At 68.5% G+C, this 55,104-nt stretch carries 52 protein-coding genes (1 of these 52 cut by a window edge); 24 read left to right on the forward strand and 28 right to left on the reverse strand.

Annotated elements, in window-relative coordinates; translation table 11 throughout:
- The 3 genes in view from ACXC9Q_RS37920 to aceB are tightly spaced (at most 14 nt apart) and all read left to right on the forward strand, a layout consistent with a single transcriptional unit that may run on beyond the window.
- Positions 1-511, forward strand: the 3' portion of a protein-coding gene (locus ACXC9Q_RS37920; protein WP_457061536.1) for a hypothetical protein. It extends 953 nt beyond the left edge of the window; the window shows 511 of its 1,464 coding nt (coding positions 954-1,464); its start codon lies off the left edge, out of view; it ends in the stop codon at positions 509-511.
- Positions 508-2,550: a beta-galactosidase trimerization domain-containing protein gene (locus ACXC9Q_RS37925; RefSeq protein ID WP_457061537.1), complete on the forward strand. Its 2,043-nt coding sequence runs from the start codon at positions 508-510 to the stop codon at positions 2,548-2,550. The genes ACXC9Q_RS37920 and ACXC9Q_RS37925 overlap by 4 nt, the downstream gene beginning before the upstream one ends.
- 14 nt (positions 2,551-2,564) lie before the next feature.
- Positions 2,565-4,130: a malate synthase A gene (aceB, locus tag ACXC9Q_RS37930; protein WP_457061538.1), complete on the forward strand. Its 1,566-nt coding sequence runs from the start codon at positions 2,565-2,567 to the stop codon at positions 4,128-4,130.
- Here the strand turns inward: aceB and ACXC9Q_RS37935 are convergent.
- Both ACXC9Q_RS37935 and ACXC9Q_RS37940 read right to left on the reverse strand, forming a co-directional pair.
- Entirely contained in the window at positions 4,112-4,492 is a 381-nt protein-coding gene (locus tag ACXC9Q_RS37935) for a cupin domain-containing protein (protein WP_457061540.1), read from the reverse strand. The two genes, aceB and ACXC9Q_RS37935, sit on opposite strands and share 19 nt — an antisense overlap.
- A gap of 19 nt (positions 4,493-4,511) precedes the next feature.
- Positions 4,512-5,333 (reverse strand): LLM class flavin-dependent oxidoreductase, encoded by an 822-nt coding sequence (locus ACXC9Q_RS37940; protein ID WP_457061542.1) that lies wholly within the window; start codon positions 5,331-5,333, stop codon positions 4,512-4,514.
- A gap of 137 nt (positions 5,334-5,470) precedes the next feature.
- On the opposite strand from ACXC9Q_RS37940, the gene ACXC9Q_RS37945 reads away from it, so the two are divergent.
- The gene (locus ACXC9Q_RS37945) at positions 5,471-5,695 is read left to right on the forward strand and encodes a hypothetical protein (protein WP_328525562.1); all 225 of its coding nucleotides are present in this window, start codon (positions 5,471-5,473) and stop codon (positions 5,693-5,695) included.
- A gap of 57 nt (positions 5,696-5,752) precedes the next feature.
- Here the strand turns inward: ACXC9Q_RS37945 and ACXC9Q_RS37950 are convergent, their stop codons facing one another.
- The 5 genes from ACXC9Q_RS37950 to ACXC9Q_RS37970 all read right to left on the reverse strand — a co-directional run bounded on the left by ACXC9Q_RS37950 (position 5,753) and on the right by ACXC9Q_RS37970 (position 11,590).
- Positions 5,753-6,412, reverse strand: coding sequence for a Rid family hydrolase (locus ACXC9Q_RS37950; protein ID WP_457061544.1), 660 nt, complete (start codon positions 6,410-6,412; stop codon positions 5,753-5,755).
- On the reverse strand, positions 6,409-7,989 hold the full coding sequence (locus ACXC9Q_RS37955; RefSeq protein ID WP_457061545.1) for a flavin monoamine oxidase family protein: 1,581 nt from the start codon (positions 7,987-7,989) through the stop codon (positions 6,409-6,411). The genes ACXC9Q_RS37950 and ACXC9Q_RS37955 overlap by 4 nt, the downstream gene beginning before the upstream one ends.
- 114 nt (positions 7,990-8,103) lie before the next feature.
- Positions 8,104-8,889 (reverse strand): S1 family peptidase, encoded by a 786-nt coding sequence (locus tag ACXC9Q_RS37960; RefSeq protein WP_457061547.1) that lies wholly within the window; start codon positions 8,887-8,889, stop codon positions 8,104-8,106.
- A gap of 80 nt (positions 8,890-8,969) precedes the next feature.
- The gene (locus ACXC9Q_RS37965) at positions 8,970-11,105 is read right to left on the reverse strand and encodes a bifunctional polysaccharide deacetylase/glycosyltransferase family 2 protein (RefSeq protein ID WP_457061548.1); all 2,136 of its coding nucleotides are present in this window, start codon (positions 11,103-11,105) and stop codon (positions 8,970-8,972) included.
- Positions 11,102-11,590 carry a hypothetical protein gene (locus ACXC9Q_RS37970; protein ID WP_457061550.1) on the reverse strand — a complete coding sequence of 163 codons (489 nt, stop codon included), beginning with the start codon at positions 11,588-11,590 and terminating at the stop codon, positions 11,102-11,104. Before ACXC9Q_RS37970 ends, ACXC9Q_RS37965 begins: the two co-directional genes overlap by 4 nt.
- A gap of 156 nt (positions 11,591-11,746) precedes the next feature.
- Between ACXC9Q_RS37970 and glgX the strand changes: the two genes are divergently transcribed.
- From glgX to ACXC9Q_RS38000, 6 genes are all read left to right on the forward strand, one after another.
- Positions 11,747-13,864 carry a glycogen debranching protein GlgX gene (gene glgX, locus ACXC9Q_RS37975; protein WP_457061552.1) on the forward strand — a complete coding sequence of 706 codons (2,118 nt, stop codon included), beginning with the start codon at positions 11,747-11,749 and terminating at the stop codon, positions 13,862-13,864.
- A complete protein-coding gene (treY, locus tag ACXC9Q_RS37980) occupies positions 13,861-16,266 on the forward strand; it encodes a malto-oligosyltrehalose synthase (RefSeq protein ID WP_457061553.1) in 2,406 nt (801 codons plus the stop codon). Before glgX ends, treY begins: the two co-directional genes overlap by 4 nt.
- A 591-nt stretch (positions 16,267-16,857) precedes the next feature.
- Positions 16,858-18,966, forward strand: coding sequence for a DUF222 domain-containing protein (locus ACXC9Q_RS37985; protein ID WP_457061554.1), 2,109 nt, complete (start codon positions 16,858-16,860; stop codon positions 18,964-18,966).
- Positions 18,967-19,388: 422 nt separating this feature from the next.
- On the forward strand, positions 19,389-21,116 hold the full coding sequence (gene treZ / locus ACXC9Q_RS37990) for a malto-oligosyltrehalose trehalohydrolase (protein ID WP_457061556.1): 1,728 nt from the start codon (positions 19,389-19,391) through the stop codon (positions 21,114-21,116).
- Positions 21,117-21,276: 160 nt separating this feature from the next.
- Entirely contained in the window at positions 21,277-21,474 is a 198-nt protein-coding gene (locus ACXC9Q_RS37995; RefSeq protein WP_457061558.1) for a hypothetical protein, read from the forward strand.
- Positions 21,475-21,730: 256 nt separating this feature from the next.
- Positions 21,731-22,555 (forward strand): SAM-dependent methyltransferase, encoded by an 825-nt coding sequence (locus tag ACXC9Q_RS38000; RefSeq protein ID WP_457061560.1) that lies wholly within the window; start codon positions 21,731-21,733, stop codon positions 22,553-22,555.
- Here the strand turns inward: ACXC9Q_RS38000 and ACXC9Q_RS38005 are convergent.
- The 11 genes from ACXC9Q_RS38005 to ACXC9Q_RS38055 form a co-directional block, all read right to left on the reverse strand.
- Complete coding sequence (locus ACXC9Q_RS38005; RefSeq protein WP_457061561.1) at positions 22,545-25,130, reverse strand: GNAT family N-acetyltransferase; 2,586 nt, start codon at positions 25,128-25,130, stop codon at positions 22,545-22,547. The genes ACXC9Q_RS38000 and ACXC9Q_RS38005 overlap by 11 nt on opposite strands.
- A 93-nt stretch (positions 25,131-25,223) precedes the next feature.
- A complete protein-coding gene (locus ACXC9Q_RS38010) occupies positions 25,224-25,841 on the reverse strand; it encodes a TMEM175 family protein (protein WP_457061563.1) in 618 nt (205 codons plus the stop codon).
- 25 nt (positions 25,842-25,866) lie between these two features.
- Positions 25,867-27,369 carry an arabinosylfuranosidase ArfA gene (arfA, locus tag ACXC9Q_RS38015; RefSeq protein ID WP_457061565.1) on the reverse strand — a complete coding sequence of 501 codons (1,503 nt, stop codon included), beginning with the start codon at positions 27,367-27,369 and terminating at the stop codon, positions 25,867-25,869.
- Between the two features lie 28 nt (positions 27,370-27,397).
- The gene (locus ACXC9Q_RS38020; RefSeq protein ID WP_457061566.1) at positions 27,398-28,225 is read right to left on the reverse strand and encodes a carbohydrate ABC transporter permease; all 828 of its coding nucleotides are present in this window, start codon (positions 28,223-28,225) and stop codon (positions 27,398-27,400) included.
- Positions 28,222-29,166 carry a carbohydrate ABC transporter permease gene (locus tag ACXC9Q_RS38025; protein WP_457061567.1) on the reverse strand — a complete coding sequence of 315 codons (945 nt, stop codon included), beginning with the start codon at positions 29,164-29,166 and terminating at the stop codon, positions 28,222-28,224. The genes ACXC9Q_RS38020 and ACXC9Q_RS38025 overlap by 4 nt, the downstream gene beginning before the upstream one ends.
- Before the next feature lie 12 nt (positions 29,167-29,178).
- Positions 29,179-30,474 carry an extracellular solute-binding protein gene (locus tag ACXC9Q_RS38030; protein WP_457061568.1) on the reverse strand — a complete coding sequence of 432 codons (1,296 nt, stop codon included), beginning with the start codon at positions 30,472-30,474 and terminating at the stop codon, positions 29,179-29,181.
- Positions 30,475-30,573: 99 nt separating this feature from the next.
- Positions 30,574-31,584: a LacI family DNA-binding transcriptional regulator gene (locus ACXC9Q_RS38035; protein WP_457061569.1), complete on the reverse strand. Its 1,011-nt coding sequence runs from the start codon at positions 31,582-31,584 to the stop codon at positions 30,574-30,576.
- Between the two features lie 102 nt (positions 31,585-31,686).
- Positions 31,687-31,905 carry a hypothetical protein gene (locus ACXC9Q_RS38040; protein WP_457061570.1) on the reverse strand — a complete coding sequence of 73 codons (219 nt, stop codon included), beginning with the start codon at positions 31,903-31,905 and terminating at the stop codon, positions 31,687-31,689.
- A 69-nt stretch (positions 31,906-31,974) separates the two neighbouring features.
- Entirely contained in the window at positions 31,975-32,181 is a 207-nt protein-coding gene (locus ACXC9Q_RS38045; protein ID WP_457061571.1) for a hypothetical protein, read from the reverse strand.
- 117 nt (positions 32,182-32,298) lie between these two features.
- The gene (locus tag ACXC9Q_RS38050) at positions 32,299-32,472 is read right to left on the reverse strand and encodes a hypothetical protein (protein WP_457061572.1); all 174 of its coding nucleotides are present in this window, start codon (positions 32,470-32,472) and stop codon (positions 32,299-32,301) included.
- Complete coding sequence (locus ACXC9Q_RS38055; RefSeq protein ID WP_457061573.1) at positions 32,451-32,861, reverse strand: aldo/keto reductase; 411 nt, start codon at positions 32,859-32,861, stop codon at positions 32,451-32,453. The genes ACXC9Q_RS38050 and ACXC9Q_RS38055 overlap by 22 nt, the downstream gene beginning before the upstream one ends.
- 208 nt (positions 32,862-33,069) lie before the next feature.
- Here ACXC9Q_RS38055 and ACXC9Q_RS38060 point away from each other — a divergent pair, with 208 nt between their 5' ends.
- From ACXC9Q_RS38060 to ACXC9Q_RS38070, 3 genes are read left to right on the forward strand one after another with little or no spacing between them, the layout of a single operon-like run.
- The gene (locus ACXC9Q_RS38060; RefSeq protein ID WP_457061574.1) at positions 33,070-33,615 is read left to right on the forward strand and encodes an RNA polymerase sigma factor; all 546 of its coding nucleotides are present in this window, start codon (positions 33,070-33,072) and stop codon (positions 33,613-33,615) included.
- 52 nt (positions 33,616-33,667) lie between these two features.
- The gene (locus ACXC9Q_RS38065; RefSeq protein WP_457061575.1) at positions 33,668-34,714 is read left to right on the forward strand and encodes an aminotransferase class V-fold PLP-dependent enzyme; all 1,047 of its coding nucleotides are present in this window, start codon (positions 33,668-33,670) and stop codon (positions 34,712-34,714) included.
- A gap of 29 nt (positions 34,715-34,743) precedes the next feature.
- On the forward strand, positions 34,744-35,172 hold the full coding sequence (locus ACXC9Q_RS38070) for a MerR family transcriptional regulator (RefSeq protein WP_457061576.1): 429 nt from the start codon (positions 34,744-34,746) through the stop codon (positions 35,170-35,172).
- A gap of 12 nt (positions 35,173-35,184) precedes the next feature.
- Here the strand turns inward: ACXC9Q_RS38070 and ACXC9Q_RS38075 are convergent, their stop codons facing one another.
- Positions 35,185-35,640, reverse strand: coding sequence for an SRPBCC family protein (locus ACXC9Q_RS38075; RefSeq protein WP_457061577.1), 456 nt, complete (start codon positions 35,638-35,640; stop codon positions 35,185-35,187).
- 187 nt (positions 35,641-35,827) lie between these two features.
- Here ACXC9Q_RS38075 and ACXC9Q_RS38080 point away from each other — a divergent pair, with 187 nt between their 5' ends.
- Positions 35,828-36,277 carry a hypothetical protein gene (locus ACXC9Q_RS38080; RefSeq protein ID WP_457061579.1) on the forward strand — a complete coding sequence of 150 codons (450 nt, stop codon included), beginning with the start codon at positions 35,828-35,830 and terminating at the stop codon, positions 36,275-36,277.
- A 47-nt stretch (positions 36,278-36,324) separates the two neighbouring features.
- Positions 36,325-36,642: a hypothetical protein gene (locus ACXC9Q_RS38085; protein WP_457061580.1), complete on the forward strand. Its 318-nt coding sequence runs from the start codon at positions 36,325-36,327 to the stop codon at positions 36,640-36,642.
- A gap of 86 nt (positions 36,643-36,728) precedes the next feature.
- Here the strand turns inward: ACXC9Q_RS38085 and ACXC9Q_RS38090 are convergent, their stop codons facing one another.
- Positions 36,729-37,694, reverse strand: a complete 966-nt coding sequence (locus ACXC9Q_RS38090; RefSeq protein WP_457061582.1) for a D-alanine--D-alanine ligase family protein — start codon at positions 37,692-37,694, stop codon at positions 36,729-36,731.
- Positions 37,691-38,827 carry an alanine racemase gene (alr, locus tag ACXC9Q_RS38095; protein ID WP_457061583.1) on the reverse strand — a complete coding sequence of 379 codons (1,137 nt, stop codon included), beginning with the start codon at positions 38,825-38,827 and terminating at the stop codon, positions 37,691-37,693. The genes ACXC9Q_RS38090 and alr overlap by 4 nt, the downstream gene beginning before the upstream one ends.
- Before the next feature lie 158 nt (positions 38,828-38,985).
- On the opposite strand from alr, the gene ACXC9Q_RS38100 reads away from it, so the two are divergent.
- Positions 38,986-39,519: a CGNR zinc finger domain-containing protein gene (locus tag ACXC9Q_RS38100; protein WP_457061584.1), complete on the forward strand. Its 534-nt coding sequence runs from the start codon at positions 38,986-38,988 to the stop codon at positions 39,517-39,519.
- Here ACXC9Q_RS38100 and ACXC9Q_RS38105 read toward each other — a convergent pair.
- Both ACXC9Q_RS38105 and ACXC9Q_RS38110 read right to left on the reverse strand, forming a co-directional pair.
- Positions 39,463-40,131: a GNAT family N-acetyltransferase gene (locus tag ACXC9Q_RS38105; RefSeq protein ID WP_457061586.1), complete on the reverse strand. Its 669-nt coding sequence runs from the start codon at positions 40,129-40,131 to the stop codon at positions 39,463-39,465. The genes ACXC9Q_RS38100 and ACXC9Q_RS38105 overlap by 57 nt on opposite strands.
- A gap of 36 nt (positions 40,132-40,167) precedes the next feature.
- Entirely contained in the window at positions 40,168-41,313 is a 1,146-nt protein-coding gene (locus ACXC9Q_RS38110; protein WP_457061587.1) for an ROK family transcriptional regulator, read from the reverse strand.
- Between the two features lie 288 nt (positions 41,314-41,601).
- On the opposite strand from ACXC9Q_RS38110, the gene ACXC9Q_RS38115 reads away from it, so the two are divergent.
- Positions 41,602-42,432 (forward strand): oxidoreductase, encoded by an 831-nt coding sequence (locus tag ACXC9Q_RS38115; protein WP_457061589.1) that lies wholly within the window; start codon positions 41,602-41,604, stop codon positions 42,430-42,432.
- Positions 42,433-42,670: 238 nt separating this feature from the next.
- Here the strand turns inward: ACXC9Q_RS38115 and ACXC9Q_RS38120 are convergent, their stop codons facing one another.
- Positions 42,671-43,354, reverse strand: coding sequence for a GAF and ANTAR domain-containing protein (locus ACXC9Q_RS38120; RefSeq protein ID WP_457061615.1), 684 nt, complete (start codon positions 43,352-43,354; stop codon positions 42,671-42,673).
- 169 nt (positions 43,355-43,523) lie between these two features.
- Between ACXC9Q_RS38120 and nhaA the strand changes: the two genes are divergently transcribed.
- From nhaA to ACXC9Q_RS38135, 3 genes are all read left to right on the forward strand, one after another.
- Positions 43,524-45,410: a Na+/H+ antiporter NhaA gene (gene nhaA, locus ACXC9Q_RS38125; protein ID WP_457061590.1), complete on the forward strand. Its 1,887-nt coding sequence runs from the start codon at positions 43,524-43,526 to the stop codon at positions 45,408-45,410.
- Between the two features lie 89 nt (positions 45,411-45,499).
- A complete protein-coding gene (locus ACXC9Q_RS38130; protein ID WP_457061591.1) occupies positions 45,500-45,967 on the forward strand; it encodes a rhodanese-like domain-containing protein in 468 nt (155 codons plus the stop codon).
- 141 nt (positions 45,968-46,108) lie between these two features.
- The gene (locus tag ACXC9Q_RS38135) at positions 46,109-46,657 is read left to right on the forward strand and encodes a hypothetical protein (RefSeq protein WP_457061592.1); all 549 of its coding nucleotides are present in this window, start codon (positions 46,109-46,111) and stop codon (positions 46,655-46,657) included.
- A gap of 292 nt (positions 46,658-46,949) precedes the next feature.
- On the opposite strand, the gene ACXC9Q_RS38140 is transcribed toward ACXC9Q_RS38135, so the two are convergent.
- From ACXC9Q_RS38140 to ACXC9Q_RS38150, 3 genes are read right to left on the reverse strand one after another with little or no spacing between them, the layout of a single operon-like run.
- Positions 46,950-47,447, reverse strand: a complete 498-nt coding sequence (locus ACXC9Q_RS38140; protein WP_457061593.1) for a tetratricopeptide repeat protein — start codon at positions 47,445-47,447, stop codon at positions 46,950-46,952.
- Positions 47,448-47,454: 7 nt separating this feature from the next.
- Positions 47,455-47,820: a DUF1622 domain-containing protein gene (locus ACXC9Q_RS38145; RefSeq protein WP_457061594.1), complete on the reverse strand. Its 366-nt coding sequence runs from the start codon at positions 47,818-47,820 to the stop codon at positions 47,455-47,457.
- A gap of 16 nt (positions 47,821-47,836) precedes the next feature.
- Entirely contained in the window at positions 47,837-49,123 is a 1,287-nt protein-coding gene (locus ACXC9Q_RS38150) for an FAD-binding oxidoreductase (protein WP_457061596.1), read from the reverse strand.
- 70 nt (positions 49,124-49,193) lie between these two features.
- Between ACXC9Q_RS38150 and pdxR the strand changes: the two genes are divergently transcribed.
- On the forward strand, positions 49,194-50,603 hold the full coding sequence (gene pdxR, locus ACXC9Q_RS38155; protein ID WP_457061598.1) for a MocR-like pyridoxine biosynthesis transcription factor PdxR: 1,410 nt from the start codon (positions 49,194-49,196) through the stop codon (positions 50,601-50,603).
- Positions 50,604-50,655: 52 nt separating this feature from the next.
- Positions 50,656-51,399 (forward strand): GNAT family N-acetyltransferase, encoded by a 744-nt coding sequence (locus ACXC9Q_RS38160; protein WP_457061600.1) that lies wholly within the window; start codon positions 50,656-50,658, stop codon positions 51,397-51,399.
- Here ACXC9Q_RS38160 and ACXC9Q_RS38165 read toward each other — a convergent pair.
- Positions 51,389-52,360, reverse strand: a complete 972-nt coding sequence (locus ACXC9Q_RS38165) for an MBL fold metallo-hydrolase (RefSeq protein WP_457061602.1) — start codon at positions 52,358-52,360, stop codon at positions 51,389-51,391. The two genes, ACXC9Q_RS38160 and ACXC9Q_RS38165, sit on opposite strands and share 11 nt — an antisense overlap.
- A 122-nt stretch (positions 52,361-52,482) precedes the next feature.
- On the opposite strand from ACXC9Q_RS38165, the gene ACXC9Q_RS38170 reads away from it, so the two are divergent.
- Positions 52,483-53,364 carry a LysR family transcriptional regulator gene (locus tag ACXC9Q_RS38170; RefSeq protein ID WP_457061604.1) on the forward strand — a complete coding sequence of 294 codons (882 nt, stop codon included), beginning with the start codon at positions 52,483-52,485 and terminating at the stop codon, positions 53,362-53,364.
- Positions 53,361-54,233 (forward strand): serine hydrolase, encoded by an 873-nt coding sequence (locus ACXC9Q_RS38175; RefSeq protein ID WP_457061605.1) that lies wholly within the window; start codon positions 53,361-53,363, stop codon positions 54,231-54,233. Before ACXC9Q_RS38170 ends, ACXC9Q_RS38175 begins: the two co-directional genes overlap by 4 nt.
- Positions 54,234-55,104 lie beyond the last annotated feature (871 nt).

Raw genomic sequence — 55,104 nt, forward strand, 5'->3', positions numbered from 1 at the left:
GAAGTTCTCCGACTTCATCAAGGTGGTCATCTACAACAACTGCGCCGGGCCGCGGTTCTTCACCTGGGTCAAGAGCATCTGTGGCGCGCTGTTCGGCGACGCGGAGCCCGACGACGTCTACCCGTTGATGATGAAGCTGCTGCAGCTCGACGAGGGCGCGTACGAGAAGCTGCCGCAGACGGGCTTCACCGCGGACTACGTACGCCGTGAGACCGAGCGGGCCGTCGCCGGAGTCGGCGGGCAGAGCAAGATCTACCCGGGCATCGACATCGACATCCCGGTCGGCGTCGCCAAGCAGCGGGGTCTGGAGAAGCCGCGCGACGTCGGGACCAAGATCAACTGGGACGACAACGAAGGCGAGCTGACCGCGTGCACCCGGGAGTCCGTCCGGGACGCCACGCTGGCCGCGTTCGCGGGCGGCGCGGTGGGCGTCGTCCTGAGTCGCAAGTACTCCGAGATGCTGCTGGAGAACGTCTCCGGCGCGGGCGACGCGATCCGGAGCCTGAAGTGAAACCTTGGTACCAGAGAACTCTGCGCTGGGCACAGACGAATCTGACCGAGAAGGACCCGGCTCGGTACGACGCCGATTGGTGGCGCGACCACTGGCGTCGTACCAAGGTGCAAGGGGTGATCGTCAACGCCGGCGGCATCGTTGCCTACTACCCCAGCAAGTTCGAGCTCCAGCACCGGGCCGAGTTCCTCGGCGATCGCGATCTGTACGGCGAGATCGCCGCGCTGGCCAAGGAGGACGGGCTGACCGTGCTGGCCCGGATGGACTCCAACCGGGCCCACCAGCCCCTGTACGACGCGCATCCGGACTGGTTCGCGATCGATGCCAAGGGCAACCCGTACCGGGCCGGCAAGATGTACGTCGCCTGTGTCACCGGGCCGTACTACCGGGACTTCCTGACCGGGATCCTCGAGGAGATCATCGAGCGCAGCGCGCCGGACGGGCTCACCGACAACAGCTGGAGCGGTCTCGGCCGGGACCAGATCTGCTACTGCCCGAACTGCCGGGACAGCTTCGGCCAGGAGCTCCCGTCACGCGTCGACTGGGCGGATCCGGTGTACCGGCAGTGGATCCGCTGGAGTTACGACCAGCGGCTCGCCGTCTGGGACCTGAACAACGAGGTGACCCGGCGCGCGGGCGGTCCGGACTGTCTGTGGATCGGCATGAACGGCGGCGATGTCGTTGCCCAGAGCAAACGACTTCGGGACGAGGTGGAGATCTGTAGACGTGCGTCGATCTTCATGCTCGACTCGCAGTGGCGGCACGACGAGTCCGGCTTCCAGGCGAACGCGGACACCGGCAAGCGGCTGCACGGCCTGCTCGGCTGGGACACCCTGATCCCGGAGAGCACCGCGATGTACGACGCGGGCGTGCCGACCTTCCGGCTCGGGAGCAAGCCCGAGCCGGAGGCGCGGATGTGGGCGCTCGAGGGGTTCGCCGGCGGCATCCAGCCGTGGTGGCATCACATCGGGTCCGTGCACGAGGACCGGCGGCAGTACGCGACGGCCGAGCCGCTGTTCGAGTGGCATGCGCAGCACGAGGACTACCTGATCAACCGCGAGCCGGTCGCCACCGTCGGGCTGCTCTGGAGTCAGCGCAGTGTGGACTTCCACGGCAAGGACGATCCGCAGACGACGAGTCTGCTGCCCTATCGCGGGTGGGTGGACGCGCTGATCCGGGCCCGGATCCCGTATCTGCCGATCCACGAGATCGACCAGCGGCTGGCGGTGATCATCGTCCCGAACGTGGGTGTCCTCACCGATGCGCAGTCCGAGGCGTTGACGGCGTACGTCGAAGCCGGTGGGCAGCTCGTGGTCACCGGGGAGTCGGGCCTGTACGACGAGTGGGGTGATCGGCGGGACGAGTCGGCGCTCGCCGGTCTGCTCGGAGTGCGTCACCAGGGCAAGCGACTGGAGGCGGGGCAGGTCGACTGGGAGACGTACGGCGCGCACAGCTATCTGCGGATCGAGGATCGGGGGATCGCGGACGGGTTCGGGGACACGGACCTGCTGCCGTTCGGCGGGCAGTTGGAGGTGGTCGAGGCTTCGAGTGCCGCGGTGACCTATGTGCCGCCGTTCCCGATCTACCCGCCGGAGTTGTCGTGGATGGCCGAGCCGCGGACCGACGTACCCGTGGTGGTGCTCGGCGAGCGGACGGCGTACCTGGCGGCCGACCTGGACCGGCTGTACGCGCAGTATCACCACCCCGACCACGGACGGCTGCTGGCGAACCTCGTCCGGCGGGCAGCCGACGGCGACATCCCGTTGCAGGTGGACGGGGCCGGCGTACTCGATTGTCAGGTCTATCGGCACGGTGACGCGGTGGTCCTGCATCTCGTCAACCTCGACCAGGGCGGTGCCTGGCGCGGGCGGTTGGAGGAGTTCACACCCTCCGGCCCGTTCACCGTCAGGCTCAAGGCGAGCGGCCGGCGGGCGCGGTTCCTCGTCGCCGGCGGGGAGGCGGAGGTGAACGAGCGGGACGGCTGGATTACGGTCGAGGTGGCGCGAATCGCCGATCACGAGGTCGTGGTTGTGGAGTGAGAGGGAGTGAGTTCGTGGCAGTCGAGGTCACCGGGGCACGGCGCGAGCGGTACGACGAGATCCTGACCGAGCGGGCGCTCGGGCTGATCGAGCGACTGCACCGTGAGTACGACGGACGGCGGCGCGAGCTGCTCGAGCGTCGCCGGGAGCGGGTCGCGGAGATCGCGGCCGGCGCGTCGCTGGGGTTCCTGCCGGAGACCAAGGACGTGCGGGACGACCCGGACTGGCGGGTCGCTCCCGCGGCGCCGGGGCTGGTCGACCGGCGGGTGGAGATCACCGGGCCGACCGATCGGAAGATGACGATCAACGCGCTGAACTCCGGTGCGAAGGTGTGGCTGGCCGACCAGGAGGACGCGAACACGCCCACCTGGGACAACGTGGTCGGCGGCCAGCTCAACCTGCTCGACGCGATCACCCGGCGGATCGACTTCAGCACCGACGCCAAGAGCTACGCGCTGAAGCCGGACGACGAGCTGGCGACCATCGTCGTCCGGCCGCGGGGGTGGCACCTGCCGGAGAAGCACGTCACGGTCGACGGCTCACCGGTGAGCGGATCGCTGGTGGACTTCGCGCTGTACTTCAGCGCCTGCGCACAGCTGCAGATCGACCGCGGCCAGGGGCCGTACTTCTACCTGCCGAAGATGGAGTCGCACCTGGAGGCGCGGCTCTGGAACGACGTGTTCGTCACGGCGCAGGAGTTCGCCGGCATCCCGCGCGGGACGATCCGGGCGACGGTGCTGATCGAGACCTACCCGGCCGCGTTCGAGATGGAGGAGATCCTCTACGAGCTGCGCGAGCACTCGGCCGGGCTCAACGCGGGGCGCTGGGACTACATGTTCAGCGTGATCAAGACGCACCGGACCCGGGGCACCGACTTCCAGCTCCCGGACCGCAACAGCGTCACGATGACGGTGCCGTTCATGCGCGCGTACACCGAGCTGCTGGTCCGGACGTGTCACAAGCGGGGCGCGCACGCGATCGGCGGGATGGCGGCGTTCATCCCGAGCAAGGACCCGGCGGTGAACGAGCAGGCCTTCGCGAAGGTCGAGGCGGACAAGACGCGCGAAGCTGGTGACGGCTTCGACGGCTCGTGGGTCGCACACCCCGGCATGGTCGAGACCTGCCGGACCGTGTTCGATTCGGTCCTCGGTGATCGGCCCAACCAGGTCGACAAGCTCCGCGAGGAAGTTGCGGTGACCGCCGAGCAGCTGCTCGACGTCGCCTCCACACCCGGCGAGGTCACCGAGGCCGGGCTGCGCAACAACGTCAGCGTCGCCATCCAGTACCTGGCGGCCTGGCTGGAGGGCACCGGTGCCGTCGGCATCTTCAACCTGATGGAAGACGCCGCCACCGCCGAGATCTCCCGCTCGCAGATCTGGCAGTGGCGCCAGAACGGCGTGGTCCTGGACACCGGCGAGACGGTCACGACCGACCTGATCGAGCGGATCGCCGACGAGGAGATCACCAAACTCGACCAGTACCTGCGCTACCAGTCCGCCCGCGCCCTCTTCCTCGAGGTGGCTCTCGCGGACGAGTACGTCGACTTCCTGACCCTGCCCGCCTACGAACGCTTCGACTGAGGCGGGTCGACGTTCACGGTCGGGATGCCGCCCCCGGCCCGGGCGATGATGGCCAGCGACGGTGCACCGGAAGGATTGCTCTCCCGGTGCACCGTGAAGGCCGGCACGTGCACGAAGTCCCCGGCCACGGCGTCGAGGTACTCGTCACTCCCTTCGAACTCCAGCCGCAGTACGCCGGACACGATGTAGAGACTGCTCTCGTTCTTGTCGTGGTGATGCCACCCCGAGATCGCGCCGGGCTCGGTGGTCACCTGCCCCGACCACAGGATCGGCAACTCGAACGCCCGCATCCGCAACATCCCGGAGGTGGGGTCGGCGGCCACCAGGTCGCCCGCCTTGATCACACGAACAGGCTCACTCATACCAGCAGTCTGTCTCGCGTCAGCTGCTCCCGCCACCGGGTGGACCGTGGAGGATGCGGGCGCGGGCATCGGGGACGGTAAGAGCCTGGGTAAGAAGCCACGTGACGCCCGAGCGTTCGTACTGCGGGATTGTCGAGGGGGTGGGTTCGGTCGCGTCGGCGTTGCCGATGAGGACGACGTCGTACGGCGTATCGGAGGTCCGGAGGGCGCGGAGGTCCGCGGCGATCTCCGCATAGGTTTCGGGCGGGATCACCGCCGTCGGCCACTGCTCGCTGGCTGGGGCGAATCCGTCCCATCGGGCGGCTCGACGGCGGGGTGGGCGGAAGGAGCCGCCGGCGCCGATCCAGATCGGGATTCTGGGGTGCTGGAGCGGCGTGGGTTGGAGGGAGACGCCGCGGCAGGTGTAGTGCTCGCCTTCGAAGTCGACCCGTTCGCCGCTCCACAGGCGGTTCACCAGTTCGAGGAACTCGTCGACCATCGCCGCCCTGGTCCGCAGATCCACGTCCATCCCGAACGCGGTGAACTGATCATCCGGGTGACCGAGACCGACTCCGAGCACCAGGCGGCCCGCGGACAGCCGATCCAGCGTCACCGCCTGTCGCGCGAACGCCTCCGGCCGCAGCCGGGCCACCGCCGTGACCAGAGTCCCGAAGCGGATCCGCTCAGTCGCCCCGCTCACAGCCGTCAGCGCCACCATTGCGTCGGCCACGTCGTCGGACTCACCGAGCGCCTCTCGGACCGCGTCCGTGTGCGGATGCAGTGGCAGCAGTTCGTCCCAGATGAAGAATCCGTCCCACCCGACCGCTTCAGCCGACTGCGCCAGCTCCACGAGCACACCCACGTCAGCGAAAGCACCTTGGTTCGGCAAGTAGATCCCGTGCCGCATAGGCCCTCCTCCCGCGGCCGGCGCCGTCGACTGCAGCCTGCGGCCCGCCGGGCGCACTGTCAACGACGCAGTCGCGCGCCTAGGCTACGAAGATGGCGAGCGTTGTGTTGCGGGTCCGGCTGACGAGCGGTGACCACCTCGATGTCACCTATGAGGAGTCCTCTGCGGCCGATGATGACGAAGTTGTCGAGCACGCTGTCGCCGCCCTCGCGAGCGATGGCGGCATGCTTCGGTGCAGACATGGCGACCGGCTTCTCGTCCTGTACGCGCGCGGAGTCGCCGCCGTGGAGATCGCGCCACGAGGCGCGGTCCTGTAATCGTGGTGATTGCGTCCGGATGCCCTGGCGTCGGCTCGCCAGGGCATCCGGATCCGTTCAGCGCTTGGTGGGGTAGGCCGCGTCGACTTCGACCTCGACCAGCCAGCCGTTCACCGGCAGGTTCTCGATCTCGAGGGCGAAGCGTGACGGCCTGGCCTTGTTGACCACGAACGGTTCGGCGGGTGGCGCCGTACCGAGGGGGACGGGGACGTACTGACCGGTGGTGAGGTCGGTGTTGGCGAAGTACTGGCGGTAGGCGCGGTTCCAGCCGGCGAAGTCGGCGGTGGCCGCGCCGGACGGATTCTGCAGGAAGACGCGCATCGTGTAGACGTCGGCGTAGGACAGGCCCGCGGCTTGGAGGTTCTCGCCGATGCGGCGCAGGACGTTGATGCCTTGGGCCTCGGTGATGGTGACGCCCGTGGGGAGCGTGCCGCCGGGGAAGACGACGGTGTCGACGTACGACGCTTCCGAGCCGGCCGGAGCGCCCGTGTTGAGGGCCGTCGGGCCGATCCCGCTGGTCTTGTAGACGGGTGTGTTGGCGCCGATGCCGACACCGCTGGCGATCATCGGGTTGGACTGACCGGCCGGCAGAGCCGGTACGACGGTGCCGGGCTTCGGCGGCTTAGGTTTGTCCCACCAACCGGCGGCCGTCGTCGCGCCGCCACCGAAGGACAGCGCGACGACCGTGACACCGGTGAGCACCGCGCGTTTCCTCATCGGCTTGTCACCCGGGTGTGCAGTGCGGTGACGGTTGCGCGGGCGGACACGATTGCGCCGTGCTGCCAGGCGATGGTGTGGGACAGGTGGTCGCCGGCGAAGTAGATGTTGCCGGTGGCATCGAGCAGCCGGGCGTAGATCCCGTCGGTCTGGGACGGCCAGCTCACCCAGGACGCCTCGGAGTACTTGGTGCCGAGCCAGTTCACCGAGAACGCCGCCTTGACGTCCTTGGTGTACACGTCTCCGTGCATCTTGGCACCCTGCATCAGGGCTCGTTCGAGTCGGGCGGCCGGCGTCAGAGCGCCGTACACATTGGCGTTCGCACCGGTGTTGTAGTAGCCGATCACGGTGCCGCGTTGGCCGTGGAAGCCGGTCGACGGGTACCAGGTGTTGACCGTGTCGAGCGAGCTGTTGGTGATGCCGCCGTAGATCTTGTGGTCCTCCTCCCACCAGCGGCGGCCGTACTCGATGCCGATCTTGCCCGCATTCGTCGGCCGGGCATACTTCAGTGCCTCGATGATCGGCGCCGGCAGGTTCGACGGGACCTTCGCGGCCAGGTGCGGCGGCAGCGTGCAGATGGCGTAGTCCGCTGTGATCGTCCGGGTCCGCGTCCCGGTCTTGTACGTGACCTCGACGCCGGGGCCGGTGTTGCGCAGCCCGGTCACCTCGGCGCCATAGCTGATCTTCTCCCGGCCGATCGCCTTCTCGAAGGCGTACGGGATCCTGTCCATCCCGCCGACCGGCTGGAACATCATCATCGCCTGGTCCCAGCCGAACTCGAACGAGAAGTAGTTGCCGACCCCACTCGCGAAGACATCGCTCAGCGAGTACGGCGCGGCCGTCGTCCCGCCCTCCAGCCCGGCTCCCGGTTCGACGACGTAGCCACGACGGCCGTCGGTGCCGGTGTACGCGAAGCCGGCCGCCTTGTTCCCGATCGAGCCGAAGCTGCCGAGGAACCCGATCAGCGCGTCCTTGTCGGCCTGCGTCAGCAAGCTGTCGAGCGCGCCCTGGTCGGTGGCTGTGGCGAGCAGTTCGGCGACATAGCCATAGACGTCCGCCTTGGCGGTGCGGTGCCGGATCGCCTTGCTGGACAGGGCTGTGGTGCCCTCGCGGTAGAGGTACGCATCGGCGTTCTGGTTGACGAACGGTTCGATCGCGACGCCGAGTTCACGGCAGTACTCCAGCGTCAGGTGGTGCTGTGGAAGTCGGCCCGGACCTGCGTTCATGTACTGGCCGGGCGAGAACGTCGCCCGCTGGGTGTTGCCGGCCAGGTCGGTCTCCACAGTGCCGCCGCGGACGGTCCAGTTGCGGCCGCCCGGACGATTGCGGGCTTCCAGCAGCGTGACCTTGTAGCCCGCCTTGAGCAGTTCGTACGCCGAGGTCAGACCGGAGATCCCGGCACCGAGGACGACGACGTGCTTGCTGTCGCGGCCGTGCAGGTCCGCCCGCGACGGCGCGGCGTACGCGGGAGTCTCGGCGGCACTCGTGAGACCGAGCGCCGACATCGTGGAGTACAGGACACCGGCTCCACCGGTGATACCGACCTGTTGCAGGAACTGACGTCTGGTCTGCGCCATGCCTTCTCCTCACTGGGCAACGGGGTAGCTGACCAGAAAGGTAAGGACCTGGTGTTTTCGGAGTGTGTCCGGGCGGTGACGACCTGAGACCGGTACTGACAGGTATGTTTCGGCTTAACGAACCTGTTGGAACTGTGCCCGCAGGGTCTTGACGGCGGGCGCGATCTCCGCGTAAACACCAGGAAATCCGGGCTCCGCGCAGCCCTTTCCCCAGGACACGACGCCGAGCAGGCGGCCGTTGAGGACCAGGGGTCCGCCGGAGTCGCCCTGGCAGGAGTCGGCGGTGCCGTCGAGGTAGCCGGCGCAGATGTTCGAGGCGGCGGCATACCCGTGGGCGACGTACTCCTTGTTGGCGAGGCAGGTGCTGTCGCCGAGGTCGGGAACGGCCAGCTTCTGCAGGGTGTCGTCGGGCCCGGTGCCGGCCGTGTCGCCCCAGCCATAGACCGTCGGTACGGCGCCGCGCCGGTCGGCCTTCGGGTTCGTCTCCAACTGGATCAGCGGAACACCGGTGAACGGGTGCGACAGCGTGAGTACGGCGAAGTCGTTGCGGTTGTTCTTCGTGTTGTACCCGGGATGGATCCACACCTTGCTGATCCCGGACACCTGCCCGGTGCTGTCATCGCTGAGGTCGGCCCGCCCCTGGACAGCGACGTACGTCGACAGCGGCTTGATCATGCAGTGCGCGGCGGTGACGAGCTTGTCCGGTCGCACGAGCACCGCACCACACCACCGCCCGGTCGCCCCCGCGGCTTCCGTGTTAGCCAGCGACACCGCCCACGGCGCCTCGCTCACACTCGCCAGCGTCCCCCCGACGACGAACGGCTTGTCCGTCGACGCGACCACCGACCCCGCCGTGACAAGCAGAAGAGCACTGGCAAGAACTGCGGCCCGTTTCAGCATAGGCCCGAACTTACTCCAAGTAACGACCCGGATGCGTCAGGTGACCACGTCTCGGGTGTGTAGTTGTGGCTCGGGTCGGTCTAGGTGAAACCTTCGGTGCTCGCGGGGGCCTGGAGGCTTCCGTAGCGTTCCATTCGTTGCCAGCGCAGGCGGGAGCCCGCCAGGGCGGTGAAGACGGATTGGATGACGACGAGGTACATGAGTTGCCGGTAGACGAACTGCTGTAGCGGGAGTGTCCAGAGTGGTCCGGGCCGTTCGCCGTCGAGCCGGAACGCGTACAGGCCCATCGCGAACTGCAGGGCCAGGAAGCCCAGCCAGACGAGGCCGACGCGGAGCGGGTCGAGGAAGATCAGGCCGTAGATCGCGAAGATGTCGACCACGGGCGCGAGGAGTGGCAGCAGGACCTGGAAGAGCATGAGGTAGGTCAGACCGCGTCGCCCGAGCTTGCCTGCCTGCCAGCGTTGCGCCCAGGCGCCGCGGTGCTTCCACATCGCCTGCAGCGTTCCGTAGCACCAGCGGTACCGCTGCCGCCACAGCGCACCTAGCGACGCCGGTGCCTCCGTCCACGCGATCGCTCGCTCTTCGTAGACCACCAGCCATCCATCCCGGCACAGCGCCATGGTCAGGTCGGTGTCCTCCGCGAGCGTCACGTCGCTGAGCCCGCCGATCCGCTCCAGCGCCGTACGCCGGAATCCGCCGACCGCACCCGGCACGGTCGGCATGCACTCGGCCAGGTCGAACAGCCGCCGGTCCAGGTTGAAGCCGATCACGTACTCGATGTGCTGCCAGCGACCGAGCAGCCCGCGCCGGTTGCCGACCTTGGCGTTGCCCGATACCGCGCCGACGGCCGGATCCGCGAACGGCTGCACGAGCATCCGGACGGCGTCCGGCTCGAACACCGTGTCGCCGTCGACCATCGCGATCAGGTCGAAGCGCGCGGCCTGGAGTCCGGTGTTGAGCGCGACCGGCTTGCCCGCGTTGCGCTGCCGGATCACCCGGACCCATGGCAGCCCGAGAGCCTCGACCACGTCCGCCGTACCGTCGGTCGAACCATCGTCGACGACGATCACCTCGAGCGGATGGTCCGATGCGACCAGCGACCGGATGGCGGCCTCGATCCCTGCGCTCTCGTTGTACGCCGGGACGATGACGCTGACCGGCTCGGTCACGGGCGGACCCCAGGACCAGTCGCGCATCCGCCGGGCATGCCGCCGGGCGGCGATCAGCGTGGTGATCGCCCGCAGCACGCTCAGCGCACCGGCGGCGTACAAAAGCCAGGTGAGCACGGTCAGGACGCCGTCGCTGACACGCATCGCCCAGATCGCCGCCAGGCCGCGGCCCCGGTCCAGCAGGCCGGCCTTGTGGACAGGCTGCGGAAGCCCCACGGCGTCGCTGACGGTCGCGAACTTGTATCCGCGCGCCTTCAGGACAGGGATCATCTTCGTGAGTGCGGCGACGGTCTCGCTGCGATCACCGCCGGCGTCGTGCATCAGCAGCACCTGGCCCGCGGTGCCGCGCGGCATCGAGTTCGCGATCACCTGCGTGGTCCCGGGACGGCGCCAGTCCTCGCTGTCCTGGGTGCTCAGCACGGTCAGGTAACCGGCTTTCCGGGATGCCTCGATCGAGGTCCAGTCGGCGTCGGTGAGTGCATCCGCCTCGGACGAGTACGGCGGACGCAACAGCGGCGTACTGACGCCGGTGGCGCCGGCGAGGATCGACTGGCTCTGGCGCAACTCGAGCGACCTGCGCCAGCCGGGCGCCTTGCTCAGATTCGCGTGGGTGAACGTGTGCAGGCCGATTTGGTGGCCCTCGGCAACTATTCGGCGGGCCAGTTGCGGATGCGCCGCGACCGCGGTGCCGACCACGAAGAAGGTCGCCTTGACCTGCTGTGCCTTGAGCAGGTCGAGCAGCTTCGGGGTCCAGACCGGATCCGGTCCGTCGTCGAAGGTCAGTGCGATGGTCCGGGCCTTGGGTGACACGGATCTCGGCTGGCCCGCTCCGGCGTCGATCACCGGACCGCCCTTCGCGATCGTGCGTGGTACGGCGCCGGCCGGGCCGACGGCCGCGACCGCACCGTCGGGCTCCGCGCCGAACAGGTGGTGCGTGTAGCCGTTCAGCAGCAGCATGCTCGACAGGCAGACGAGGAGCATGGTCAGCACCACCCAGTGGGTGCGGAGTGGGACCGGCTTGGCGCGTCGGGCGACCGGGCGGCTCACGGCTTGCCGGGCGTCTTCGTGCGACCGGGTGGCGCGGTCGGCTTGTTCCCGTTCGTCGTGGTCGTCGGCTTACCCGGTGGAGTGCTCGGCGAGCCGGTGGTGTGCGTGGTCGGTGCGATGGTCGGCGTCGTGGGTACGACGGTCGGCGTACCTGATGGCGTCGCGGTCGGCATACCCGACGGTGTGGTGCTCGGTGTCCTGGTCGGTTCGCTCTCGTGGCCCGGAGTCGGTGTCGACTTTGGTTCGATCGTTTGAATGGCTTCCGGGGCAGGAGAGATGGTCGGCCGGTGCGCGGGCCGGACGATGGCTTCAGGTAGGGGAACCAGCGGAGTCTCCAGCCGTGGCCCGCCGAACAGGCTGCTGGTCATCAGGACCAGATAGCCGACGACCGGGACGGCGAGCACCACGCCGGTACGGCGGATGGCGCGATGGCGACGCCCGGTCGAGTCGAGGAAGACCGGCCGCCTGGCGGAGGGCGACTTCACAAGCCAGGGATGTTACTGGCTACCCGTCGGTCGCGGCAGACCGGCGGGTAGTGACAGCGGAGCGTGCTGCCGGGATCACTCCGAGCGGATGACTTCCCGGAGCAAAAAACACCCCGGAGTGCGTCGGCCGCAGCCCGGGGTGGCTACTGTCGTCAGGTGCAGAAATGGCCTGGCCGTCCTTATCCCCTTGGAGCCACGTATGACGGCTCCGGGACGAACTTCGCGGTGTTCTCGGAGGTAGCTGAGCGAGTAGATCTGGCCCTGATCGGCGACGACGGGACCGAGCAGTTGGTGCAACTGACCGAAGTGGACGGATTCGTCTGGCATGCGTACCTGCCGGCGGTGCAGCCGGGGCAGCGGTACGGGTTCCGGGTGCACGGACCGTACAACCCGGCCGAAGGGCACCGGTGCAACCCGTCCAAGCTGCTGCTGGATCCTTACGCGAAAGCGATCGATGGGCAGATCGACGGTGACGAGTCGCTGTTCAGCTATCGGTTCGCCAAGCCCGACGAGCTGAACACGATGGACAACCGTGAGCACACCATGCTCTCGGTCGTCACCAACCCGTTCTTCGACTGGGGCAACGATCGCCCGCCGGGGCACGACTACCACGAGACGGTGATCTACGAGGCGCACGTCAAGGGCCTGACGAAGACCCACCCGGGGCTGCCGGAGGAGATCCGCGGCACGTACGCCGGGATCGGGCACCCGGCGATCATCGAGCACCTCAAGGAGCTCGGAGTGACCGCGATCGAGCTGATGCCGGTGCACCAGTTCGCCCAGGACGGGCATCTGCAGGAGCTGGGCCTGTCCAACTACTGGGGTTACAACACGATCGGCTTCTTCGCCCCGCACAACGCCTACTCCTCGCTGGGCGGCCGCGGCCAGCAGGTGACCGAGTTCAAGACGATGGTGCAGGCGCTGCACGAGGCCGACATCGAGGTCATCCTCGACGTCGTCTACAACCACACCGCCGAGGGCAACGAGCTGGGCCCGACGCTGTCGTTCAAGGGCATCGACAACGCGGCGTACTACCGGCTGGTGGACTCGGCCAAGTCGCACTACTACGACACCACCGGCACTGGGAACAGCCTGCTGATGCGGCACCCGCACGTGCTGCAGCTGATCATGGACTCGCTGCGTTACTGGGTCACCGAGATGCACGTGGACGGGTTCCGGTTCGACCTCGCGTCGACGCTGGCACGCCAGTTCCATGAAGTGGACCGGCTGTCGGCGTTCTTCGATCTGGTCCAGCAGGACCCGGTGGTGAGTCAGGTCAAGCTGATCGCCGAGCCGTGGGACGTCGGCGACGGCGGCTACCAGGTCGGCAACTTCCCGCCGCTGTGGACCGAGTGGAACGGCAAGTACCGCGACACCGTCCGCGACTTCTGGCGCGGCGAGAAGTACACGTTGGCCGAGTTCGGCTCGCGGCTGACCGGCTCGTCGGACCTGTACCGCGACGACAGCCGCCGCCCGTTGGCGAGCATCAACTTCATCACCGCGCACGACGGCTTCACGCTGCGCGACCTCGTCTCGTACAACGAGAAGCACAACGAGGCCAACGGCGAGGGCGGCAACGACGGCGAGAGCCACAATCGCTCGTGGAACTGCGGCGCCGAGGGCGAGACCGACGATGCCGCCGTGCTCGCGTTGCGGGCCAAGCAGCAGCGCAACTTCCTGGCCACGTTGCTGATCTCGCAGGGCGTTCCGATGCTCGCCCACGGCGACGAGCAGGGCCGGACCCAGTCGGGCAACAACAACGTCTACTGCCAGGACAACGAGCTTGCCTGGGTGAACTGGGACCTCACCGAGGAACAGCAGGACCTGCTGGAGTTCACCGGCGGGCTGGTCCGGTTGCGCAACGAGCACCCGGTGCTTCGGCGCCGTCGGTTCTTCCACGGCGACACAGGGGTCGACGGGCTCGGCGACCTGGTCTGGTTCACCCCCGACGGCCAGGAGATGCAGGACGGCGACTGGAGCCGCGACGACGCCCGCGCGGTGGCCGTGTTCCTCAACGGTGACGCCATCTCGGAGCCGGACCCGCGCGGAGAGCCGGTGGTGGACGACTCGTTCCTGATCCTGCTGAACAGCAACTACGAGTCGCAGGACTTCCTGCTGCCCGCGAAGGAGTACGGCGAGGCGTGGTCCGTGGTGGTGGACACCATCAGGCCGACCGGTCGTGCCGAGGAACGTGAGCACACCGCGGGCAGCACCATCCGGATCGAGGCCCACGGCATGCTGGTTCTGACCCGGCCGCGGCGGGCCGCTGGATGACAGCGATCCCGCAGGCCACCTACAGGTTGCAACTGCGCGCCGAGTTTGGGTTCGACGACGCCGCCACGGTCGTCCCGTACCTGTCCGGCCTCGGGATCTCGCACGCCTACCTGTCCCCGATCCTCCAGGCCGCGCCCGGCTCCACGCACGGGTACGACGTGGTGGACCACAGCCGCCTGTCCGAGCCGGCCGGTGGTCGCCCCGCGTTCGACCGGCTGGCCGCACGGCTGGCCGACCACCGCATGGGTGCGGTGGCGGACGTCGTACCCAATCATGTGGCTGTGCCGACACCGGCTCGGCTCAACAAGGCGCTCTGGTCTGTGTTGCGGGACGGGCCGGGGTCGCCGTACGCCGACTGGTTCGACGTCGACTGGGGTTCGGGGAACCAACCACTGCTGATGGCGGTGCTGGGCCAGCGCATCGGCAGAGTCCTGGCGGATGGCGAGCTGTCGGTCGATGGCGACGTACTGCGGTACTACGAGCACGAGTATCCGCTCCGGCCAGGGACTGAGAATTTGCCGATCGCGGAGCTGGTGACCGAGCAGTGGTACCGCCTCGCGCACTGGCGGGTCGCGGACGAGGAGCTGAACTACCGGCGCTTCTTCGACGTCGACACCCTCGCTGCGGTCCGCGTGGAGACACAGGAGGTCTTCGACGCGACACACGAGCTACTGCTGGCACTGCTGCACGAGGGCAAGCTCAACGGTTTCCGCATCGACCATCCGGACGGTCTGGCCGACCCACGCGGCTATCTCCGTCGCCTGGCCGAGCGCACCGGCGGTGCGTGGGTCGTGGTCGAGAAGATCCTCGAAGGCACCGAAGAGCTTCCCCACGACTGGCCCTGCGCCGGCACCACCGGGTACGACGCTCTGCTCCGGGTCGGCGGCCTCTTCGTCGACCCGGCCGGTGCCGCACCGCTTGCGGCCTTGCACTCCGAGCTCACCGGCGCACCTGCCGACTTCAGCCCGGTCGTGGAGGAGGCGAAGCGAGAGGTCGTCAAGCACGGGCAGTACGCCGAAGTGCATCGGCTGGTTGAGCTGCTCGCCGGCATCTGTCAGGACGACGTACGACTGCGCGATCACACGCGCCGTGCGTTCCACGAGGTGGTCGTCGAGCTGCTCGTCCACTTCGACGTCTACCGGGCGTACGTCGTACCAGGGGAACAGCCGGCGCCGACCGCGATCGATGCTCTGGAGCGCGCGGCCGGGAAAGCCCGGCAGAACCTGGACGAGGACCGGCAGGAGACGCTCGACGTCGTACTGCACCTGCTGCTCGGCAGGGAGACCGGGACGGCGAGCCGGATCGACGAGCACGCGCGGCACGAGCTGATCGTGCGGTTCCAGCAGACGTGTGGGCCGGTGATGGCCAAGGGGGTGGAGGACACCGCGTTCTACCGGTGGTTCCGGCTCACGTCGCTGAACGAGGTCGGTGGGGATCCGGAGCACTTCGGGGTGACGCCTGAGGAGTTCCACGCGTTCGCGGCCCGGCTGAACGAGCGCTGGCCGAAGACGATGACCACGCTGTCCACTCATGACAGCAAGCGATCCGAGGACGTGCGTGCCCGGCTCGGCGTACTGTCCGAGCAGCCCGCTGCCTGGTCCGAGGCGGTCCGTGAGTGGCGCCGGTTGTCGGAGGATCACCGGAGCCCGGTGCTGGACGGGAGCACGGAATACCTGTTCTGGCAGACCCTCTTCGGCACCTGGGACGACGGACCGCTGCCTGAGGACCGGCTGCAGGCCTATCTGCTCAAGGCGATCCGCGAAGCCAAGCGCCACACCACCTGGACCTCTCCGGACGAGGAGTACGAACAGGCCGTCGCCGCCTTCGCGAGTGCCGTCCTCACCGACGCCACGGTGCTGGAGTCGGTACGGCGCTTTGCCGCACGGCAGACCGAGTTCGTCCGGGCGGCCACGCTCGGCCAGAAGCTCGTGCAGCTCACGATGCCCGGCGTACCGGATGTCTATCAGGGCACGGAACTGGTCGACCTGTCCCTCGTGGACCCGGACAACCGGCGGCCCGTGGACTACCAGCACCGGATCGACCGGCTGCGGCGGCTGGACGACGGTGCCAAACCGGACGACCTGTCCGACGAGAAGCTGCTCGTCACCTCGCGGGCGCTCCGCCTTCGCCGGCAGTACCCGGAGGCCTTCGCCGGCAGCTACACCCCGCTCCCGACATCCAACGGTCACGCGGTCGCCTTCGCCCGTGGCGACGCGGTCATCACGGTGGCGACCCGACTGCCCGCGGCACTGCATCGGCTCGGCGGTTGGGGCGACAGCACTGTGGTGCTGCCGACTGGCCAGTGGAAGAACGTGTTGACCGGCCACGAGGTGGGTAGCGGAGCAGCCCGGATCCACGAGCTGCTGGAGAACCTCCCGGTGGCCCTGCTCGTCCGGAGCTGAAAGCCAGCCCCGGCGACGACGGCGACCTCCGCCGGCGCACCAGGTGGGGACGGGACCGGGGTAGGTGGTTCAGCGGACGGCCGTCGAGCCTGTCGGCGTGGCTGCCGGTGCCGTGCAACCGAACCATGAGACGCGTGGGGTGCCAAGCCCCTTGGCAGTAGATCAGCCGGCCGAGGCGCGTTGGTTGCTGGAGGCAATGAGTTGTCTCCCGTGCATGGACCTTCCGTGCCTGAGGCATCCACCGGGCGGCGGGCTGTGCTCATGCTCCTCTCATGGACGGCACGCGGCGCCGGCCCGGGCCGGCAGTACCTGGAGGGCCTCTGCGGCAGGTTCCTGTCAGGTCACTTTCCGGGTGGTGCGTGCAGCTCGCCGGCGTCGTTCTCCGCTCGCGCCCGGTTCATCGGACACAGTCGTTGCCGACGACAACATTCCTCTAGACGTCCGCTCGGGGTGGTAGCACAACAGCCCACCGCCCGGGTCGTGTTGTCCACAACCCGGCGTCGCTGTGGACAACCGCTTGTGAACGGAATCCCTTGAAAACAAGGGCATCCGGGTTTGAAAACTGTCCGCAGGGCTGTTTACAGTTTGGGTATGGAGATTCTCGGACAGCGACCGGTGTGGTCGATGAGCGGCAGCGAGATGCTGTCGTCTCTTGATGCTGCGTACGCCGAGATCGCCCGCCTGGAGACCTTCGCCCTGCACCTCATCGCCGGCCTGGAGTCCACCGGCCACGCCCAAGAACTCGGTGCCGGCACCACCGCCCGGCTGCTGACCTTCCGCTACCGCATCGACGCCACCAAGGCCCGCCGCGACGTCCACCTCGCCACCAGACTCGACAAGTTCCCGGCCGTCGCCGCCGCCCTCCCCATCCCCATGACAGACGACGCAACCACGGATACCGGTGCCAGCGACACCAACCCGGCCAACAACGACGTCGGCGACAGCGAGCAGGGTGCGGGAGCGGACGGTGCGGGAGCGGACGGTGCAGGAGCGGACGGTGCGGGAGCGGACGGTGCAGGCGAGCACGATGCGGACGAGGATGGTGCGGGGGTGGGGGTGTTGCTGCATCCAGCGCAGGCCGAGGCGATCGTGTCCGCGTTGGACAAGGTGCCGGCCACGGTGCCGGCCGACGATCTCCTGGTCGCCGAGCGGGAAATGGTGGAACTCGGCCGCACCCACGGCCCGCTCGACCTGCGCCGGGCCGGTCGGCTCGTCCGCGACCGGCTCGACACCGACGGCCCCGAGCCCAACGAGCAGAAGGCCTACGACCGCGAGTCCCTGACCCTCAAGAACGCCGACAACGGCGTCGCCTTCCGCGGCTACCTGGCCAACGAGAACGCCGAACTGTTCCGCACCCTGATCCACGCCCACGCCAAGCCCCGCAAAACCATCGACGGTGCGCTCGACCCCCGCGGCCGCGACAAGCGTCAGGCCGACGCCCTCACGACCGTCCTCACCGCCGCCAACAACCCCACGCACAGTGCCGGTCACCACGCCACCCCTACCGCCACCGGCTCCACACAGAGTGCCGGTCACCACGCCACCCCCGCCGCTGCCGCTACCGCAGGGGTGTCCGATGCCACGCCTCATCAGGACCTGCGCCGCCGTAGGTCCGGTGGCGGAGGCGATCCCGCTGCCGACGACATGGCCGGCACCCTGCCCGGCATGCGCGACGCAGCAGACGGTCCAGCGCAAGACCCGGCGCCGGGCACAGCAGAGGCCGCTGGCAGTGCGCCGACCGAGGTGGGCCGCGGTCACGGTGGTGGGTTCATCCCCGGGCATGGCTCGAAGCCACACATCACCGTCACCATCGACTACAACGACCTCAAGGCCGCCACTGCCGACAAACTCGGCCACCTGATCTACGGCGACGCCCTGTCAGCGGCCACCATCCGGCGGCTGGCCTGCGACGCCCACATCCTCCCGATCGTGCTTGGCTCGGACTCCCAGCCGTTGGACGTCGGCACCACCGTGCGGCTCGCCACCGGACCGATCCGCAAGGCCCTCATCACCCGCGACAAGGGTTGTGTCTGCTGCGGCGCCCCACCCCTGTACTGCGACGCCCACCACGTGAAGTCGTGGATCGACGGCGGCGAAACCAAAATCACCAACCTCGTCCTGCTGTGTAAACGGTGTCACCGCGACCTGCACGCCGGCCACTGGACCATCCAGATCACCAACGGCGTCGTCGAGGTCGCCCGCCCCGCCTGGGCCACCCCCGGCCCCGTCCCCCGCGACAGATACCGGCCACCAACCACCACACCCAACACCACCAAACCGACACCCCGCTCATCCCGTCGCGGAGCAGCCGACGCGACCACACTCGGCGTGACTACACCCGGCGCACCCGCCCGCGCCTGGCCACGCGACACCGACCCACCCTGGATCACCGCTGAGGACGCCGCACGCCTCAACCCCTGGGGCGACGATCTCGACGAGCCCAACCCCCATACCCGGGCTCGCCCACCCGCAGCCGACTTCGATCCGTGGGGCGACGGCGGGAGTTCGATCGCGAACGCTGATTGCCGGAGCAAGCTCGGGACGGGCGGCAGCGCCTTGTTCGGCCCTTCGGGCGATCGTGCCTGGAAGTCCGGCGACAGGGGAAGCGCTGATGACGACAGTTCGACACTCAAACGCGGCCCTGTCGATCCCTGGCGTGACTCCGCGGAGCGTCGCGTCGCTCCCACCACTGCCGCGTAGGCGTTCTGCCGGGTTCTGCATCAGCCGCCGGAATGGCAGCGCATGCCGGGCGCGGGCGGGTGGGTGGTGGGTGGGGCGTGTCGGGCCCGGCCTGGGACCGTTCACCGAAGCGTTCGACGTGATGGGTGACGGATCGATCGTCGTGCTCCCCACGCTCGGTCACACGCCCGGCTCGATCTCGATGCTCGTACGCCGACGCGACCTGCCACCACTCCTGACGGGTGGTTGGTGGGTGGGGGGCGTGTTGGGTGGGTGGTGGCGGTTGGCGGGTGGGCGTGTGTCGGTTAGGCGGTTGGCGAGCGGGCGCATGCCAAGCAGATGCTCCTCGATCTGGCCGATCCTCACCATTCGAGCTCTCCTCGCGTGGCCCCGCAGCGCCCGTTCTCCGGGTGCCGGCAGGCAAGTGGTGATTAGCTGAGCGCGTGCACACCTTCCGTGTTTGGGCGCCTGCCGCGTCCTCTGTTGATCTCGTGCTGCTCGACGGCGTACTGCCCCTGCGCGCGGCCGCCGACGGTTGGTGGGAGCGGCAGGTGGTCGAGGCTCACCACGGCACCGACTACGCGTTCTCTGTCGACGGAAGCGAGCCGTTGCCGGATCCACGCAGCCCGTGGCAGCCCGACGGCGTGCACGGCTTCAGTCGAGTCTTCGACGCGGACCGCTTCGGCTGGACGGACGAGGACTGGATCGGCCAGGATGTGCGCGGCTCGGTCTTCTACGAACTGCACATCGGGACGTTCACGCCGGAGGGCACGCTGGACGCGGCTGCCGAGCACCTGGATTACCTGGTGGTGCTGGGCGTCGAGGTGGTCTCGCTGATGCCGGTCGCCGCGTTCCCCGGCCGCCACGGCTGGGGGTACGACGGTGTGCACCTCTGCGCGGTTCACGAGCCGTACGGCGGGCCCGAAGCGTTGCAGCGGTTCGTCGACCGCTGCCACGACGCCGGACTGGCCGTGTGTCTCGACGTGGTCTACAACCACCTCGGTCCGAGTGGCAACCACCTGGCCGCCTTCGGTCCGTACTTCACCGACCGGCACACGACGCCGTGGGGTCCGGCGGTCAACCTCGACGACACCGGCAGCACGGAGGTACGCCGCTGGGTCTGTGACAACGCACTGCGGTGGTTCCAGTCGTTCCACCTGGATGCCTTGCGGCTGGACGCTGTCCATACGCTGGTCGACGACAGCCCGGTGCACCTGCTGGCACAGCTGTCGCTCGAGACCGAGGAGTTGTCCGAAGAACTCGGCCGGCCACTCGGACTGGTCGCCGAGTCCGATCTGAACGACCCACGGGTCGTCGAGCCGGTGGTCGACGGCGGTCTGGGGATGACCGCGCAGTGGAGCGACGACTTCCACCACGCGCTGCACAGCCTGCTGACCGGCGAGCGCTTCGGGTACTACGTGGACTTCGGGGACCCGGCCGTGTTCGCGAAGACGCTGACGCAGGTGTTCCGGCACGACGGCTCGTACTCGACCTTCCGCGGGAAGGACTGGGGCCGGCCGGTCGACCCGGCGAGGCACCGCGGTGTTGAGTTCTTCGTCTATACCTCGAACCATGACCAGATCGGCAACCGCGCGCTCGGTGATCGACCCGCTCTCACGCCGGGCCAGCTCGCGATCGGCGCCGCGCTCGTCGTCACTTCGCCGTACACGCCGATGCTGTTCATGGGGGAGGAGTGGGGCGCCTCGACGCCGTGGCGTTTCTTCACCGACTTCGACGAGCCGGCCCTCGGCGAGGCGGTCCGGACCGGTCGCCGGCGCGAGTTCGCGGCGCACGGCTGGACGCCGGACGAGATCCCGGATCCGCAGGACCCGGAGACGTGGCGCAGTTCGGTGCTGGACTGGTCCGAGCTCGATAACGCGCCGCACCACGAGCTGCTCAACTGGTATCGCCACCTGCTCGCCTTCCGCGCGCGGATGCCAGAGCTGCGCAACGACCGGCTGGACTCGGTCGGCATCTCGTTCGATCCCGGCGGGGACTGGCTGGTCGTGGCACGCGGCAGCCTGCGCGTGGTGGTGAATCTGGCCGCAGCCGGGGCCGTGGTGCCGGTCGACGAGGTCCCGGAGTACCTGGTGATGGCCTTCGGCGCCGCGGAGTTGGTCACTGGCGGTATCCGGTTGCCGGGTCACGGCGTCGCGATCGTCGCGGTCTGAGAATTACCAACGCCGCCCCAATTCCGGCGCAATCCAACAGAACACGGCGTTCGAGCCTGTTGATCGATGGTGATTTCCGGAATCGCTTGTGTGCAAGCGTCCCGTGACGCAACGTGGAATCGCGAGCAGAGGAAGCCGGGGGGTAGACGGGAGGATCTGGGTGACTATCGGAGGCGTCGATACCTACTACGACTACGACGAGAAGCAGTGGAAGAGCCGGCGGCTGGGCGGCGGACCGATCCGCCGGGGCCCGGTGTGCCCGGCCCCACGGACCGCGGACCACACGCTGCACGAGCCACCTCGCGAGCGCCATCCGGCCGGCCGCGAGCACGACAAGCCCAAGACCGTCCTCAGCTGAGAGACCGGTGGCAGGACCCGCCAGATCAGGTCACCGCACTCATTCGATCAGCACCACCACAGCGGCCGTCGAGCCGGAACCCGACGGCCGCTGCGGCCTGCCCGGCCACCACTCCGAGCCCGGACCCGGCTGACCCGCGTTCGGGAACCGGTCAGTAGTACAAAGCTCGGCAAAGACTGGCCGGGGTCGCGCGCGAGGCGGTTCGGGGGTCGCATAGAGTGACTGCTGTCACCACCGGATCGGAAGGACCGCCGCGATGGCCGATGCAAACGAGCAGGTTCCGGAGAAGCCGCCGTTCCCCGGATTCGACGTGAGCAAGCCGAGTATTGCTCGCACGTACGACTACCTGCTCGGAGGCAAGGACAACTTCGCCGTCGACCGGGCGTTCGGGGACAAGTTCATCACCGACCTGCCCGGCTCCCGGCAGATCGCGCCCGACAACCGGGGCGCCCTGATCCGGGCGGTGCGTGAGATCGTCTCGAACACGCCGGTCCGGCAGTTCGTCGACCTGGGCAGCGGGCTGCCGACCGCGGACAACGTCCACCAGGTCGCCCAGCGGTACGCCCCCGATGCGAAGGTCGTGTACGCCGACAACGACCCGATCGTGCTCGCCCACGGCCGCGCGCTGCTCGCCGAGAACGACAACACCACCGTCATCCAGGCCGACCTGCGCGACCCGAAGGCGATCTTCGACCACGAGGAGACCCGGCGGCTGATCGACTTCACGCAGCCGGTCGGGGTGATCTTCAGCGCGACCCTGCACCACGTGAACGACGACGAGGACCCGGCCGGCCTGGTCCGGTTCTGGTACGACCGGATCCCGTCCGGCAGCTACGTCTTCATCAGCCACTTCCGCAGCGAGAACGACCCGCGCAGCCAGGAGCTGGAGCAGGTGCTCCAGGGGTCGCTGGGCCGCGGCCGCTGGCGCACCGACGAGCAGATCCTCGCGCTCTTCGGCGACGGCTTCACCGTCGTCGAGCCCGGCCTGGTCCCGGCCGTCCAGTGGCGCAACCCGGACGCGCCGGACGAGCTCTCCGACTGGCAGCGGCTCATCGCCGCCGTCCTCGCGGTCAAGGACTGACCTCACCCAGGAACTCGGCCCGGGTGCGGAAGGCGAACTGCGCCGTCTTCGTCGTCCCATCCGGGTGAGTGATTGTGGCTTCCGGGCCAAGCGTGAAGCCGCTACGACGGAAGCGGTCGATGGCGCGCGTGTTGCGGACATCCGGCTCGACCACCAGGCGCGGATGCCCGAGGTGCTCGAACGCGAAGCCGGCCAGCGCCTCGATCAGGTTGCCGGTGAAGCCCGGCCGCGGTTCGCCGGGCGCGACCAGCAGATGGAGACCGAGATCCCCGGCCTCGACGTCGTACGCCGTACCCGCCGGATCGGCCTGTGGATCGTAGGTCTGCAACAGCGCGATCGGTACGTCGTCCAGCCGGACGACGTACACGTGATGCGTCGGCACCGAATCCAGGAACCGATAGGTCGCGGCGATCTCGTCCCGCGACAGCTCACCCATTCCCCAGTACGTCGCTCGCTCGGCGCTCACCCACTCGTGGATCAGTTCCAGGTCGCGTGAAGGATCTGCCTCGACGATGCGGACCGTGCCGAAACCGTCCAGGACACAGGTGAAACTCAGGTCCTCGCGGGTGAGTGAGCCCTCGACCGGGGCCAGCTCACCGCGCTGCCACAACAGGAGCTGGTCATGATGATGCGGATCCCCGAGTACGCCGGACGCACCCAACGGTACGACCCATCCACTCGCCGAGCGATCCGCGAGATCGAAGGCATAGCGGGCCGCGGAGCCGCGGACACACACGTCGGTCAGGCCGGGAAGGCTTGACGTCGACATGACGCAGTGGTGGTCACCGGACACCCCGAGATCGAACGGCTCCTCGTCCGGCGCGAACACCGGACCGCGCAGCGCGTGCAGCGGTGACAGCTGATGGGTCTCACCCCACGGCGGCCGGGCGTTGCGGGCCGCCACGTCCTCGAGCGCTTCCCGGGCCAGCCAGCCGACGTTGACTTCCGGAAGCAGGTCGGTCGCGATCAGGTTCTCCAGCGCGAACGAGACGTGCGTCAGGGTGTCCATCCACGGCGCGAACACCTCTGCGCATTCGGCGTTCTCGAGCAGCGTGAAGTGGTCGGTCAGCCGGGAGACGAGCGCCTTGCGGAGTGCGGCGTACGACGAGGCCGTCGTACTCGCGGCGTCCATCCGGCGATCCCAGCCGAGCAACTCGGTGCGCAGGGCAACGGCTTGCTCGGAGAGATCCTCCAGGCCGGGCAGGAGATCCAGGATCGAGCCGGCGGATCCGAGGAAGGTGTCGGTGTGGATGTCCGGCATCTCGCCGACTGACCACGTGGGCCGGGAGGCGAGGAGCTCCCGGATCCGGCGGGACCGGTGCGGGGTGGCGAACTCGACGCCCAGCGGCGCCGCGAGCTCACGCGCGTTCGCCATCACGGCCGGCCCGTCGACAGTTGCCCGCGGCATCGGATCGTGCCAGCCGTCCCACTGGTGCTCGGCCTCCCACGCCGGTACGACGCGCAGCCGGTTGCTCTCGTGCCGGCGCGGAACCATCCCAGCCGTCCGATGCAGCAAACCACCGGCGGTGTCAGCCGCCAATACCACGTTGACCGGCTCCACCCACTCCTCGAAGGCGGCTTCGACATCGTCCACGGTTGTTGCTCGGAGCAACTTCGGCAGCGCTTCGAAACCCAGTCGGCTGGTCACCCGGGGCGGATACCTCAGACTGATTCCGTCCATGATCATCGGACCGCGGTCGGTCTCGATCACGTCCACCCCGATCGGGTCGGCCCCACTGACTTCGACCACCTCGGTGTGCACCGCGCACGCAGTCCAGCCCTCCGGGCCGAGGGCCTCCACGCCGGATCCGGTGCGACGGAGTTGTTCGGCGTACAGGTCCTGGTAGTCGGCCATGGCGTTGGTGATGGCCCACGCGACCTTCCCGGTGTGGCCGAAGTGGGCGAGACCCGGGATGCCGGGGACGGCCAGCCCGAGAACGTCGTACTCGGGGCAGGTCAGCTGGATCTGCTGGTAGACGCCCGGGCTCTCGATGTACCGGTGCGGGTCGCCGGCGACAATCGCCTGGCCGGAGGTGGTGAGCGAGCCGGGGATCAGCCAGCCGTTGCTCCCGGACGTGTGCGGCCCTTCCGAGCTGAACAGCTCGAGCGCCTCGTTCCCGAGATGCCCGGCCACGTGCGTCCGCCACAACTTCGAGGGGAACCCGGCGAACAGGACATGCACCGCCAGCCAGATCCCGAGTGGCGTCCACGGCTCCCACGCCTGCAACGTCAGCCCGGTCTCGGCGAACTCCGGCGCGCGCCGGGCCCCACCCGGAAGCGCGTGGTTGACGCCTTCGACGTACGCCGTGATCCACTCGCGCGTCTCGTCGTCGAGCGCCTCGAAGCAGCGCCGCGCGGTGTCGGCAAGCCGGGCCTGCCGGGCGAACACGTCCCACCCCGCCGCCTCGGGACCGAGGAACGCGGCACTCGTCCCGAGGTAGCGCCGCCGCTCGAACTCGACTTGCCAGGCCCGGTCGCGAGCGACGTTGACGCCTTGCAGGTACGCGAGGGCAAGGGGGTCTCCGGCTTGCAGGTGCGGTACGCCGTACGTGTCCCGGAACACCCTCGCATTCACAGCGGTCCTCGTTTCAGTTAGGTTAGGCTGCGGTAATTTACAAGGCAGCCAACAGGCTCGCAACGCCAATTGTCGCTGGAGGTGTCACGCAGTTCAGGCGCGTGTCCTGAGCTGCTCGAAGCCGTAGTACACCGCCAGCAGGAAGACGACCAGCAGTGTTGCCCGCGCGGAGACGAAGGACAGCCCGATGCAGGCCGCGTAGATCAAGGTGCCGATCGAGTACCTGAGCAGCGACCTCCGGACCTGCGCGTTCGTCATGTTGTGCTCGACCAGGTGCTTGCGCAGGACGTGCCACCAGATCAGGCTGAACGCGATCGCGGCCAGGGTCAGGTTGGTGCTGTAGACGGCTGCGGCGACGCTCGCGTTGATCGAGTCGTCTCTGAGGTGCTCGGCGAACAGACTGGTCGGGAACGGCAGCAACGTCGCCCACAGCAACAGTTGCAAGTTGAGGAACAGCAGCCCGCGGTCGGCGTGCTGGATCTGGCGGAACAGCGAGTGGTGGTTGACCCACATGACCCCGAGGATCGCGAAGCTGGTCAGGTACGCCGCGAACTGTGGCCACTCGTGCAGCAGCGCCGGCCACAGCTGTTGGCCCTCTTCGAGTTCGGGGCTGTGCAGCTCGAGGACCAGCAGGGTGATCGCGATCGCGAAGACGCCATCGCTGAAGGCTTCCAGCCGGTTGGTCTCGGCTAGGTCAGACTGGGTGCTCACGGCCACCCAGTCTGACCTAGCACCATCAGTCCGTCGACAGAGAAAGCGCTGTCCAGCTGATCGCTGGGAGCGTAATGGTCAGCTTGCCGTCGGCGAGGCTCACCGACTCGTGAGGCTGGGCGGTCACCCGGTCCGGGTGAGCGGCCGAGTTGGTGGCGAGTGGGTCCTCGTCGTGGACGATCACGGCCTCCTCGATCGCGGTGACGCCGGTCCGGCTGACGTCCACGGTGATCTCGACCGGGCCCTCGGTCGACCGGTTCACGGCGAAGACCGCGAGCCGGCCCTCGTCGTACGTGGCGACCGCATCGACGGCCGGGATGTCGCCGTACTTGGCGGTGCTGACGGTCGGCGAGTCGGCCCGCACCTGGAGCACCTGGCCGGCGGCGAGCCGGGAGGTGATCGCGAACGGGTGGAACGTGGGCTGCCGCCAGGCCGGGCCGCCGGGCTCGGTCATGATCGGCGCGATCACGTTCGCCAGTTGCGCCAGGCACGCGACCGCGACCCGGTCGCTGTGCCGCAGCAGCGAGATCAGCAGGTTGCCCACGACAACGGCATCGGTGACGTTGTACTCGTCCTCGATCCGTCGCGGCGCCACCTCCCACCGGTCGTGCGGGCCGTCTGTCCGGCGGGACCGTTCGCCGTACCAGACGTTCCACTCGTCGAAGGAGATGCCGATCTTCTTGCTGCTCTTGAGCTCGGCGCCGACGTGGTCCGCGGTCGCGACCACGGCCTCGATGAAGCGGTCCATGTTCACCGCCGAGGCCAGGAAGGACGCCGTGTCGCCGTCGTCGTTGCTGTAGTACGCGTGGCAGGAGATGTAGTCGACGAAGTCGTACGTCTCCCGCAGGACCTCCCGCTCCCAGGTGCCGAACAGCGGCATCCGTGACGAGGACGAGCCACACGCGACCAGCTCCAGATCGGGCTCGATCATCCGCATTGCCCGTGCCGTTTCTGCCGCGAGCCGTCCGTACTCGGTCGGCGTCTTGTGCCCGACCTGCCACGGGCCGTCCAGTTCGTTGCCGAGGCACCACAGCTTGACGCCGTACGGCGATGCGCCGTGCTGCTCGCGCAGGTCGGACAAGGCGGTCCCGCCCAGGTGGTTCGAGTACTCCTGGAGGTCGAGCGCCTCCTGGACTCCGCGCGTACCGAGGTTGAGCGCCATCATCGGCTCGAACCCGGCCTTGGCGCACCAGCGGATGAACTCGTCCAGGCCGAACTCGTTCGTCTCGATGCTGTGCCAGGCGAGGTCGAGCCGGCGCGGCCGTCCTTCGCGCGGGCCGACGCCGTCCTCCCAGCGGTAGCCGGAGACGAAGTTGCCGCCGGGGTAGCGGACCACCGAGACGCCGAGCTCGCGGGTGAGCTCGAGGACGTCCTTGCGGAACCCGTCCTCGTCGGCGGTCGCGTGGCCCGGTTCGTAGATACCGGTGTAGACGCACCGGCCCATGTGTTCGACGAAGGTCCCGAAGGTACGGCGGTTCACGGGCGCGATCGTGAACGCGGGGTCGATGGTGAGGTTGGCAGCGGGCACCAGGTTGCTCCTGTCGTGGTGAGTGGTGTCAACCCTTGATGCCTGCGTCGCCGACGCCGCGGACCACATGGCGCTGGAACAGGGCGTAGACGATCAGCAAGGGAAGTCCGCCCAGGACCGCGGAGGCCATGATCTGGGCGTAGCGTAGGCCGTACGAGCCCTGCACGTTGGCCAGGCCGACCGGGATCGTCATCATCGACGGGTCGGTGGTCACGATGAAGGGCCAGAGGAAGTTGTTCCAGGCACCGATGAACGTGAAGATGCCGACGGCAACGAGGATCGGCCGCGACATCGGCACCATCACGCTCCAGACGATCCGCCACCGGGACGCGCCGTCGACCCGGGCGGCGTCCTCGTAGTCACGGGAGATGCCGTCGAAGAACTTCTTCAGCACGAACACCATCACCGGCGCGACCACCTGCGGCAGCACGATGCCCCAATAGGTGTCGACCAGGCCGAGCCCGGTCATCTCCTGGAACAACGGCACGATCAGCACCTGCGGCGAGACCAGGATGCCGGCGATGATCAGCCCGAACAGCACCCGCCGGCCGGGAAACCTGGTCCGCGAGAAGCCGAAGGCGGCCAGCACCGACACGACGAGCGTCAGGCCGGTCACCAGGACGGACACGACGCTGCTGTTCAGGAACCAGCGGATCAGATCACCCTGATCGATGACGCTCTGGTAGGCACCCAGAGTCGGTGCATCGGGCAACCAGGTGATGGGCGACCGGGTCGTTTCCGGCTCCGGTTTGAGGGAGGTGTCCAAGGCCCACAGGAGCGGGACCAGCCACACGACCGCCAGGATGACCGCGCCGACGATGCTCGCCACCTTCGGGAAGGTCCACGACGTCCTCATTCGCCGGTCTCCTTCCGGCCGGAGAACAGTTTGAACTGCAGCAGCGCGACCACCACGATGACCGCGAAGAACATGTACGAGATCGCCGAGGCGTAGCCGATCCGGTAGTTGGTGAAGCCGTTCTCGTAGATGTACTGGATGATCGGCCGGGTCGCGAAGTTCGGCCCGCCGTCGGTCATCAGGTACACCTGGTCGAAGATCTTCAGCGACGCAACCAGTTGCAGGACGACGATCAGCCCGGTGGTCCGGCTCAGCAACGGCAGCGTGATCCGGAACAGCTGCTGCCGCCCGTTCGCGCCATCGATCGCGGCCGCCTCGTAGACCTGGGCGGGAATCCCTTGCAGGGCGGCCAGATAGAGCAGGAAGTTGAACCCCACGGTCCACCAGACGGTGGTGATCACGATCGCGAGCATGGCCCGGTTCTCGGTGTTCAGCCAGTCGATCTCGGCGAACCCGCCGGCCGTCAGCAGCCCGTTCACCAGGCCGAAGCCGGGCTGGTAGATCCACACCCAGATCAGCGTCACGACGGTGGCCGGCAGGACGAACGGAGCGAAGTACGAGAACCGTAACAGCCAGCCGAGCAGGCCTTTGCGGTTGGCGAGCAGAGCCATCAGGAGGGCGATGATCACCAGCGGCGGCGTGCTCATCGCGGTGAAGACGAGGGTGTTCTTGAGCGACGACCAGACAGCCGGGTCACCGAACATCTCCCGCCAGTTCTCCAGGCCGAGGAACTGGTGCTTGACCCCGGCCAGGCTGGTGTTGAAGAAGCTGTTCCACAGGCCGGACACGATCGGCCAGAGCAGGAAGACCGCGAACAGCAGCAGGAACGGCGCCACGAAGAACAGTCCGCCCCAACGCTCCATCCACGGGCGGCCAGTGCCCGGCTTCGGTGCGGCCGGTCGGGTGGTACTGAGGGCACGAGGTGGTGTCTGCACAGCCATGATGGCCTCCTTTCAGACCGGGGAAGGGGTGTCGAGCAGCTTCTGTGTGGCTGCCTTGAACTGGGCGAGCGCGGCCTTCGGAGTGGCCTGTCCGGTCGCGATCCCGTTGAAGGCCGCGGCGGACTCGTTCTCCAGCTGGGCCCCCGAACCGCTGAACCACGCATCCGGGTCGTACAGCACGTTCGGAGCGACGCTGCGGTACTCCGCCTGCGGCTTGAGGGCCAGGTACTCCTGGCTCGTCACCACCGGCTGGTACGCCGGGATGTGGCCGCCGGCCGCCCACTCGACGCTGTGCTTCAGCATCCAGGCGATGTACTCGATCGTCGCCTTCGTGTCGTCGGCGTTGCGGTGGGCCTGGTGCGGCAGCACGAAGGTGTGCGAGTCGCCCTGGAACTTCGGTACGTCGTACACGACCGGGAACGGCGCCATGCTGAACGGCAGCTTCGCGGTCTGGTACGTCGTGACCTCCCACTCACCGTTGAAGCTCAACCCGGCCTCGCCGTTGCTGAACTGGGCGACCAGGGCGGCGTAGTTCGCCGACCGCGGCGTGAGTCCTTCGCTCGCGAGCTTCGCGATCAGGTCCAGGGCCTCGAGCGCCTTGGCGTCGTCGATCACCAGCTCTTTGCCGTCCGGACTGAAGAACTCACCCTCGAGCTGGCCGTACAGCGTCCACCACAGCCGCCACGGGCTGGTGGTGTCGACGGAGACGGCGTACTTGCCGGTGGTCTCCTTGACCGCCCGGAGCATGTCGAGGAACTCGGTCACGCCCTTGACGATCTTGATCTTGTCGTCCAGGCCAAGCAGACCTGCCTTCTTGCAGATCTCGAGGTTGTAGTAGAGGACGAACGGGTGCTGGTCCAGCGGAACGGCGTACAGCTTGCCGTCGATGACGCAGCGGTCCCAGGTCGCCGGCAGGAAGTCGGACTGGTGCACGCCGGCAGCGGACAGCAGATCGACCGGGATCGGGTCGAGCATCGTCGTCGGGCTGAATCCCTTCAGCCGGGACATGTGCATGGTCGCGACCTCTGGCGCCCGGCCGCCGGCCGCCGACATCGCGAGTTTGGTGTAGAACGGCGGGCCCCAGGCGAGGGTGGTCGCCCCGAACCGCACGTCGGGGTGCTCGGCGACGTACTGCTGATGGATCTGCAGCAGGCGGGCGCCGTCGCCGCCGCCGAAGAGGTTCCATTCCCGGACTCTGGGTTTGCTGCCGAGGCTGCCGCAGCCGGTGAGGGCGAGGGCGCCGCCGAGCAGGCCACCAAGTACTGCTCGACGCCGTGGGCGGAGGGGCGGAGGGGAGTCGTCAGGCATCTGCGTGTCCTCCAGGCGGGGGCGGGGACAGGGCGTTCTACATCGGTGTACTACATCGGTGTAGAGATGATGCCCGGGTGCTCCGGGACCGTCAAGACCTCAGCTGGCGCCGAGCGTGGATTCGCGCGTGTGCAGCTCGTACGGCGCGACGATCTCCGCGTGCTCGGAGTCGTCGCCGGCCATTCGCTGGACCAGCAGGTCGACGGCCGCCCGGGCGATCTGGATGCGGCCGGGATCGACGGTGGTCAACGTCGGAGTGCTGTACTGCGCCTCGTCGATGTTGTCGAAGCCCGCCACGGCCACGTCGTCCGGGATCCGGATGCCGTGCCGGGTGAGCACCCGGACCGCGCCGAGCGCCAGCGTGTCGTTCAGCCCGAGTACGGCGTCGAACTTCGCGCCGGACGCGAGCAACGCCTCCATCGCCTCGGCGCCGGTCGAGCGGTGCCACTTCCCCGCCGGGAAGGCGAGCTCCTCGGGCACGGGGAGGTCGTGCTGCGTCAGCGCCTCTGCATAGGCGCCGTACCGGATCGAGGCCGTGCCGATCTTCTCGCCGGGGTGGACGCCGAGGACGGCGATCCGGCGACGGCCGAGCTGCAGCAGGTGCTCGACCGCGGCCTTGGTGCCGGCCACGTTGTCGATCATCACGTGGTCGACCGGGCTGTGGAAGATGCGTTCGCCGAGCAGCACCATCGGCGTGGACGTGCTGAGGTGCCCGATGTCGTCCTGGCCGAGGCCGAGCGGGCTGTAGAGCAGGCCGTCGACGAGGTGGCCACGCGGCCGATTGATCACGGTCAGCTCGCGGTCACGGTCCGCGCCGGTCTGCTCGATCATCACAGTCAGGCCGTGCGCCTCGGCGGCCTCGATCACCGCGTCGGCGAGCTCGCCGAAGTACGGCAGGCTCAGCTCGGGGACGGCCAGGCCGATGATGCCGGTCCGACCGGACTTCAGGTTCCGGGCGGAGATGTTCATCTGGTAGCCGAGGGCGTCGATCGCGGCGAGCACCCTGGTCCGGGTCTCCTCGCGGATGTACGGATACCCGTTCATCACGTTGGAGACCGTCTTCGGCGACACCCCGGCCTGCCGCGCCACGTCCCGCATCGTCACCGCCACGGCGCCACCCCCAACCATCCGGTCATGGGCACACACGGTAATGCACGCGGGCGGCGTGTTGCCGTCGCCCGCGTGCTCCGTCGCCGCTGGAGGGTGCTCCGGTCAGCTGTCGGCCGGTTCCTCCGCCGGTTCCTCCGGGGGTGCCTTGTGGGGCGGGCGCCGGGGTGGGTTGGGCTGCGGTCCGAGAGATTTGCCACCGGGGTGGTCGGGGATCACGCCGTCGTAGTTGGTCAGCTCGAGGCCTTCCTCCTGCAGCGTCTCGTCGATCACCGGGGACGGCTCTTCGCCGGGATCCCATCTACCGGGTCTGCGGACAGTCATGACACCCTCCCTGGGACGTGTTTGCACTCCACGGTACGACGGCGCCGTCCCGGCGTCAGGATGTCGGCGTCATACGCCGTACGGCGGGCGGTTGAGCGGGGTGAGCCTGATGCCCGCCTCGACGGCCTTGGTGAGGATGGCCGGGATCGGGCGGCCGAGGCGGAGGCTGATCACCGAGGGTGGCAGGTTCTCCGCCGCGAGTCTCTCGAACTGCCGGACTTCCTTCGCTGTCCACGGTTCCGCGGCGTTACGGGTGGACTGCGGCAGGGGGGTCATCGCTCTCACTCTTTCTCTTCGGTTGACGACCTTCCAGTGCCCATCTCGCCCTGTCAAAAACAAACCGCCGTCGCCACACTTCTGAGTGAAAACCTTCATCTTCCGTCCGCGCGGGGGTCAGCGGTCGGTGGGTGGGCGGCGGCGGGTGGTGGGGTTGGTGAGGGATTCGGGGCGCCAGGCGGCGTCGGTGTCCCAGAGGTCGGTGCCTGGGGGGACGATCTGGTCGATCCGGTCGAGGGTCGCGTCGTCCAGGGTGAGGTCGGCGCCCTTCAACAGGCCGTCGAGTTGCATCCGAACGCCCGGATCTTCCCGGCGCTGACGAGATCGCTGAGCACCCAAAGTGTCTCCTCGATATCCGTCGAGTGATCCGGCCGGTGCACCTGGTAGAGGTCGATCCACTCGGTGTCGAGCCGGCGCAGGCTGTCCTCGACCGCGCGAGTGATCCACCGCCGGGAGTTCCCGCTGCGGTTCCGGCTGTGGTCGTGCAACGGGAAGTGCACCTTGGTCGCGAGTACGACGTCCTCCCGGCGGCCCTTCAGCGCCTTGCCGACGATCTCCTCGGACTCGCCCGTCGAGTACATGTCCGCGGTGTCGACGAAGTTGATGCCCTGGTCGAGGGCGGCGTGGATGATGCGGACACAGTCCTCGTGGTCGGGGTTCCCGACCGCGCCGAACATCATCGCGCCGAGGCAGTGCGAAACTGACCTCGATCCCGGTCCCGCCCAGCGTGCGACAGCGCATGAAACAGCTCCCCAGTCTTTCCTGTCCTGACCGGCGAAAGGCTAGAAGCTAGACCGCTCTCTAGGTCAACCCGTAGGTAGGTGCCGCCTGAAATAGGTGATTGGCACCGATGTGGGCAACGGGCCGGCGAACGCAGCATGAGGTTCCATGACGACCTTGATGGAACAGGAGACGCTGGGGGAGCGCTTTCGGGTGGGTGACGGGTCGGCGTTGCCCGAGGTGTACGAGCGGTATTCCGGGCCGATGTTCGCGACCGCGCTGAACCTGCTCGGGAATCGCGAGCACGCGGCGGACGCCGTACAGCGGGCGTTCGTGCAGGCGTGGCGGGCGGCTGACAGGTTCGATCCGGGGCGGGAACTCAAGCCGTGGTTGTACGCGATCACGCGGCGTGCAGCGGTCGACATCTACCGGCGGGAGCGTCGTACCCAGGAGCAGTTGACGTTCGATGACACCGTCGAGGTCGCGGTCGCCGAGCCGCCGAGCATCGTCACTGTCTGGCAGGCCGGGCAGGTACGCGCCGCGCTGGCGCGACTACGGCCGCTGGATCGCCAGGTACTGCGACTCGCGTACTACGACGGGCTCACTCAGACCGAGATCGCGGACCGGCTGGGCGTCCCGCTCGGCACGGTGAAGAGCCGCACGTCGCGGGCTCAGCGGCGGCTGGCGATGCTGCTTGCCCACCTGCGTGACTGACGGTTGTGGACAACTCCCGCGGCCCGTCCGCGCGGCTGCGTAGGGTGGAGCAATGGGAACTCTTGGGGACTTCGCCGGACTATGGGATCCGGAGCCGGGCTGGCTGAACACGGCGTCCTACGGACTGCCGCCGAAGCCGGCCTGGGAGGCGTTGCAGGCTGCGCTCGCCGACTGGCGGATCGGCGCGACGTCCTGGGAGCCATGGGACAAGTCGACGACCCAGGCCCGGGAGTCGTTCGCTCGGCTGGTCGGGGCGGACGCCGGCGATGTGTTCGTGGGCAGCACGGTTTCCGCGGCGTTGGCGCCGATCGCGGCGGCGTTGCCGGACGGGGCGAAGGTGCTGACCGACGACGTCGAGTTCACGTCGGACGTGTTTCCGTGGCAGGTCCACGGGGACCGTGGCGTCGAGGTGGTCGCCGTACCAGGGGATGAGCTGGTCGCGGCGATCCGGCCAGGGATCGACCTGGTCGCGGTGAGTGCGGTCCAGTCGTCGACCGGCGCCGTCCTCGATCTGGCCGGGGTTGTTGCCGCCAGCAAGGAAATTGGCGCGCTGGTGGTGATCGACGCGAGCCAGGCGCTGGGCTGGTTGCCGTTGCGGGTGGACGGTGTCGATGCGCTGGTCGCGCACACCTACAAATGGCTGATGTCGCCACGCGGCGCGACGATCGGGTATCTCTCGCCACGGTTGCAGGAGCGATGCCGACCGTCGGCCGCCGGGTGGTACGCCGGTGCCGACGTGCACGACTCGTACTACGGGACGCGGATGGTGCTCGCCGATGGCGCGCGGAAGTTCGATCAGTCGCCGGCGTGGTTCTCCTTCGTCGGGGCCGCGCCCGCGCTCGAGCTGATCGAGCAGATCGGCGTCGAGACGATCCACGAGCACAATCTGGAGCTGGCGAACGAGTTCCGCGCCGGTCTCGGGCTGCCACCGGGGGACTCCGCGATCGTGAGCACGCCGCTCCCCGGCGCGCAGGAGGCCTTCGCGTCCGCCGGCATCCGCGCGGCCGTCCGCGATGGGAAGTTGCGCGCGTCCTTCCATATCTACACGACCATGGCCGACGTCCATCAGGCGCTGACGGCCCTGAAACCACTGCTGTAAGAGCTACGACCGGGGTTATGGTGCCGCGTATGGACGCTGGACTGAGTATCGGACAGGTTGCGGAACGGACCGGGCTGAGCGTGCACGCACTCCGGTTCTACGAGCGCGAGGGGTTGCTCGCGGACGCCGTACGGCGGGAGTCGAACGGCCGGCGCGTTTACACCGAGGACGATGTCGACTGGCTGGACATGTGCATCAAGTTCCGCTCGTCCGGGATGCCGCTGGACACGATCCGCAAGTACACCGAGCTGGTCCGCCAAGGCTCCGGCAATGAGCAGGACCGCCTCGCCCTGCTCCGCAGTCATCAGGACCACGTCACCGCCCAGATCCAGGAACTCACCGAGTGCCTGCGGGTGATCACCCACAAGGTCAGCGTTTACGAACAGCACCTGGCCGAAGGCACGGCCGAGTGCCTATGGGTGGCGCCCTCGACCACCAAGGCCAGCGAAGCCTCCTGAACCTCCCCGTCATCAGGACAGCGTTTCCTGCATTGACAGCAGGGTTTTCCGCATGTTGGCGGACAGCTGGTCCAGGCGGCCTTGGATCATCTCCGCGGCCCGCTCGGGCTGCTGCTGCACGCCGGAACGCAGGCCGCTGTCACCAGGTCCATGGGTGAAGGACTGCCGCACCAGCGTCACCCGCCCCTGCGGCTGCAGCTCGTACTCCCAGTGGGCGAAGGGCACATCCTCACCGCTGTACACGTCCCAGCCGAAGCGCAGCGGTTCATCGGCGATCGTAACTGTGCACGTCACGTAGGTTTCATAGCCGTCCGCGAAGCGATTCCGCGCTTCGAAGCGGGCACCGGGGACAGGCCGGTCCGCGTCGTCGAGCCAGGCGCCGTAGTAGCACTCCGGGCTCCACTCGCCGTACCGTTCGATGGCCGTGATCCCTGCCCACACCGCGTCGACGGGCAGCTTCAGCAACACCTCTGCTCCGGTGGTCGCACCGGTCACTCCGTAGTCATTCATGTCCACGACGTCGGAGGCGTACGACCGAGCTCGACATTTACTGTCTACACCAAGATCGAGAGGCTGGACACCGGAGCGTAGAGCGCGGCCGGGCGGTCCTCGAGGTGGGCCCTCACAGAGCCGGTTTGACGCTAGCGTGATCGGCATGATGGCTGAAGACGACGCGACGAACCGCGAAGTGCTCACAGGCGGCATGGTGAACCCGGGCGCGGTCTTCCGTCACGGGGCGCTGGTGGATCGCCCGGCGCCGCGCACCGCGCGTGCCATCCATGCCCACCTCCTCGCACTGAGACATCACGGCTTCGACGCGGCACCGACCCCCGTTCAGCTCACCAAGGACGGCCGCGAGCAGCTGACCTTTCTTACCGGCGACGTTGCCCTGCCGCCGTTCCCGCCTTGGGCCGTGACCCAGACTGCACTGACGTCGGTCGGCAGCCTGCTGCGGCGCCTCCACGAGGCCAGCGCGGACATTCCCCTCGACATCGACGTCGCATGGCCCCGAGATCTGGCTGATCCGGAGGGCGGGACGTTGCTCTGTCACAACGACGTATGCCCGGAGAACGTCGTCTTCCGCGACGGCCGAGCCGCGGGCTGATCGATTTCGACATGGCGGCCCCTGGGCGCCCCCTCTGGGACGTCGCCATGACCGCCCGCTACTGGATCCCCATGCTCGACCCCGCATCAGCGGCCGGCTATTACCCTGCCGGATTGGATGCCCCGACGCGACTTCGGATCCTTGCCGACGGCTACGGCCTCTCGCAGCGGGAACGGGCCGAACTGCCGGGCACCATCGAGGAGGCCACCGCAGTATGCCGGGCCTTCGTCGCGCGCCGCGTGGCCGACGGCGACACCATCTATCGCCAAGCACTGGCCGAGCGCGGGGGATGGGAACGCTGGGACCGCATCCGGGATTGGCTGGTACGTCACCGCGAGACGTTCACCGCCGCCCTCCTGGAATGACCTGCTCAGCCCGGGGAGAACAAGCTCACGACAGCCTGGGGCATCCGCGAACATCCGGGTGATCCTTTCGTCGCTCAACAGAACCGTCACTGCTGGGCCACCGCCGTCCGGATCAGCGTGTCGACGACCTCGGCGTACGACATCCCGGCCGCCGCCCACATCCGCGGGAACTGCGACGCCGGGGTGAACCCGGGGAACGTGTTGATCTCGTTGACCACCGGCTCGCAATCGGCCGGTACGAAGAAGTCCACCCGGGCCAGTCCCTTGCACCCGAGTACGGCGAAGACATCGATCGCCGTACGCCGAAGCCGCTCGGCCAACCCGGGTTCGAGCGGCGCGGGTACGACGAACCGCGTGGCGCCGCTGTCGTACTTGGCAGCCGCGTTGAAGAACGGCTCGGCCGGATCAGCGTGGATCTCCAGCGCCGGCGCCGTGTCGACGCGCCCGTCCGGGAACTCCAGCACGGCCAGGTCGATCTCCCGGCCGACCATCTCCCGCTCCACCAGCACGACCGGATCGAGTACGGCGGCATCCGCGATCGCGGCCGACAGCGTCCGCAGATCGGTCGCCCGGGTCACTCCGAAGCTCGAGCCGCCGTTGCCGGGCTTGACGAACACCGGGAACTCGAGCCCGGCCACTTTGATCTTCTGCATCGCGGCCTCGATGTCGGTCAGGTCCGGACCGCGCAGGGTCACGCCCGGAGTGACCGCGATGCCGTGCGCCATGAGGACCGCCTTGGTGAGGCGCTTGTCCAGCCCGACCGCGCTGGCTGCCACGCCACTGCCGACGTACGGGATCTTCAGTTGCTGGAAGAAGCCCTGCAGCGTGCCGTCCTCACCGCCCTCACCATGCAAGGCGGGGATGGTGACGTCGCACGCCTGCAGGATCTCGATCGCCTCGTGCTGCCCGTCCAACCAGTTGCCCGCGGCATCGATCACCAACGGGATCGCGGTGTGGCCGAGGAGCTCGACCGCCTTCACGATGCCCTTGCCGCTGGCCAGCGAGACCCGGCGCTCAGGACTCGCGCCACCCAGCACCACCGCGACCTTCATCGGATGCCCTCCTCGTAACGACGGGGCACGCGGGATCCGATACCGCAGTAGATCTCGTGCGGGATGGTCCCGGCCCAGTCGGCCCAATCAGCGGCGGTCGGCTCGCCACCCGAGCCGTCTCCGAACACGGTCACCGGCTCACCGGGCTCAACCGTTAGATCACCGGCGTCGACGACGAACTGGTCCATCGCGATCCGGCCGATCACCGGCATCCGCACACCCCGGCACTGCACACCGGCCCGGCGTACGGCGACCCGCGGGATCCCGTCGGCGTACCCGAGCGGGACCAGGCCGATCGTGGTGTCCCGGTCCGCGACGTAGTCGTGCCCGTACGAAACCCCTTCGCCGGCTCCGATCCGGCGTACCTGGGCCAGCTTGCTCGTCAGTCGCATCGCCGGCCGCAAACCGATGCCGACCTCGTCGATGCCGTACAGACCGGCGCCGATCCGGACCAGATCGCAGTCCGGTGCGTTCAGCGTGATCGCGCCGGCCGAGTTCGCCAGGTGTACGACGCTCGGCCGCAGCCCGGCCCGGCGGGCGAGGCTCACCCCGGTCCGCAGGAGCTGTCGTTGCCTCCGGCTTTGCGCGGCATCGGGCGAGTCGCCGTGCGAGAGGTGAGACCAGATCCCGCGGACCGTGACGGCGCCGAGCCCCTCGTAGTGCGCCGCCGCGCGAGTGAGCTCGAGCCACAGGTCAGGTGCACTGCCTGCCCGGTGGAGTCCAGTGTCCAGCTTGAGGTGCACGAAGTGCACAGAAGGAATGGAGACGACACGCTGGAGTTCGGCTACCGTCGAGACGCTCACGTCCACGTTGACATCGCCGAGCAGCAGCAGTTCGGTTGCGTCGTACAACCAAGTCAGGATCGGAACGGTCAGGCCCCCGGCGCGCAGCTGCAGCGCCTCGTCGGCGTGGGCAACGCCGAGCCAGGTCGCGCCGGCCTCGACCGCGGCTCGGGCGACCGGTACGGCGCCATGGCCGAAAGCGTCGGCCTTCACCACCGCGAGGATGTCCTGCGGCACGAGCCGCCGGAAGGTGCGGACGTTGTCGCGAACGGCCGCGAGGTCGACGACGGCCTGGGACAGGCCGGCGATCCCACGGACTGAAGGGCGGTGGCGGGACTCAACCAGGTTCATGTCCGTCATTGTTGGTCCCGGCAACGATCTGCGGCATCGGAGCCCGGGCGGATGTTCCCCCGCCCGGGCGTACGACCCTGGTAGCACGCGCCGCAGTGCCCTGGTCTGACCCACCTCCTCCGGATGAACGATTTCCGCCGTCACGCGATAATGGCGGAGTGGAGGCTACGGATCACCTGAAGGCGTCGCTGGTCGCGGCGATCGCACTGGCGAACGCCTTCGGATCCGCCACGCGCCAAGGGCGGCCGGCGGTTCCCCCCGAGGCGGACGACATCCGCGCTGTCCTGCGACTGACCACCAACCGCGTCGGTGAGGTGGACGTGGCGGCGTACGCCTCCGGGGGTAAGCAGTTGTACGACGCTCTGAGCCGGCTGCCGGATGTGGACGGCGCCGTCGGCCTGGTGAACGACTTGCTCAGGGATACCAAGGCGGCGCCGCAGCTGGTGCGGGATGACGGGGCGCCGTGGCATCTGCACTTCGGCGGCCCCGGGGCGACTGGATGGATCGCCGAGTTCGCGACCGCGGCGGCGATGCTGCTCGGCAGCGACGAGGTCGAGCGTCTCCGCCGCTGCGAGGCGACCCGCTGTGACGACCTGTTCCTCGACGCGACCCGGAGCCGCACGCAGCGGTTCTGCTCAACGGCCTGCCAGAACCGCACCAAGGTCGCCGCCCACCGCGCGCGAACTGCCTGACCCGGTCACCATGGTTGCCTCGGGCAACCAGCCGAGCTTCCGGTAGAGGTGGAACCCGTCGGTGGTCGCCATCAGCAACCCCGTCCGCGCACCGCGCTCCAAGGCCCGCCGGCTCAGCGCGCCCATCACCACACTGCCCAGCCCACGCCGCCGATGCGCCGGATCGGTCTGGATGTCATGCATCACCGCGTCGCTCCCGACGATCGCCGCCATACCCCGCGCCGCGACTGTGCCGTCCGCCGCCAGCATGCGAACATACTCGAGCGCCTCGTCGGCGCTCACCTCAAGTCGGTACGCCGCCGTCGTCGGTTGCGAGTGTTCGCGCAAGTCGATCGACATCAGCGTCTTCTGCTCCGCGAACGGCTGCACCCCCGCGGCCGCGAGCCGTCGGGCGATCTCGTCGCCATGCTGCGTGGTCACGGTCAACCAGGTGTCCCCGGACACCTGCGCCGCGAGCCGATCCACGATCGCCGGATCGTCGCCGAGCGCGAACAACTCCCGCTCGCGTCCGGGCAACCGCAGTACGGCGGCCAGCGCGTCGTCGTACTCGATCACCGGTTCCAGTCCGCGGCAGAGCCGCCAGCCCTCGAGCCATCGCCTCACTGAGTCCATGACCTGGAGTGTAACTGTTTATCACATAATAGTCAGTTACTCGGTTCCGAGGACGAAGGTCTGGATCGCGACCACCGCGGCGCCGCGAGCCCACTCGGTGAAGTCGGCGGGCTGCAGCACCATCGGTAGCTCCGCGGCGGACGGATGCCGGTCCGCGTGCAGCGCGGCGAGCAGGTCGGCATGCGCGACCTCGGCGAGCCGGACGCCCTCGCCGCCGAGGACGACGAGCTCGGGCATGGTGAAGTTCGCGGCCGCCGCGATCAGCTTGCCCAGCGCGCGGCCCGCGCGGCCGATCACCGCGCTCGCCGCGGGGTCGCCCTTGGCCGCGAGATCGAGGCTCTCGTCGTAGCCGACCGTCCGGCCGACCGCCGTGCCGACCTGTTCGGTGATCGCGCTGACGGTCAGCAGGCTGAGCGCGCAGCCGCGGTGGCCGCGCTCGCACCGGGGGCCGTCCGGCAGCAGTGGGTAGTGACCGATGGTGCCGATGTCCGTGTCGGGACTGTCGACGGTCAGGTTGTGGACAACCAGTCCGTACCCGACTCCGGCCCCGATCGTCAGCAGCACGAAGCGGTCGGCAGTCCGGCCCGCGCCGAACCAGTGGGTCGCCTCGGTCAGCGCGGTGAGGTCGTTCGCGATCACGACGGGGATGCTGGTGTGGGCGGCCACGATGTCGCCGAACGGTACGTCGACCCAGTTCAGGTACGGTCCCCAGCGGACCTCGGTGTTGTTCGCCACCCGGCCGCCGAGGGCCACCCCGAGCCCGGTGATCGGGGTCCCGCCGGGCACCTGGATGGCGAGGTCGTCGGTGAGCTCGAGGACGAGCTCGGCCACCACGGACGGGGTCGGATCGGTCAGCGGACGCTCGGTGCTCGCAATCACCTCGGCACGCAGCGTCGTCAGTACGCCGATCGCCGAGTCGCCCGTGAGTTTGATGCCGACGAAATGGTGGGCGGCCGCGTCGAGGTCGAGTGGCTGCGATGGCCGGCCCACCCGCGCGTCCGTCGGTCCACCGGCCACCTCGACCAGCAGTCCGGACTCGACCATCGGTTTCGTCAGGCGGGTCAGGCTTCCCGGCGACAGACCGACCCGGCGGGACAACTCGGCACGCGACAGTGGACCGTCCAGCAGGATCTCCAGCGCCACCTGCCGCGAAGGCCCTGAGAGCGGCCGCCACTCACCCATCTCGACAGGGTAACCGCGCGATCGGGGTGAGGACGCCGGGACGTGACCCGGTCCGCCGTTCTGGCCGCACAAGTCCCGGCGTCATGCTCAACCCAAGGGCGCCTAGGTGTCCACACCCCTTGCACAGATGAACCATCCGCGGGCGCCGTACCCAATTCTTCTCGAAGTATGCACCCGATTTCGGCAAATGTTCCCCGGACAACGGTGTCAGATTCGGTCTCGTGCTCTCAGGCCATCCCGGTGTCCTATCGTGAACCGCAGTTCACCTTGATCGTCTGGAGCGCTGACATGACGTCCAGAATCGCTCTCGTCACCGGCGCCTCGTCCGGCATCGGCGAGGCCACCGCGCGCAAACTGCACGCACTCGGCTACACCGTGTACGGCGCGGCCCGCCGGCTCGAGCGGATGAAAAGCCTCGGCGACGCGGGCATCCGGCTGCTCGAGCTGGACGTCACCGATGAGGACTCACTGCGCGCCGGCGTCGACCGGATCCTCGCCGAGACCGGGCAGATCGACGTACTGGTGAACAACGCCGGCTACGGGTCGTACGGCGCTCTGGAAGAGGTGCCGTTGTCCGAGGCGCGGTACCAGTTCGAGGTCAACGTCTTCGGTGCGGCGCGGCTGATCCAGCTGGTGCTGCCCGGGATGCGTGCGCGGCGGAGCGGGACGATCGTCAACATCAGCTCGATGGGCGGCAGGATCTACACGCCACTCGGTGGCTGGTACCACGGCACCAAGTTCGCCCTCGAGGCGCTCAGTGACTGCCTCCGCCTGGAGACCAGGTCCTTCGGCATCCAGGTCGTCCTGATCGAGCCCGGCAGCATCCGGACCGAGTGGGGCAGCATCGCCGCCGACAAGCTCCGCACGACCTCAGCCTCCGGCCCGTACGCCGCCCAAGCCGAAGCCATGGCAATCTCGATGAGCTCGGAGTCGAGCGACCGTCGCAGCTCCCCACCGGAGCTCGTCGCCGACACCATCGCCAAGGCCGTAACCACCCGCCACCCCAGAACGCGCTACGCCGTCGGCTTCGCCGCCAAGCCCCTGATCACCCTCCGCCGCCTGCTCCCCGCCCGCGCCTTCGACACGATCATCCGCCAGGTGACCGGCGTACCGGCCTAGAACCGGGACGCCGGTTCGGATGGAGGGTTTTCTGCCGGTTTGGGGAGGGTTTTCCTCCCGGACCACACTCCCGGACCAGGCTAAAACCCTCCCCGCACCAGGGCACAGACCCACCCACCCCGGAGGGGGCGGCACCAGCAGAGACTGTGCACCCACCCGCAGTACCACCACCCCCACCCACACATCTGTCAGAAGAGCCGTTATTCCTTGTCTCAGCACCCCAGAAGAGCCAGCAGTCCTAGTGCGGGAGTTTGCGGGTGTCGATCAGATGCTGGGCGACGTCGCGGAGTTTGGTGTTGGTGTCCTGGGAATAGCGCTTGAGGATGGCGAAGGCACGGTCGCCGTCGACATCGAAGCGTTCCATCAGGATGCCCATCGCCTGGCCGACGAGTTTGCGGGCGTCGACGGCCTGGGCCATCGTCTCCTCGTGCCGTGCGGAGGCGACCGCGACCGAGGCGTGCCGGGCGAGGATGTGCGCGATCGCCTCGTCGTCGGCGTCGAAGGCGTCCGCGGTCGGGCTGTACAGGCCGAGCACACCGACCGTCTGGTGGGCCCCACCGCCGGTGACCAGCGGTACGTCGAGGACGCTGCGGACTCCGAGCGCGGCGACCTTGGCGGCCCACTCGGGCCAGCGGTCGTCGGTGGACGTGTCGCGGATCAGAACGGTTGTCTTCTCCTGCAGTGCGGTGACCAGTGGCCCGGTCTGGCTGCTGAGTTGCAGGTCGTAGACGTCGGCGACGACCGGGTCTGTGACGGCGGCGACCTCCGGGCGGGAGCCACGGGCGTACAGCGCGACGCCGGCATACGTGCAACTCAGTGCCTGCAGGGCGAACTGGACGACCGCGTCGATCGTCTCCTCCACCCCGGGTGCTTCATGCATCTCGATCGCCAGTCGCGCGAACGAGTCCGCGGACGCGCTCATGGCGAGGTATTGCTCGGACACAGGGGACTCCAGTCGTGCTCAAGCCATCGGGCACCCCGTGGCTGGAGTGATCCTCAGGACACATCATGCAGCCCGCAACCCCCGAACTGTTAGCCGGATCGGCATGGATTTTTCTGGGTCCTTCAACCCAGAACGCTAGAGTGATGCCATGACGGACTTCCCCGCGCTGATGAGCGGCCGGACCAACTGGCGGCGGGAGTTCGCAGCACCGCTCCGGGCGTTCCTCCGGACCGAGGCGGGCAGCTCCGGCGTCCTCGCCGCGGCGATCGTGGTCGCCCTCCTGTGGGCCAATGTCCTGCCCGGGATGTACGACGATTTCTGGCGGACCGACCTGTCGATCGGACTCGGCCACAACGTCCTGAGCCTGGACCTGCGGGAGTGGATCAACAGCGGCCTGATGACGCTGTTCTTCCTGGTGGTCGGCCTGGAGGCGCGCCGCGAGTTCGACCTCGGTGACCTGCGTGACCGCACCCGGTTCGTGCTGCCGGTGCTGGCCGGCGTCGGCGGGATGGTCGCGCCGGTGCTCATCTACCTGGCCTTCAACGCCGGCGGCGAGGGCTCGCATGGCTGGGGTGTCGCGATGTCCACCGACACCGCGCTGGCGCTCGGCCTGCTCGCGCTGGTGGGACGCGGCGTCCCGGACCGCGTCCGCGTGTTCCTGCTGACGGTGTTCGTGGTCGACGACCTGCTCGCGCTCGTCGTGATCGCCGTCGTCTACAGCGAGAACATCCAGCTGATGCCGCTGGTGGCGGCCATCGTGGCGTTCGGCGTCGTCCTCGGCCTCGCCCTGTTCCACGTCCGCAAGGCCTGGGCGTACGTCGTACTCGGCGTGATCATGTGGGCCGCGTTGCTCAAGAGCGGTGTGGATCCTGTCGTCGCGGGACTCGCGATCGGGCTGACAGCCACGGCGTACTCACCTGGCCGGGAGGAACTGGAGGAGGCGTCCGGGCTGTTCCGGCTGTTCCGCGAGCAGCCGACGCCCGAGCTGGCGCGCTCCGCGACGGTCGGGCTGACCGCGACGATCTCGCCGAACGAGCGGCTCCAGTACCTCTACCACCCGTGGACCAGCTACCTGATCGTCCCGCTGTTCGGCCTGGCCAACGCCGGGGTCACGATCGACGCCGCCTTCCTCGGCCGCGCGTACACCGCGCCGATCACGCTCGGCATCCTGGTCGGCTACGTGGTCGGCAAGCCGGTCGCGGTGACGACGGTGTCCTGGCTGCTGGACCGCTTCAGCCGTGGCCGGTTCCGGCCGACGGTCGGCTGGGCCGCGGTCGTCGGCAGCGGCACCATCGCCGGGATCGGGTTCACGGTTTCCTTGCTGATAGCAACGATCGCGTTCGAGGGGCCGCAGCTGGCCGAAGCCAAGGTCGGCCTGCTGTCGGCAGTGATCGTCGCCTCGGGGCTGACCTGGCTGGTGTTCCGTGCGGCCAAGCTGCTCTCACCGCCGAAGAAGGCGCTGGCACTGCTCGGCGACGCGGAGCAGTTGCTCGATCTGACCGACCCGGTCGATCCCGAGCGGGACCACATCCGCGGCCCGGAGACCGCCTCGGTGACCCTGGTGGAGTACGGCGACTTCGAGTGCCCGTACTGCGGGATGGCGGAGCCCATCGTCCGGGACGTGCTGCAGGACGACGATCTGCGGTTCGTCTGGCGGCACCTGCCGCTCAGCGACGTCCATCCCCGCGCGCAGATCGCCGCCGAGGTGTCCGAGGCCGCCGCCAAGCAGGGTGCGTTCTGGGAGATGCACGACCTGCTGCTCGCGAACCAGGACAAGCTGCAGCCGACCGACCTGATCGGGTACGCCGAGCAACTCGGCCTGGACACCGCGAAGTTGCATGACGACGTGAAGCGGCACGTGGCGGCGGCGCGGGTCGCGCAGGACGTGGAGTCCGCGGACACCAGCGGCGTGTCCGGCACACCGACCTTCTTCGTCAACGGCCAACGGCACTACGGCGCGTACGACGTCGAGACGCTGAAGGCGGCGATCAAGACCGCCCGGGCCCGGGCCAAGATCAGTGCACGGCGTGGCTGAATCTTGTAGTAGTAGGGCATTTCTGCCACTGTTGCACACTGCCGGTGATGCCTGACGCTGGTGGCTCCCTGATCACTAAGGAGCCAGCCATGACCGTTCAGACCTCGGCCGTCCTGCAGACCTCCGCCGCCGCACCGGCGGCCGCCGTCGCGCACTTCGCCGGCCGGCTGTCGTTCGAGGCGGATGTCTCGGACGTGGCCGCCGACATCGGCGCCGGCGTGACCGGGTGGGTCCTGGTCGACAGCCGCAGCCAGGAGAGCTGGGACCAGGGTCACGTACCGGGCGCGATCCACCTGCCGACCCGGGAGATCGCGGCCCGGGCGGCGTCCGCCGTACCGGCCGGCGTCACGGTGGTGACGTACTGCTGGGGCCCCGGCTGCAACGGCGCGACGAAGGCCGCGCTGGAGTTCGCCAAGCTCGGCTACCCGGTCAAGGAAATGATCGGCGGCTTCGAGTACTGGGCCCGCGAAGGGCTGCCGGTGGAGACCGCCGCCGGGATCGACCGGCGCCTGCCCGATCCGCTCACCGCGCCTCGTGGCGTCGCGTGCGCGTGCTGATGTTGCAGTGTCTGTTGGCTTCGGCGTCGCCGCTCACCCGCGCGGGATGAGGCGCAGTCCTGACGCGCCGTTCAGGGTGGGAGGTAAGAGACGGACGCCCTCGGGGTGCGCCGGAACGGGCCAGACGGAAGAGGTTTGAAGATGGCAATCGGACCAGTGCAGCTCATCGTGCTGGGGTTCTCACACCCTGAGTTCCACGGTGAGATCATCGCTGAGCTGGAGCGGCTGCGGGAGAGCGACACCGTTCGGGTGATCGACTCGCTGGCGGTCTACAAGAGCGCGGACGGAGAGATCGAGGTAGAGCATCTCAGCAACCTGACCGAGGCGGAGGCGATCGAGCTCGGGAGCAAGATCGGGGCGCTGATCGGCTTGGGCTTCGAGGGTGAAGAGGGCATGGAGGCCGGGGCGGAAGCCGGCGCCGAGGCAGTGGCCGAGGAGGGCGGCGTGAACGTGTTCGACGAGGAGGACGCCTGGGATGTGCTCGACGACATCCCGAACGACTCCGCCGCGGCGCTCATCCTGCTGGAGCACAACTGGGCTGTGCCATTGCGGGACGCGATTGCCCGCGCGGGCGGCTTCCGCATCAGTGACGGCTTCATCAGCCCGCTGGATCTGGTCGGACTCGGGCTGATGTCGGCCGAAGAGGCCAAGGAGCTGCACGACATGGAGAAGGCGGGCGCCGCCAGCTGACCATGCCGGCCGGTGTTCACGACTACGAGTCCTTTCCACTACCAGGAGGAACCACATGTTCGGATCACGCAGGGTCGCACGCCGTACCGGGCGACGCACCGCGCGGCGGACCTCCCGCCGGTAACGGATCACCACCGGCGGCGCGTTCGCCGGGATCACTGCCCCCACGCGCTCGGGCAACCGCGCGCGGTGGGGGCGTGCGTTCGGAGTGGCTGCTGAAACACCTGTAGCTCTTGAGGTTTTACACACCTTGAAACTCATCGTGCTGATTGCTTCACTGTCCGTGCGATCTTCAGAGGTTCGCGAGGTAGTCGGCGTTACCGCGGATGGCGGCCTCGTACCGCTTGATCTCCGGGCTGTCCACCCGGTCGGCGATGATCAGCAGCAGCGTGGCCAGCGCCTTGTCCTTGTGACCGGCCGCGTGCAGGGTGAGCGACTTGAACACCCGCAGCGAGTCCGACTCCGGGAACTCGGCGCACGCCTTCTTGAACACGTCCAGCGACTCGTCGAACCGGTCGAGGTTGCGCAGGGTGCTGCCGTACTGCAGCAGGCACTTCCGGCGTATCTCCCCGGTCAGATGGGGTAGCGCACGCTCGTAGTACCCGATCGCCTTCTCCTCCTGGCCGTCGGTGTCGTACGAGCCGCCGACCTCGTAGAGCACATACGGGTTGTCCGGGTGCTCGGTCAGCAGTTTCTCGAAGAAGTCGATGGTCGGCTGCATGTTGTCCCGATCCCGGCGCGCGAAGCCCGCCTCGATCGTTGCGGCCAACTCCGGAGTCAGTTCAGTCACAACACCATCATGCCGTGTCGGGCGGGGCCGGCTCGGACCGGCGTTGCTGCCACGGCCAGGCGCCGGAGATCTCCACCTCGAGGGCGAAGCTGAGAACGACCCGGATCAACACGATCAGACCGAGCACCAGCACGTTCTGGAGCGACGTGTCGACGATGATCGTGCGGATGATGTCGCCGACGATCAGGATCTCCAGGCCGAGCAGGATCACCCGGCCGAGGTTGACCCGGAGTTGCTGGTAGCTGCCCGTGCCCGTGCGGACGACGTCGTACAGATAGCGGACCAGGACAACGGCGAGGCCGACGGCCATGATGACCACGCCGGTGCCCTCGATCACCCGGGCGACATCGGCGAACACCGACTCGAAGTCCACCCTCAACAGGTACCAGTCAGGCAGCGGTCTCCGCGGTCGCCTCGCCGGGGCGGATGTTCTGGTTGAGGTGGAAGACGTTGGCCGGGTCGTACGCCGTCTTGAGCGCGGTCAGCCGGGCCAGCTTGGCCGGCGGGAACGCGCGGCTGATCGAGTCGCCGTTGAGCGTGTTCACGTAGGCCCCGTTCGCGTACGGCGCCAGCGCCGCGGCGTACTCGCGGAGTTGTGCGATCCGGGTCTCGTCCTCGGCCGGGTCGTCCCAGCGCGTCGCGGTGACGAACTCGAACAGCGTGTCCCGGTGGCTGAAGGCCGCGTCGTCATCGGGGACGTCGGCGATCGCGCCGCCGTACGCCTGCAGGCTGGCGGACACACCCGGCGTCCGGAGCAACGCACGGATCGCGTCGTCGGGCAGCGCCTTGAAGTAGTGGCCCTTCCAGTAGCGGCGGTACCGGTGACCCTGCACGTTGTCGTCCCGGGTCTGCAGCACGAGGTACGACGTCTCCTCGACAACCTCATCGCTGACCGGACCCAGCGCGCGGAAGGCCGGCAGCAAGGAATAGCCGCCCTCGCCGACCCACACGTATCCGACGGTGATCGAGTCCGGCTTGATGCTTGCGGTGAACGTCGCCTCCCGCGGTGCGTTCGCGTTCAGCTCACGCCACCCGCGCAGTACCTCGAACCCCGCCGACGCCGGGTAGGTGAACTCGACGCTGAGCGCCCGCGTCCCCACCTGGTGCAGCCGGAACTCGAAGGACGTGACGATCCCGAAGTTCCCGCCACCACCGCGCAGACCCCAGAACAGCTCCGGGTTCTCGTCGGCACTCGCCCGCACGACGGAGCCGTCCGCCGTCACCAGTTCGTACGACGCCACGTTGTCGCAGGCCAGACCGAATCGCCGGGCCAGCCACCCCATCCCACCGCCGAGCGTGAGCCCGCCGACGCCGGTGTGCGAGACATTGCCCGCGGTCGTCGCCAGACCGTACGGCTGCGCGGCCTTGTCCAGCTCACCCAGCAGCGCGCCGCCCTGGACCCACGCCACCTGCCGCTCGGGATCGACCCGGACCGCGTTCATCGGCGTGAGGTCGATCATCAGGCCACCGTCCGGTACGGCGAGACCCGCGATGTTGTGCCCGCCGCAGCGGACCCCGATCTCGAGGCCGTTCGTGCGGGCGAACCGGACCGCGGCGACCACGTCCTCGGTGCTCTCGCACCGGGCGATCACGGCGGGGCGGCGGTCGATCATCGCGTTCCAAACCGTCCGGGCCTCGTCGTACCCCTGGTCTCCGGAGCGCAGCAGTGTGGTCATCGGTCTCTCTTCTCTGATCGGCTTGCTTCAACACTGACAGCGCTGCGGTACTCCGATAAGGTCCAGTTGTGTGAGCCGAATCAGTACCAGTTCAGGGCCTGGCGAGCTGCTGGTCGAGCTCCGGCGGGACACCGGCGTACCGCTGCACCAGCAGTTGGAGAGTGGGATCCGGACGCGGATCCGGGCCGGTCTGCTGCGCGCCGACACGGTGATGCCGTCGACCCGGGCGCTCGCGCACGACCTCGGGCTGTCCCGTGGCGTCGTGGTCGAGGCCTATCAACAGCTGGTCGCCGAGGGGTACCTGGTCAGCCGGGGCGGCGGCTACACACAGGTCGCCGACATCGCCGTGGTCGAGCCTTCCGCGGTGAAGCCGTCGCCGAGCGGTCCGCCGCGGATCGACTTCCGCTACAGCCGGCCGGACGTCTCGCAGTTCCCGCGCGCCGCGTGGCTCCGGTCGATCCGCCGGGTGCTGAACGAGACGCCGTACCGCAGCCTCGCCTACCTGGACGGTCGCGGCACCATCGAGCTGCGGACGGCGCTCGCCGACTACCTGAACCGCGTCCGCGGTACGGCGGCCCGCCCGGAGAACATGCTGATCTGCAACGGCTTCGCCCAGGGATCGCGCTTGCTCCTGCAAGTCCTGGCCGCGCAGGGGTATCGGCGGCTCGCTGTCGAGGATCCGTCGGACAACGACCTGCGTGACGTCGCGGCAGCGGCCGGTCTCGAGGCGGTCGGCGTACCGGTGCTGGACTCGGGGATCGATGTCGACGCGCTCGAGCGGTCAGGAGCTGACGTCGTACTGGTGACGGCGGCGCATCAGTTCCCCACCGGGGCGGTGGCGTCGGCCGAAACCCGGGCGGCGCTGGTGGCCTGGGCGGCTCGCGGCGATCGGCTCGTCTTCGAGGACGACTACGACGCGGAGTACCGGTACGACCGGGAGCCGATCGGGGCGATGCAGGGCCTCGCGCCGGATCGGGTCGCGTACGCCGGGACAGCGAGCAAGACCCTCGCGCCGGGGCTGCGGCTGGGGTGGTTGATCCTGCCGGCCCGGCTGGTCGAGCCGATGTCGCAGGCCAAGCTGATGGACGATCGGGGATCGCCGGTGTTCGATCAGCTGGCGTTCGCGGACTTCGTGGCTCGGGGTGAGTTCGACCGGCATCTGCGCCGGATGCGGCCGCGCTACCGCCTGCTGCGGGACGCGCTGGTCCATCGGCTGGCGGCTCGGTTGCCGGAGTTCGAGCCGGTCGGGGTGTCCGCGGGGCTGCATGTGATGGCGTTGCTGCCGCCGGATCTGGCCGAGGAACCACTCCAGGCGGCTGCGCTCGAACGCGGTCTGGGGGTTTACGGACTGGCGCCGTACTGGGTGTCGGCCCCAGGGCCGGCCGGACTGGTCTTCGGCTACGGCTCGCTCACCCCGAAGGAAGTTGTCGAGGGCATCGATCTGCTGGCGGACGTGATCGGGACACTCCGGAATGCATGAATAATTATGCAATCGGTTGCAATTTAATCCGCCTGCTTCTACTCTTGGGCGGGTGATCACTACAGCTCGCATGAATGGTCTGATGAACCAAGGGTGGCCTGCCGCGGACAGCACCGACCTCGACGGCTGGCTGGTCCGCCGCAACGCCGGCGTGACCCTCCGAGCGAACTCGGTGCTGCCCGCGGACGCGCCGTCCGACCTCGGAAAAGCCTTGGACTACGTGGAAAACCTGTACCAGGCGCACGGCATCACGCCGTCCTTCCAGATCAGCTCGGCGGCTCGGCCCGCCGACCTCGACGCGCACCTCGAGGCGCGTGGCTATGAGATCGTGACACCGACGCTCGTGCAGTGCGCCGAGGTCGCGGACATCCTCGCCAAGCTCCCCGAGCCGACGGTCGAGGTGAATATTTCCTCGGCGCCGGACGACAGCTGGACGGACTTCTGGTGGCGGGTCGACGGACACGGCACACCTGCCGAGCAGGCGACCGCCCAGCAGATCCTCCACCGCGGCCGGGCCCTGTACGCAACCGTCCGCGCCGGCGACCACATCACGGCGATCGGGCGGCTCGCGCTCGTCGACGACTGGTCGGGGTTGTACTGCCTCGCCGTCGATGACCACCTGCGCCGGCAGGGACTGGCCCAGGCCGTCATCCACGGCTTGTTGCAGGCGGCAACGGCCCAGGGGATCGGCCGCATCTGGCTGGCCGTGGTCGAGGCCAACGCGCCGGCCCGCGCCCTCTACGACCGCCTCGGTTTCCAGACCGTCGCCTCGTATCACTACCGGGTCAAAGCGTGATCTTCTCCAGGTGATCCAGGAGGACGAACTCCGCGCCGGCCTTCTCGACTGCGGCGCGGAGTGGGGCGAGGTCGGTCCACGGAACGCCCGGCTCGTCGAGCGGCTTGTCGAAGTCGTCCCAGTGGGTCGCGATGACCTTCTGCACCGGCTTGATGGTGTCGAACAGCCGGTCGGTGATGCCCGGTTCGCCGCCGGGCGCCGCGAACACGACGTCCACCTGCAGGTCGCGCAGTGCGTTCTGGTCGAAGTTCGCCGTACTGAGGCTGAGGATGCGCAGGCCACCGATCGTGATCACGTACGCGAGGGTGCCGCCCTCCACCAGGTCCTCGATCACCCGCGGGCGCGGTGGCGCGGACTCCAGGTGGTAGCCCGGGTACGCGTAGGTGTGCCGCTTCCCGCTGCAGGAGTGGAGGGACGGGAACACCTCGATGGCGAAGCCGTCGAACGGCAGGTATTCGCCGCCGCGCACCGGTGACAGCAGGTCCTCCTGGGTGCGCATCGCGCGGAGCAGGTTGACGTGGGTCTGCGTGCCCAGGACCGTCGCCTGCGTCTTCTTCGCGACGTACGGTACGTCGGCCATGTGGTCGTAATGCGCGTGGTGGACGAGGATCGCGTCGGCCGTGCCGAGGTGGCGATCGATCACCTCGGGCTTGATCACCAGCTTGGTCTTGGGATCCGCACCCTCCGGCGTGAACGTGCCGGTCTTGAAGCGGGTGAGCCACGGATCAGTCAGTACGACGCTCTTGCCGCAGCGCAGCTGCCACGCGTGGGTCCCGAACCAGGTCACCTCCACCGGGGTCCGCTGCCCTGACCCGCCGTGCGTCTCGGCCGTCTGGGTCTGGGCCATCTGGGTCTCGCCGGCTTGCGTGTCTGCCGTTGCGGCATCCTCGCGGGTCGCCGCCCCGATCACGCCGGCCGCTCCGACTGCCGCCGCGCCCGTCAGCATGCCTCTGCGACTCACCTTCACCGTGTCTCCTCTCGCCGTACCGGAGCTTCAGTCAAGGTGAGGCCGCCGGAGTCTGTCGAATATGCTCTTACGCATGCATCGATTGGCTGGAGATATCACTGCAGGTCAGTCAGGTCATGCTGACTGAGCGGCATCTGCAGATCTTCATCGCGCTGGCCGAGGAGCAGCACTTCGGCGACGCGGCCCGGGTGGTCGGCATCACCCAGCCGCCGCTGTCCCAAGGGCTGCGCCGGCTTGAGGCGCTGGTCGGAGCCAAGCTGTTCGAGCGCGGCCAGGGCCGGGTCGAGCTGACCTCGGCCGGCGCCGCGTTGCTGCCGTACGCGCGGCGGGCACTGAGCTCGATCGACGAGCTGCACCAGGCCGCGGTCGGACGTGATCCGGAGGGGCCGGAGATCAGGCTCGGACTCGCTCCGGAGGTCCCGCCGTCGGCCGGTGCTGCGGTAGCGGCGGCTTGTGGTGCGGTGATCCAGGGCAGCCGGGTGACGGTGGTGTCCGCGCCGACCAGCTCGCTCGTAGCTCAGGTGTCCGCGGGCCGTCTGACGCTGGCCGCCGTACTGCATCCCGCCGTGCTCGACGGGTTGGAAGCCGGGCCGGTCACGCTGCTGCCGACCTGGGCGCTCGTACCGACGTCGGTAATGGCCGATGACGGCTCGGAGCTGAAGTTGCGGCAGTTGGAGCGGCTGCCGATCGCCGTCCGGCCGCGGGCCGAGGCGCCGGCGGCGCGGGATCTGTTCCTGGACACGCTCGCGTTGCACCGGCCCGACGGCGGGACCGTCGTGGTCACGGACGAACGCGCCGGACTGGCGATGGCGGCCGCGGGTCAGGTCGCGGTGGTGACGGCGGATCCCGCGCTCGCGGCGCCGGGGATCGGCCGGCACCGGCTCGTCGATGATCCGCTGCCGTTGCGGCTCCGGCTCGTCTGGTCCAGGACGCGTACGCCGTTCCTGCGCCCGGCGGACGTGATGGCGCAACTCACGGATGCATTGGTGGCGTCGTGAGCGCCCGGATCCGTGCGGTCTTCGAGGACGCCGGCGTTCGCGGCTGGTTGCATGCGGTCGCACTCGATGCGCCGGAGTCGACGGTCGAGGTGGATGCGGATCGCGTCGTACCGATGGCGTCTGTGTACAAGCTGCCGTTGCTCGCCGGGTTCTGCCGGTTGGTGGACCTGGGCGAGGTGGATCCGCGCGAGCGGCTGACGTTGGATCCGTCGACGCGGACCGCCGGGCCCACCGGGCTGTCGTTGTTCGCGGACCCGGTGACGGTGTCGCTGCGCGACCTGGCCGTGTCGATGATGACGGTGTCGGACAACGCGTCAGCCGATGCGTTGCTCGATGTGGTCGGGTTGCGGCGGCTGGCCGGCTTGCTGGAATCCTTCGGCCTGCAACGGACCTGGGTACGACGAGGGACCGCGGGCAACCTGCGTGACCTGCAACGCCGGACCGGACTCGACGATCCGGATGCGGCACTCGCCGTACTCGCGGACAACGACCGGACCGATCCGGCCGGGATCTACGAGGCGGCGAATGCGTCGGCGAGCACTCCGCGGGACCTGACGTCGCTGTTGCGGCGATTGTGGGCGGGGGAGTTGCTGTCACCCGAGCAGACCGCGTTCGTGCAGGCGACGATGCATCGGCAGGTGTTCGGCCACCGCTTGGCCTCCGGCTTCCCGCACGACGCGATTCGCGTCGCCGGGAAGACCGGGACGTTCGGAGCCCTCCGCCACGAGGTCGGGGTGGTCACCCTGCCCGACGGTGCCGCCTTCGCACTCGCGATCTTCACCCTGGCCGCCCGCGGCGATTTCCGCCAGCCCCGCGTCGACGCCGCCATCGGCGAAGCCGCCCGCGTCGCCGTCGACCTCCTCCGCTGACCACCCCAACCTCGCTCCACCCCGGTTCCGTGCCCACTCGCGCGGATAACCCCCGACCTGGATGGTTGCCCCCTGCGATTCTGAGTGGGCAACCATCCACCTCAGGGGTTATCCCCGCGAGTGGTGCCTTCTCCCGTCGTACGCCAGCGGAGAACCCAGCACGCGCACGGATATCAGGCGGCCGCAGGATCACGACGGCGACCGGGTCCACCGGCCAGGTGCGCTCTGGCGGGCGGGGACGGGGACACCATGTCGGGACCTGGGACACCTCACGACCTGTCCCAGGTCCCGACAACTTGTCCCAGCCCCGGCTCCTGTCGGATGTCCCCGGCCCCGTACTCCGCCAGCGGTCCCGGCGCCCGTTCGCCAGCGGTCCGGCACCCCGTCCTCCAGCGGTGCCGGCACCCCGTCCTCCAGCGATCCCGGCCCCCGTTGTCCCCCGGCGGTCCCGGCCGCCGTACGTCGCCAGTCGTGCCGGGCCGGCCGTACGACTGCCAAGGTGGCTGGGGTCTGCGACCCACGGAAATGACAACAGAGCGGGATAAACCCTGGTGCGGTGGGTTCTCTGGTCGTATGCGAGGGGAGAACCGACACCTCGAGGGGTTATCCGGCTCTTCTGACTGATGTGTGGGTGGGGGTGGTGGTACTGCGGGTGGGTGCGGTCGCGGTACAGCGGACTTTTCGACAGGACGTGTTCGCGTTCGGCTGGCCGACCTAGGCTCACGCAATCGTCGATCACCTGGCCAGTGGGGTTTCGCTGAGGTCTGTGTCTGCTGCGGGGAGGGTTTTAGCCCGGTACGGGAGTGTGATGTGAAGGGACATGTCGGACAGTGTTGGGTGGGACATGTCGGACAGTGCGTGTGTTAGGTCG

The organism is Kribbella sp. CWNU-51 (assembly GCF_054073265.1).

What these genes read in the sequence shown, in the direction of transcription:
- ACXC9Q_RS37935 (WP_457061540.1), bottom strand. Translation starts at nt 4,492, where the DNA reads ATGAGTGAGCCTGTTCGTGTGATCAAGGCGGGCGACCTGGTGGCCGCC.
- ACXC9Q_RS37945 (WP_328525562.1), top strand. Translation starts at nt 5,471, where the DNA reads ATGGCGAGCGTTGTGTTGCGGGTCCGGCTGACGAGCGGTGACCACCTC.
- ACXC9Q_RS37950 (WP_457061544.1), bottom strand. Translation starts at nt 6,412, where the DNA reads ATGAGGAAACGCGCGGTGCTCACCGGTGTCACGGTCGTCGCGCTGTCC.
- ACXC9Q_RS37955 (WP_457061545.1), bottom strand. Translation starts at nt 7,989, where the DNA reads ATGGCGCAGACCAGACGTCAGTTCCTGCAACAGGTCGGTATCACCGGT.
- ACXC9Q_RS37960 (WP_457061547.1), bottom strand. Translation starts at nt 8,889, where the DNA reads ATGCTGAAACGGGCCGCAGTTCTTGCCAGTGCTCTTCTGCTTGTCACG.
- treY (WP_457061553.1), top strand. Translation starts at nt 13,861, where the DNA reads ATGACAGCGATCCCGCAGGCCACCTACAGGTTGCAACTGCGCGCCGAG.
- ACXC9Q_RS37985 (WP_457061554.1), top strand. Translation starts at nt 16,858, where the DNA reads ATGGAGATTCTCGGACAGCGACCGGTGTGGTCGATGAGCGGCAGCGAG.
- ACXC9Q_RS38000 (WP_457061560.1), top strand. Translation starts at nt 21,731, where the DNA reads ATGGCCGATGCAAACGAGCAGGTTCCGGAGAAGCCGCCGTTCCCCGGA.
- ACXC9Q_RS38020 (WP_457061566.1), bottom strand. Translation starts at nt 28,225, where the DNA reads ATGAGGACGTCGTGGACCTTCCCGAAGGTGGCGAGCATCGTCGGCGCG.
- ACXC9Q_RS38025 (WP_457061567.1), bottom strand. Translation starts at nt 29,166, where the DNA reads ATGGCTGTGCAGACACCACCTCGTGCCCTCAGTACCACCCGACCGGCC.
- ACXC9Q_RS38030 (WP_457061568.1), bottom strand. Translation starts at nt 30,474, where the DNA reads ATGCCTGACGACTCCCCTCCGCCCCTCCGCCCACGGCGTCGAGCAGTA.
- ACXC9Q_RS38040 (WP_457061570.1), bottom strand. Translation starts at nt 31,905, where the DNA reads ATGACTGTCCGCAGACCCGGTAGATGGGATCCCGGCGAAGAGCCGTCC.
- ACXC9Q_RS38045 (WP_457061571.1), bottom strand. Translation starts at nt 32,181, where the DNA reads ATGACCCCCCTGCCGCAGTCCACCCGTAACGCCGCGGAACCGTGGACA.
- ACXC9Q_RS38050 (WP_457061572.1), bottom strand. Translation starts at nt 32,472, where the DNA reads ATGCAACTCGACGGCCTGTTGAAGGGCGCCGACCTCACCCTGGACGAC.
- ACXC9Q_RS38055 (WP_457061573.1), bottom strand. Translation starts at nt 32,861, where the DNA reads ATGATGTTCGGCGCGGTCGGGAACCCCGACCACGAGGACTGTGTCCGC.
- ACXC9Q_RS38060 (WP_457061574.1), top strand. Translation starts at nt 33,070, where the DNA reads ATGACGACCTTGATGGAACAGGAGACGCTGGGGGAGCGCTTTCGGGTG.
- ACXC9Q_RS38065 (WP_457061575.1), top strand. Translation starts at nt 33,668, where the DNA reads ATGGGAACTCTTGGGGACTTCGCCGGACTATGGGATCCGGAGCCGGGC.
- ACXC9Q_RS38070 (WP_457061576.1), top strand. Translation starts at nt 34,744, where the DNA reads ATGGACGCTGGACTGAGTATCGGACAGGTTGCGGAACGGACCGGGCTG.
- ACXC9Q_RS38080 (WP_457061579.1), top strand. Translation starts at nt 35,828, where the DNA reads ATGATGGCTGAAGACGACGCGACGAACCGCGAAGTGCTCACAGGCGGC.
- ACXC9Q_RS38085 (WP_457061580.1), top strand. Translation starts at nt 36,325, where the DNA reads ATGACCGCCCGCTACTGGATCCCCATGCTCGACCCCGCATCAGCGGCC.
- ACXC9Q_RS38090 (WP_457061582.1), bottom strand. Translation starts at nt 37,694, where the DNA reads ATGAAGGTCGCGGTGGTGCTGGGTGGCGCGAGTCCTGAGCGCCGGGTC.
- alr (WP_457061583.1), bottom strand. Translation starts at nt 38,827, where the DNA reads ATGAACCTGGTTGAGTCCCGCCACCGCCCTTCAGTCCGTGGGATCGCC.
- ACXC9Q_RS38105 (WP_457061586.1), bottom strand. Translation starts at nt 40,131, where the DNA reads ATGGACTCAGTGAGGCGATGGCTCGAGGGCTGGCGGCTCTGCCGCGGA.
- ACXC9Q_RS38110 (WP_457061587.1), bottom strand. Translation starts at nt 41,313, where the DNA reads ATGGGTGAGTGGCGGCCGCTCTCAGGGCCTTCGCGGCAGGTGGCGCTG.
- ACXC9Q_RS38115 (WP_457061589.1), top strand. Translation starts at nt 41,602, where the DNA reads ATGACGTCCAGAATCGCTCTCGTCACCGGCGCCTCGTCCGGCATCGGC.
- ACXC9Q_RS38120 (WP_457061615.1), bottom strand. Translation starts at nt 43,354, where the DNA reads ATGAGCGCGTCCGCGGACTCGTTCGCGCGACTGGCGATCGAGATGCAT.
- nhaA (WP_457061590.1), top strand. Translation starts at nt 43,524, where the DNA reads ATGACGGACTTCCCCGCGCTGATGAGCGGCCGGACCAACTGGCGGCGG.
- ACXC9Q_RS38130 (WP_457061591.1), top strand. Translation starts at nt 45,500, where the DNA reads ATGACCGTTCAGACCTCGGCCGTCCTGCAGACCTCCGCCGCCGCACCG.
- ACXC9Q_RS38135 (WP_457061592.1), top strand. Translation starts at nt 46,109, where the DNA reads ATGGCAATCGGACCAGTGCAGCTCATCGTGCTGGGGTTCTCACACCCT.
- ACXC9Q_RS38150 (WP_457061596.1), bottom strand. Translation starts at nt 49,123, where the DNA reads ATGACCACACTGCTGCGCTCCGGAGACCAGGGGTACGACGAGGCCCGG.
- ACXC9Q_RS38170 (WP_457061604.1), top strand. Translation starts at nt 52,483, where the DNA reads ATGCTGACTGAGCGGCATCTGCAGATCTTCATCGCGCTGGCCGAGGAG.